Here is a 42880-nt window from a genome sequence, read left to right as displayed (position 1 = left end):
ACCTCAACCTCTGCAGACGATAAGTGACAAAACTGTTCGCGATGTCCTCGCACACCTGTTCGCGATGTCTCCGGTCCAAACACCCCCTTGCGGGGGAGATGGCCGGCAGGCCAGAGGGGGGTGCTGTCCCGCCGACTTTTCGCCCAATTGTTAACCACAGGACGATCATCCCTGCTCAGCCTGAAGCCTGTTGTAGTCGTGGATCGTCTGGCTCAGCCGGCGGCGCAGGAAGTTGGAGATGTTGTCGAAGATGAAGACAACGGCCAGGATCAGCAGCACCATGTAGAAGACGTTGGCCCAGTTGGAGTTGGTGCGCATTGCTTCCCACAGCTTCAGGCCGATGCCGCCGGCGCCGACAGCGCCAATGATGGTCGCGCCGCGGGTGTTGGATTCCCACTGGTAGAGCGTCTGGCTGATGAACACCGGCACCACTTCCGGCAGCACGCCGTAGCGCTGCACCAGAAGGCCATTGGCTCCGGTCGACTTGATGCCCTCGCGTGGCTTGTCATCGATGTTCTCGAGGCCTTCCGAATAGACTTTGCCGAGGGTGCCGATCTCGGTGAAGAAGATGGCGGCACTGCCTGCCAGTGGGCCGGGACCGAAAGCGCGGGTGAAGAACAGCGCCCAGATCAGCATGTCGACCGAGCGCATGAAATCAAAGAAGCGTTTCAGGATCTGGCTCAGCAACCCGCTTGGCGTGATGTTGCGGGCGGCGAAGAAGGCCAGCGGAAAGGCGACGATGCCGCCAAGCATGGTGCCGAGAAAAGCCATGACAATGGTTTGCAACAGCTTCGTCCAGACGTCGCCGTGCTGCCATTGGGCGTTGTTCCAGACGTTGTTGCCGGCCAGCGCCAGATTGGACGTGCCTGGTTTCAGTTCCGGTCCGGAGACGATCAGCGAGGCGACTTCGCTTGCCGACTTGCCGAAGAAGGGGGAGCGGGTGTCGAAGACGAAGTTTGCCCAGCCGAGAAATCGCTTTCGGATCCTGACGCGGTCAACGGCGACACGGGCCTCGCCGGCAAAGCCCATGTCGGCGACGACCTCATCTTCATGCGCGGTGATCCAGCCGGGAACCGGTCCCGAGATCAGCGGCTTGCCGGTGCCAAGCGCGACCGCAACGGTCTCACCATGGGCAATTATCGTCGCCTGCGTCTTGGTGAAGGTGATCGACTTGGCGGTGCCGTCGATAAGAACCGTCACCGAACCATCGGCATTGGTCTTGACCCAGTCCGGATCTGGGTTCGGGCCGAGCACCGAGAAGCGTGGATATTTAGGGGTGATCCGCGGTTCGTCGAGGCGGAAGATCGGCTGCACGTCGTAGCTGATCCACTGGGTCAGAAACAACGGCAGGCGCTCCCAGTGCGATTCCCGCATGACCTGCGGCAGGTTGAAGAACCACAGGGCATAGAGCAGGTAGAGGAAGATGCCGCCAAGCAGCATCAGCGGCCCGAAGCGCTTGTGGAACGGCCGCTGGAAAACCTGCGGGAAGCGATCTTCGATCGACTGGATTTGATCGGCGGTCAAGGCAGCCATGGTCAAGCCCCCACCACGAATGCCTGCTCGCCGACCAGCTTGCGGCGCAGCCAGGCGGAGAACTGGTCGACGATGAAGATCGTCGTGAACAGGAGCAGCACGAGGGCTATCGTCTTGGCGCCGAAGCCGCGCGAGATCGACAGCTTCAACTCCTCGCCGATGCCGCCGCCGCCGACCGCGCCCATGATGGTGGAAATGCGGACATTTATCTCAACACGCAGCAGCGTGTAGGACATGAAGTTGGGCAGCACCTGCGGCAGGTCGGCAAAGCGCACCCGCTCGAACCAGTTGGCGCCGACAGCCCTCAGTCCTTCCTCGGCGCGCATGTCGATGTTCTCGTTGATCTCGTAGAACAGCTTGCCCAGCGCGCCGATCGAATGCAGGCCGATGGCGATGATGGCGGCGATCGGGCCGATCGAGACGATGGCGGCGAACAGGCCCGCGATGACGATCTCGGGAAAGGCGCGCAGCAGCTCCATGAGGCGCTTGACGATCAGCCGCAGCACCGGATGCGGCGTCAGATTGCGCGCCGCGATGAAGGAGAACGGCACGGCTAAGACGAAGCCGATGAAGGTCGAGACCAACGCCACGTTGAGCGTGGTCAGCATCAGCTCGAAATATTCGGGGATGTAGAAGCTGCCCCAGACATAGGAGCGGCCAAGCGGAAAGTTGAATTCCTGGGTGCCGGTGTCATGCGGGGAAGCGATATCGAGCATCGCCCGCCAGACATCGTTCCAGTCCTTGGGGACGAGCCAGCTCAGGAAGTCCAGCAAATGCGGCAACCGGTCGAAGAAATGCCCGGCATTGGCCTCGTCGGCGAACCACATGGTGCTGCCGAGCGCGATGATGAGAAGGCCGACACCGATGGCGGTGTAGAGCCGGCGCAAGGACGTCTGGCGACGCCAGGCGTCGGCCATCTGGTGAGTGGCGCCGGAAGGGGCTGTCACGGAAAGGGTCATGATCGGACATGCAAGAAGGGCGGCGTTTTCTCGACGCCGCCCTTCCTGATTTCGCCGTTAGCCGCCAATGGCTGCCTTACGGGCTTCGACGATGACGTTGTAGAAGTCCGCCTTAACCGGGACGTAGCCGGTAAAATCGCCGCCTTCGACGCCTTCGAAGCAAGCCTTGTCCTTCTTCGGCAACTGCGTGAAGAAGTCGGCGAGCTTGGCGGTCATTTCGTCGCCGAGCGCGGTGCGCACGACCAGCGGGCCGTTCGGGATCAGGCCCGAGCGCCAGACTTCGACGAAGTCGTTGGGGTCGACGGCGCCCTTAGCGACTTCCTTGTGGAAGGTGCCGGAGGTGTAGCCATCCTTGAAGTCGCCGATGCCGGAGGAATCGTCCACCGCCACGTCGACCTTGCCGTCGCGCACGGCCAGAACGTTGTTCTCGTGGCCGCCGTTGAACTGGGTCGAAGCGAAGAAGGTTTCGTTCGAAGCGCCGGTGTCCTTCGGGATCTGGGTCAGCGGGATCAGATAGCCGGAGGTCGAATCCGGATCGGCGTAGCCGAGCTTCTTGCCCTTGGCCGACTTGATATCGGTGATGCCGGAGGATTTCAGCGCCAGGCCGATCGAATAGTAGCCGGTGGCACCGTCGGTCTGCTGGGTGGTGAGGATCGGGGTGACCGCCTTCGGGTCCTTGAGAGCGATGCTGGCGTAGCCGGAAGCGCCGAGTTCGGCGAAGTCGAGCGTGCCGCCAAGCAGGCCCTGGATCACGCCGTCATAGTCGGCGGCGGGGAACAGCGAGACCTTTTCGAAGCCGAATTCGGCCTTCAGATGGTCGGCGAGGCACTGGTAGTTGCGCAGCCGGTCGGTTTCGTTTTCGCCGCCGAGGATGCCGACGCGAAATTCCTTCATGTCGGCGGCATGGGCCATGCTGGTCGCCATGGCGAGCACCGAAACGGCGCTGAAAACCATCTTCCTGAACATCTGTAATCTCTCCTGTAGGTTCCGGCCCCGCGCCGGCAGCGTTCTCGATTTTGACAGGTGCCCTTGACGCGGGCTGTCGATCCAGGCCGCTCTCAGTATCCCGGGAATGCGGGCTCGAGCGGTCCGGCGGATGCGGCGATCTTTCGGCTGAAGGCAACGCTGGTCGAGGTGATGGCCTCGGAGATTTCCTGGCCATTGCTGTCGGCGCCATAGACGAGGCGCACGGCCTCGCGGTTGAGCTCTTCCGGCGGTCCGTCGAAGACGACCTTGCCGGCGGCCATGCCGATGATGCGGTTGCAATAGGTGCGGGCGGTATCCAGCGTGTGCAGATTGGTGACGACCGTGATGCCTTCGCGCAAATTGATGTCCTGTAGCGAATCCATCACCACCTTGGCGTTGAGCGGGTCGAGCGACGCGATCGGCTCGTCGGCGAGGATCACCCTGGGCTGCTGCATCATGGCGCGGGCAATGGCGACGCGCTGCTGCTGGCCGCCCGACAAGGTGCCGGCGGGCTGCAGCGCTGTACGGGCAATGTCGAGCCGCTCGAGTGCGGCGACCGCCTCGGCGCATTCGGCGCGAGAGAACATGCCGAACAGGTTGGTGATGGTCGAACGGTGGTTCAGTTTTCCGAGCAGCACATTGGTCAGCACGTCGAGGCGCGGCACCAGGTTGAACTGCTGGAAGATCATGGCGCAGTCGCGCTGCCAGCGCCGCAGCGGCGAGCCGCGCAACTGCGAGACCTCGGCTCCGTCAAAAAAAATCGACCCCTGGCTGGGATCGATGAGACGGTTGATCATGCGCAGAAGAGTTGATTTGCCGGCGCCCGAACGGCCGATAATGCCAACCATCTGACCCTGCGGAATCGCGATGTTGATGTCGCTGACGGCGGTGTTCTTGCCAAATCGTCGGGTGACGCCGCGGATTTCGAGCGTGGCCGAGGTTGCTGACATGGGGGCAGGCTCCAGTCCGGACCATATTGATCGTCAGGCACTCGCCTAACGCAGCCACATGAACCTGCCGTGTCGCGGTGATGTCAGTTTTGTTACGCTCCACAGACGCGGCGTTACGGTCGGCCCAAGACCTGCAGTTCCTCGAAGTGCTCCAAGCACGACAGCCTCGGACGGCGAACCGCTGACGAGATGGCTGACGACCGTGTTGCCGGGCTCGATCAGGAAATTGCCTGATGTGTCGTAGCGGGGCCGAGATGAACCGGGGTGGTCGGATTGGAGCCGGCAAAGTATCCGGCGGGCGACGGTCTGACAGAAGCAGGCATTGCAATCACCAAGGGGAAAGACCGCGTCCTGCCCCGACGATGTGTCAGGGATATGAAACCGGACCAAAAAGCAGGATATGACAGACAAAGCTTCGCAAAGGGAAGCTGCGGGGTTTTCACATGATCAACAATGAAATAAGGATTCAGACCCATATGGGCGGGAGGCTTCCCCAATTGGCACACTGGCGCCGGTGGTTGCGATTGTATGTTACAGGAGTGGTCGCTGTAACAAGCTTTGCAATGGGCCTACTCCTGATGTCCGTACATCGAGTTGGCAGCTTAAACCATCCGATATCGGGTTATTTGTATAGTTACAAAAATGGGCGCGATACAGCCATTGTTTTAATGATTTTTATTTTCGTGATCGCGTTGGTTACGATCCGTTTCGCGAGTAGCGTTGATGCGAAAACAAAAGCTCTGGTAGATATTGGTTATGACGTGAAATTCATAGAATCTATTAGGCGACACCAGGCTGTCATTGCTATTTTTATGACGTTAACGTGCCTTTCTATTATTTTGGACGTTTGCCTGAGCGGCTGACTTGTTCGGAGCGTCAACCTCCGTGATTATCCAAAAACTGATTGGCTGATAGTTCGCGAAAATCATCGAGGGCGTTGCGCAGCCTGGCATGATCCCAGTCCCACCAGGCAAGCGCCTGATAACGTTCGGCGGTGCGGCGGTCGAAGCGCTCACGGATCGGTTTTGCCGGCACGCCGGCGACGATGGTGTAGGGGGCGACATCCTTCGAGACGACAGCGCCGGCGCCGACCGCGGCACCATCGCCGACGGTGACGCCGGGCAGGATGGTCGAGCCATGGCCGAGCCACGTGTCGTGGCCGATGGTGACGCGTTTGGCGCGGCGCTGGGCGAAGAATTCGCTCTCGTGCTCGGCGTCATCCCAATAATCCGAGGCGCGGTAGGTGAAATGGTGCAGCGTCGGCCGCCAGGTCGGGTGGTTGGTGGCGTTGATGCGCACACTTGCGGCGATGTTGGAAAACTTGCCGACCGTGGCGCACCAGACGGCGCAGTCCTGCATCATGTAGGAATAGTCGCCGAGTTCGCTCTCCAACACCCGGCTGCGGTCGGCGATCTCGGTCCAGCGGCCGAGCGTCGAGTTCTGCACCTCCGCCGTCGGGTGGACCAGCGGTGTCTCCGACAATTTCCTGGTCATGCGGCAATTTTTCCGGGAGCGAAAGCGGTGACGTCGATGATGCGGTCGGCAACCGCCTCGCGCACGTCGTGGGCGTGGAAGATGCCAAGCAGGGCGACGCCGGCCGCCTTCTTGGCGGCGATGAGCTCGATCACGACATCGCGGTTCCTGGCATCGAGCGAGGCGGTCGGCTCGTCGAGCAGCAGGATCGGATGCTCGGTGATGAAGCCGCGCGCGATGTTGACGCGCTGCTGCTCGCCGCCGGAGAAGGTCGCAGGCGGCAAAGCCCAGAGTTTCTCCGGCAGGTTGAGCTGCGCCAGCAAGGCGCGTGCCTTGCCGCGGGCAATCTCGCGATCCTCGCCGCGCTCGACCAGCGGTTCGGCGACGACATCGAGCGCCGAAACGCGCGGCACGGTGCGCAGGAACTGGCTGACATAGCCGATCGTTTGCCGGCGCACCGCAAGCACGGTGCGCGGGCTGGCGGTGGCGAGGTCGATCAGCCCATCATCGTGCGTGACGATGATCTGGCCTTGGTCGACGGCGTAGTTACCGTAGAGCATCTTCAGGATCGAGCTCTTGCCGGCACCGGACGGGCCGCCGAGCACGGTGCACTCGCCGGCCCTGATCGAGAACGAGACACCGGCGACAACAGGCAGTTTGATGCCGTCGCGCAGATGCATGGTGAAGCTCTTGGCGACGTCCGAGACAACAAGGGGGGTGGCCATCAGAAGGTTCTCCAATCGTCATTCGTTTGTGGGCCAACACCCCCCTCTGGCCAATGCAATTGCACGTGCGGAATAACGGTGAAATCTCGAAGCGGGTGGTTGCGAGGTCTCGGCGCGAGGCACCCCCCTCTGTCCCGCCGGACATCTCCCCCGCAAGGGGGGAGATTGGCAGTTTCACCCGCAGCGCTTTTCTTGCAGCCTTGGTAATTGGTGAAAGCAGCAGGGACAGCCGATCTCCCTCCTTGCGGGGGAGATGGCCGGCAGGCCAGAGGGGGGTGCCTCGCGCCAAGGTTTCGCGAACACGCGCTTTGAGACTTCATCGTCAAACCTGCAGAATCGAGGAAACGAGCAACTGGGTGTAGGGCGCGCGCGGGTCGTCGAGCACGCGGTCGGTGAGACCGCTTTCGACGACGCGGCCGTCCTTCATCACCATCATGCGCTGCGACAAAAGCCGCGCCACGGCAAGGTCGTGGGTGACGACGATGGCCGCGAGACCAAGGTCGGTGACCAGCCCGCGCAGCAGGTCGAGCAGGCGCGCCTGGACCGAGACGTCGAGGCCGCCTGTCGGTTCGTCCATGAACACCAGGCGCGGGCCGGTGACGAGGTTGCGGGCAATCTGCAGGCGCTGGCGCATGCCGCCTGAAAAGGCGCGCGGGTCGTCGTCGATGCGGTCCTCGTCGATCTCGACGCGTGACAGCCAGTCGACGGCGGTGGCGCGGATCTTGCCGTAGTGACGGTCGCCGACCGCCATCAGCCGCTCGCCGACATTGGCGCCGGCCGACACCGTCATGCGCAGGCCGTCGGCCGGGTTCTGGTGGACAAAACCCCAGTCGGTACGCATCAGGAAGCGGCGCTCTGCCTCGCTCATGCGGTAGAGTTCGCGGAACTGGCCGTCGCGCATGCGGTAGCTGGCGGTGCCGGAACTTGGCAGCAGCCGCGTCGACAGGCAGTTGAGCAATGTCGTCTTGCCGGAGCCGGACTCGCCGACGACAGCCAGGACTTCGCCCGGCCACAGGTCGAAGGAGACGTTGTCGCAGCCGACGCGCGAGCCGTAGAATTTGGAGAGCGCCGAGACGCGCAGCAGCGGTTCGTCGGTCATTGTATCTCCTTACCCTCCCCCTTGCGGGGAGGGTCGGCGCGCAGCGCCGGGGTGGGGGTTGAGTGGGGCGTGGATTGGTCAAGACCCCCACCCGCGCCTTCGGCGCGACCTCCCCACAAGGGGGAGGTAGGGGCGTTGCGCCGCTTCTCGCAGTGGTCGGTGTCGGAGCAGACGAACATGTGGCCGCCATGGTCGTCGAGGATGACCTCGTCGAGATAGACATTCTCTGCCGCGCACAGCGCGCAGGGCTGGTCGAAGGTCTGCACCTCGAACGGATGGTCCTCGAAGTCGAGGCTGACCACGTCGGTGAAGGGCGGCACCGCGTAGATGCGCTTTTCGCGCCCGGCGCCAAACAGCTGCAAAGCCGGTGAGCGGTGCATCTTGGGATTGTCGAATTTCGGCGTCGGCGACGGGTCCATCACATAGCGGCCCTCGACCTTGACCGGATAGGCATAGGTGGTGGCGATGCGGCCGTGTTTGGCGATGTCCTCGTAAAGTTTCACATGCATGAGGCCGTATTCCTCCAGCGCATGCATTTTCCGCGTTTCAGTCTCGCGTGGCTCGAGGAAGCGCAAGGGTTCCGGGATCGGCACCTGGTAGACAAGCACCTGGCCCGCCGTCAGCGGATGTTCGGGGATACGATGGCGGGTCTGGATGATGGTGGCGCTGGCGGTATCAGTGGTCACCGCGATGTTGGCGACCTTCTTGAAGAAGGCGCGGATCGAGACCGCGTTGGTGGTGTCGTCGGCGCCCTGGTCGATGACCTTCAGCACATCGTCCGGGCCGATGATCGAAGCCGTGACCTGGACGCCGCCAGTGCCCCAGCCATAGGGCATCGGCATTTCGCGCGAGGCAAACGGCACCTGGTAGCCGGGAATGGCGATGCCCTTGAGGATCGCCCGGCGGATCATCCTTTTGGTCTGCTCGTCGAGATAGGCGAAGTTGTAGGTGGCGATGTCGGTCATGGCGATCACATCCACATTGTGCTATTGAATTGGCGTCCAGGACGCGGAAACAGGGGCGAAATCGGATGACCCAGACCGCTTGGCTGCATATCGGAATTCTGCTGCTGGCGTTCGTCGGCGTGGTCGCGTTTATCCTCCGAAGAATGGTTTTTCCCGCAGCCAGGGAAGGCGCGCATGGCGAGAGCGTTGGCATCGGCGGCGGCTACAGTGGCGGGCATGGCGACCATTCGCACGACAGCGGTGGCGGTGATGGCGGGTCGGGCGACTAGGCTCATTCCGCCGCCTCCTTCTTGTCTTCCAGCATGTCGGCATTTCCGCGGGCGTCGTATTCGGCGCGCATGCGGCGCACGAGGTCGAGTTCGGCCTGGAAGTCGACATAGTGCGGCAGCTTCAGATGTTCGACGAAGCCGGTCGCCTGGACGTTGTCGGAATGCGAAATGACGAACTCCTCGTCCTGGGCCGCGGCGACGACATCCTCGCCGAGCTCCTTCGCGCGCAGCGCCCGGTCGCACAGCGCCATCGCCATCGCCTTGCGCTCGCTCTGGCCGAAGACCAGGCCGTAGCCGCGGGTGAATTGCGGCGGCGCCTTGGCCGAGCCTTTGAACTGGTTGACCATCTGGCATTCGGTGACGCGGACAGTGCCGAGCGGCACCGCGAAGGGCAGCTCGGGCACGTCGAGCTCGAGCTCGACCTCGCCCATGCGGATCTCGCCGACGAAGGGATGGTTGCGGGCATAGCCGCGCTGGGTGGAATAGCCGAGCGCCAGCAGAAACCCTTCATCGCCGCGTGACAGCGCCTGCAGGCGGATGTCGCGCGCCATCGGGAATTCGAGCGGCTCGCGGGTGATGTCGCCGGGGACGTGATCCTGCGGCATGTCGCCGTCGGGTTCGATCAGGCCTTCGCGGTCGAGGATCGCCGATACGCGCGGCATGGCTTGCGCTTCCGTCTCGCGCAGCAAGGGCTGGGCGACGTCAGCGCCGGCGGCAAGCTCGGGATCGAGCAGCCGGTGGGTGTAGTCGAAAGTGGGCCCGAGCAACTGGCCGCCGGGCAGATCCTTGTAGGTCGCCGACACACGTCGCTCGACCAGCATCCCGGCGGTGTCGATGGGCCTGGAGTAGCCGAAGCGTGGCAGCGTGGTGCGATAGGCGCGCACCAGGAAGATCGCCTCGATCATGTCGCCGCGCGCCTGGACGATGGCGAGTGCGGCCAGTTCACGATCATAGAGCGAGCCTTCGCTCATCACCCGATCGACGCCGAGCGCCAGCTGCTCGACGATCTGGTCGAGACGTAGTGCCGGCAGCGAACGGTCGCCGCGGCGGCGGTCGGCAAGCAGGCTGTGGGCGTTGGCGATTGCGGCTTCGCCACCTTTCACCGCGACATACATCTTACGCCTCCATCGTCTTGATGCGCGTCGTGCGCGGCAGGCAGGCAATGCCATCAGCGGTGGCGAGTATGATGTCGACGCCTCTGGGAAAGCGCTTGATGTTCTGTTTCCACTGCTCGACGAAATGGCGCGGCATCTGTGCCGGCGCGATCGTGGCGCTGGTTTCGATGCCGGGACCTTCAAGCAACAGCGGCGTGCCGGAGACGAGATCGCCGACTTGCAGGATCAGCGTGGTCGAACGGTCGGGATAATCCTGCGTGCCCTGCGAAAAACCATCGAGCGACATCATCTCGGCCGGGGCCGCGATGAAGGCGAAATGCGCATCGGCCGGTGTGTTGGCCACGGGCGCGCCGGTGTGGAACCCAAGCCAGGATCTGATCGCGGTGGAAGCTTGCAGGGCCGGGTCGAGCCAGAGCGGGGTGTCGTTATCGCACAGCGCCAGTGCGATGGCGCCGGCGGCCGCCGAGAGCGGCGCCGGCGGGCGGGCGAAGGCCGGCAGCGGCTGCACGCTGCCTGGCCGCGCCATTGCGTCCATGACGGCGCGGAACACCGTCTGGGCATTGAAGACCGGATCGGCGAAACCGCCCTCTATCGATTGCGCTGCAATGTCCATCAGTCTTCTCCGCGAACCATGGTGAAGAAATCCACCTTCGTTGCCGCCGTCTCGGCGCGGCGTTTTTCATGCGCTGCGGTCAGAGCCGACCGCAGGGGCGCTATCAGTCCGGTCTCGACTTCATTGCGGCGGGCAGGGTCCTGCCACAGCGCGTCGGCGATGGCCGCCAGCTTCGCCTTCTGCTTGTCGCGGCCAAGCGCATAGCAATGTCCGACCTGCCCGGAGGGCAGCCGGACGGTGGCGCGGGTGACGGTCGCCTCGCCGACGTTGAAGGGCGCGCCGCCGCCGCCGATGCGGCCGCGCACGGTGACCAGCCCGGTCTCGGGGCCGCGCAGCAGTTCTGCTTCCGAAGGCAATCCGGCTTCATTCCAGAGCCGGACGATGTCATCGCCGCTGGATTGCGCCAGTGTCGCCATGGCGGCCTTGCGCTCGGCCTGGTCGCGGGCTTCCTGTCCTCGCATCAGCAGCATTCCTCTTTGTCAATTTGTCTATTGATATAGACAACTATACAAATTATACCTATTATCTAACGCGTGTCCATGACGGGTGGATGACAGCGATATAAGACTGGGCGCTGGAAGGTTGGGGCAATGATAGTCGGGCGGCTGGCAGCGGACAGCATCGAGCGGCGCAGTGGCGTTTCGCTGTGGCGGCAGATCGCCGACAAGATCCTGCATGCGATCGCCATCGGCGATTTCACGGAGAATGCAGCGTTGCCGCCGGAGGTGGCGCTGGCAGAACGCTATGGCGTCAACCGTCACACGGTGCGCAGCGCCATATCGGCCCTTGTAAGGGAAGGCGTGCTGCGGGCCGAGCAGGGGCGCGGCACCTTCGTACTGTCGCGCAAGCGGCTGTCCTATCCGATCGGCGCGCGCACACGCTTTTCGACAGGGCTGCAAGGGCAAACGACGGAACGGCACATCGTCCTGCTCGCCTCGTCGATCGAGCCGGCCAGCCAGCGCGTTGCCGAGGGCCTTGGCCTTGCCAGGGGAGCCGATGTGATCCGGTTGGAAACGCGCGGCGAAGCCGACGGACGGCCGGTGTCGCGTGCTGCCGGCTGGTTCGAGGCCCGGCGCTTTGCCGGCATCGATGCCGCGATGGCGCAAACCGGCTCGATCACCGCATCGCTGGCGCGTTTCGGCATCGACGACTATCTCCGGCAATCGACCGTGCTGTCGGCGCGCCATGCCGATGCGGCGGACCTTGCCGACCTCGACCTGCTGCCGGGCGCCATCGTGCTGGTCACGGTTGCCGTCAACGTCACGCCGGACGGCCAGCCGATCCAGTTTTCCGAGTCGCGCTTCCCGGCCGAGCGGGTGGAGCTGAAGCTGTCGGCGCTGTAGCTAACGTCGTCATCCTTGGGCGAAGCAGGAGCGCAGCTCCGTCGCGGAGACCCAAGGATCCATGCCGCGATCTCGGGCGAAGAGCGCAGCGGCGCAGAATTCTGCACCGAAGCAACGCTCTCAGGTCACGGCATGGATCCTATGGTCTGCGCCGCGTCGCTTCGCTCCTCGCTCCGCCATAGGATGACGAAGCGATGGATGTTGCGGCTAGTCGCCAAAGCATCAGATCTACCAAGTTGGGCGCTCAACGATCTCCGAATTCGTGTCGAACAGGCGCCTCTATCCGACCTCGATCACAGCCTTGATCAGGCCGGATTTCTCGTGTGCCCAGCGGGCGAGATCGCGCGGCGTGCCGGCGAGTGTGGTGCGGTGTGTGACGAGCTTGGCCAGGGGCACGGCGCCGTTGCGGATCGAGGCGGCGACGTGATCGAAGTCGGCGCGCAGCGCGTTGCGGCTGCCGATCAGCGTCATCTCGCGCTTGTGGAATTCCGGATCGGAAAAGCTGATGTCGTCCTTGACGACGGAGACCAGCACCAGCGTTCCGCCATGCGCGACATGGGCGAAAGCCGACTGCACCGATTGGGTGTTGCCGGTGGCGTCGAAGACGACATCGAAGCCTTCGCCTGATGTCGCTCCCTTGACCAGATCGGGCACCGCGCCGCGCGACCCGTCGAGGGTCTGGAAACCAAGCTCATTTGCGGCGAAGGCGAGCCTTTCACTGCTCATGTCGAGCAGCGTCACGTCGAGCCCGGCGATGCGGGCGAAGATGGCGGTGCCGAGCCCGATCGGGCCAGCGCCGATGACCAGCGTGCGGGCGCCGGGGTCGGCGCGGGCGCGCCGCACTGCATGCGCGCCGATGGCCAGGAACTCGACTGCGGCGGCGTCGGCCAGCGAAAGGCCGTTGGCGGGATAGAGATTTTGCGCCGGCACCAGAATCCGTTCGCACATGGCGCCGTCTCGATGCACGCCCAAGACCTCGATCCTGACGCAGCAATTGGGCTTGCCGTGCCGGCAGGCGATGCACTTGCCGCAGGAAAGATAGGGGTTGATCACCACGGGCTCACCAACGGCAAGATCGACGCCGTCGCCGGCCTCGACGATCGTTCCCGACACCTCATGGCCCATGATGCGGGGATAGGCGAGGAACGGGTGCTTGCCCTCGAAAATGTGGTAGTCGGTGCCGCAGATGCCGACATGGCTGACCGCCACCAGCGCCCAGCCGGGAGGCGGTGCCTCTGGTGCGGGCCGGTCTTCAAGGACAAGATCGCCGGGCGAACGGCAGAGGACGGCTTTCATGCGCTAATCCAGTCATGAAATCGCCGGCCCGTTGGTGTGGCGGGCCGGCGGTTGATTGCGGGATCGCTACTTGCCGCGGCGGCGCAGGCCGTCGAAGTAGACGATGATGATGATCAGCGCGCCAGTGATGATGCGCTGCCAGAACGAGTTGACGTTGAGCAGGTTGGCGCCGTTGTTGATGGTGGCCAGGATGAAGGCGCCGAGCAGCGGCCCATGCACCGAGCCGACGGCGCCGAACAGCGAGGTGCCGCCGATGACCGAAGACGCGATCGCCTGCAGCTCCCAGCCCTCGGCCTGCGTCGGGTTGCCGATGCCGATGCGGGCCGCCAGCAGCACGCCGACAAAGGCGGCGCACAGGCCCGACAGCGTGTAGGCCATGTAGATGGTGCGCTGGACATTGACGCCGGACAGGCGCGAGGCCTCGGCGTTGGAGCCGACCGAAAACAGGTATCGGCCCCAGCGGCTGTGGTGCAGGAAAATATAGGCCGGAATGCCGACCAGGATCACCATCCAGAACAGGTTGGGGATGCCGATGAAGGAATTGCGCGAGAAGGCGGTGAAGGTGTCGCTGTTGATGTTGATCGAATTGCCGTTGGTCATCAAAAGGCCGATGCCGCGCAGCGAGGTCAGCGTTGCCAGCGTGATGATGAAGGGCGGCAGGCCCATCTTGACGATGCCGAAGCCGTGGAACATGCCGATGGCGACGCCGACCAGCAGCGTCACCAGAATGGCGAGCCAGATGGGGAAGCCGGCATTGATCATCATGGCCACGACCACGGTGGCGAAACCGACCACGGCGCCGACCGACAGGTCGATGCCGCCGGTGATGATGACGAAAGTCTGGCCGACCGCCATGATGGCGATCATCGAGCCCTGGCGCAAGAGATTGGCCATGTTGTTGGCGGAGGCGAAGCTCGTCGTCGCCACGGAGAGAAGGATCCAGAGCAGAACCAGCAGCGCCAAAAGCGTCAGCCCAAACAGGACATTATAGTTGCGCTTCGGTTTTTCGACGGCAATCGCCTCGGTGCTCATATTTGTCCTCCCAGCTTTTCTTGTTTCTCGGCGAGCGCCTGAGTAAGAATATCCTCGTGGCTGGCTGCGTGAAAACCGTGCGTCGCCACCAGTTTGCCGCGCCGGAACACATGCAGCGTGTCGGCGAGTTCATAGACTTCCGGCAGATAGGACGAGATCAGGATGATGCCGGCGCCCTTTGACAAAAGTGCGCCGAACAGGCGGTAGATCTCGGCCTTGGTGCCGACATCGACGCCGACCGTCGGTTCGTCGAAGATGAACAGCTTGGCGCCGTGCGCCAGCCATTTGCCGATGACGATCTTCTGCTGGTTGCCGCCCGACAGGCTGGATGCCAGCGCGCCGCGCGTCGGTGTCTTGATGCGCAGATCGGCGATCTGGCGATCAGCTTGCGTCTTCTCCTGCGTGCTCGAAATCAGCAGATTGTTCGAGATTCGCTTGTAGATCGGCAGGTTGAGGTTGAAGCCGACCGGCAGGTTGAGGCAGAGGCCCTGGTCGCGGCGGCTTTCCGGCGCCAGCGCCATGCCGAGCTTGATCGCGTCATGCTCGGAATTGACCTGCACCTCCTTGCCTTCCCAGAGGATCTGGCCGGCGGATTTGCGGTGGCGGCCGTAAAGCGTGGTGACGAACTCGCTGCGTCCGGCGCCGATCAGGCCATAGAGTCCGACGATCTCGCCGGCGCGGACCGTCATCGAGACATTTTCGAAGCCCTTGCCGGACAGGCTTCTCGCCTCGATAATGGCGGCGCCCGGCGTGAAATGCTCCTTGTGATAGACCTGCTCGATCGAGCGGTTGATCATCATCTTGACCAGCTCGGCATCGTTGGTCTCGGCGATGTTGCGGGTGCCGACCAGCGTGCCGTCGCGCAGCACGGAAACACGGTCGGCGAGCTCGAACACTTCCTCCATGCGGTGGCTGATGTAGATGATCGTCACGCCTTCATCCTTCAGCCGACGGATCAAGGTGAAGAGCTGGTCGGCCTCCTTGCGGGTGAGGTAGGCGGTCGGCTCGTCGAAGATCAGGAATTTGGTGCCGCGCACGGTGGCGCGGGCGGCGGCTATCAACTGCTGCTGGCCGATGGTCAGGTCGCCAAGGGTGACATGCGCCGGCAGGTCGAAGCCGAGATCGTCGATGATCGTCTGCGCCTGCCTGACCATGGCGCGCTGCTGCAGGATGCCGAAGCGTGAATTCTCCTCGCCTAGGAACATGTTGGCGGCGACAGTCAGGTGACGGCACAGCACGACTTCCTGGTGCACGGCATTGATGCCGAGCGCCATCGCCTCGTGCGGCGTCGCCAGGGCGGCCGGTTGGCCCTCCCAGGCGATCTCTCCGGAGGTGCGCGGCATGACGCCGGTCAGAAGCTTGATGAGCGTGGATTTGCCGGCGCCGTTCTCGCCGACGACGGCGTGGATTTCGCCGGACTTGAAGGCGAGGTTGACCGGCTTCAGCGCATGTGTGCCGGGATAGCGCTTCTCCAGCCCGCGCAATTCGAGGATGGTCCGCCCCGGTTCCAGAACGGGTGTGGGATGCAGTTCCTGCGCCGTCGAAATCATGACAATCCTCCCAGATTGGCCTCCCGGATTGGCTTCCCAGGCTGGCCTCACGATTGGCACGCGGCGAGGCAAGGATATGCCTCGAAAACAGCCTAGCTCAGGCGTGCGGATTGCCAAGCCGTTTGTGCGGCAGCTTGTGTCTCCGGGGCGAGGTGCCCCGGAGACGATTGCGGATGCGACGGCTCAGAGCTTCGGATTGAGCAGCGCGTCGATCTTGGGGTCTTTCATGTTGTCCTTGGTCACCAGATTGGCGCCGGTGTCGACATTGGCTTCGACCTTCTCGCCTTTGGAGGCGGCGAGTGCGGTCTTGATGCCGTCATAGCCCATCCGGTACGGATCCTGGACGACGAGGGCGGAAATGACGCCGTCGTTGAGGAACTTGATCAGCTTCTCGTCGCTGTCGAAACCGACCAGCGCCAGTTTGCCGCCAAGGCTGTTTTCCGCGACAGCCTGGCCGACGCCCTGCGCCATGATCAGGTTGGAAGCGAAGATGCCCTTGAGGTTCGGGTTGGCGGTGATCAGGTCGGTGGCGATGTTGAGGCCGGTGGTGGCCTGGCCGTCGGCATATTTATCGGCGACCAGCTTGAGGCCCGGATATTTGGCGGCCAGCTGTTCGGTGAAGCCCTGCTTGCGCTGTTCGAGCGAGCCGGCGCCCGGTGCGTTGGTGATCAGGGCGACGTCGCCCTCGATCTTGCCGCCGTTGGCGGCGCCGATGGCGGCTGCGAGGCCGTCGGCAGCGACGCGGCCGCCCTGGACGTTGTCGGTGGTCAGGAACGAGGTGAAGGCCTTGGAGTCGGCGCCGGAGTCGATGCCGATGACCTTGACCTTGGCAGCGGCTTCATCGATCGGCTTGCCAAGCGCCTTGAACTCGGTCGGCGCAATGACGATGGCCGCCGGGTTGCTGGCAACGGCGTTCTCGAGGATCGAGACCTGGCCGTTGACGTCGGTTTCAGCCTGGGCGCCGAGTTCCGGCACGTTGACGCCGAGATCCTTGCCGGCCTTGCGGGCGCCGGCCAGAACGATCTGCCAGTAGAACGACGTGGTATCCTTGACGATGATCGGAATGGTGACGTCCGCCGCCGAAACCGGCGCCGAATGCATGACGCCGGCGAGCATCGAAGCTGCTGCCAGCGCCATGACGGCGCGGCGGTTGAGAATGCTGGTCGCGAATTTCATGAGGTTTCCTCCCTAAAGTCGCCCGGTGAACGTTACGGAAGCTCCGTCCGGATAGGCGCGGCCCAAACAGAACTTTATCAATAAAAAACAATTGCCATGTTTTGATAATGCATCGAACAGATCGATGCAAGCGGTGTTTGATCAGTCCTTGCGAGGTCTGGCAGAAGCAAATCCACCGCGCTGCTCCCCATCGACGCCGTCACGCTTCCGTTCCATTCCGGGAATGTATGGAATATTAATTCCACCATTTCGTCAATATGGAATATCCATTCCTTCGTGTGACCGCAAGAATATGAAGTTTCACGCCAGCTCCTGCACCAGCGTGTGGGGACGATATCTGGCGTATTCCGTCTCCGGCACGTCGATGTCGAGCAGTTGGAGGTTGCGCGTCAGGTTCGCCAGCTTGGCGGTGCCGGTCAGCACGGTGGCGACGGCAGGTTCATGCAAGGGGAATTGGAACGCGGCGGCGGCGAGCGGATAGCCACCCTCGGCGGCGATCCTCTCCATTGCGCCGACGCGGTCGAGCACGTCATGGCTGGCAGGGCGGTAGTCGAAATGTGCGCCTTGCACCGGTCCGGTCGCCAGGATGCCGGAGTTGAACACGCCGCCAATGACCAAGGAGGTCTGCCGCGCCCGGCATAGGGGCAGCAACTCCGCTTCGGCACTGCGGTCGAGCAAGGAATAGCGGCTGGCGAGCAGGATGCAGTCGAGCGGCGCCTCGCGCATCACGTCCAGACAGATCTGCACCTCGTTGACGCCAAGCCCATAGGCGGAAATGACGCCGGACCGTTTCAGCTCTTCGAGTGCCTTGAGGCCGCCGTCCATCAGGTCGCGAAAGTGCAGCTTGGTCTTCTCGACACCATGGGTGTAGGCGCCGATGTCGTGGACAAACAGGATGTCTATCCTGTTTAGGCCAAGCCGCGCATAGCTGAACTCGACCGACCGCATGATGCCGTCATAGGAATAGTCGTAGTCGAGCGCGAAGGGCAGCGGATCGACATAGGAGTGATCGGGAACCTGATCCTCCGACACCGGGCGGAACAGCCGGCCGACCTTGGTCGACAGCACATAGGAATCGCGCGGCTTGTAGCGCAGGAAGTCGCCGAAGCGGCGCTCCGACAGTCCGAAACCGTAAAAGGGTGCGGTGTCGAAATAGCGCAGGCCGGCATCCCAGGCGCCCTGCAGCGTCTCCATCGCCGCTTCGCGCGAACAGGCGCGGTAAAGGCCGCCAAGTGCAGCGCCGCCAAAGCTGACCTCGGTGACTTCCAGCGCTGTCTGGCCGATGCGGCGTCTTTCCATGCACAACCTCCCCGTGGCCAGCCAACTGGCCGGCGCGCAGTCTACTTTATATCAGTAAAATCTAAAGTGTTGCGCCCAGATGCCAGGGCACGAACTCGTTGTCGCCGTAGCCGAAGTCCTCGCTCTTGGTCTTGCGGCCGGAAGCCGTTTCGACGATCAGTTCGAAGATCTCGCGGCCCATGCCGGCGATGGTCTTTTCACCCGAGGCGATGACGCCGCAATTGACGTCCATGTCCTCTTCCATCTGGTGGTACATCGTCGAGTTGGTGGCGACCTTGATCGACGGCGTCGGACGGCAGCCGAAGCAGGAGCCACGGCCGGTGGTGAAGACGATGACGTTGGCGCCGCCCGCCACCTGGCCGGTCGCCGAAACCGGGTCGTAGCCGGGCGTGTCCATGAACACCAGACCGCTGCCAGTGACTTTTTCGGCATAGCCGAAGACGCCGTTGAGTGGCGTCTGGCCGCCCTTGGCGACCGCGCCGAGCGACTTCTCCAGGATGGTGGTGAGGCCGCCGCGCTTGTTGCCGGGCGAGGGATTGTTGTCGATCGAGGCGCCGTGCTTGGCGACATGGTCCTCCCACCATTTCACAAAGCCGTCGAGCTTCTGCGCGATCTCCGGCGTTGCCGCGCGGTAAGCAAGCAGATGTTCGGCGCCATAGATCTCCGTCGTCTCGGAGAGGATGCCGATGCCGCCGACGCCAGCCAGGATATCGACAGCCGCGCCCAGTGCCGGATTGGCTGTAATGCCCGACATGCCGTCGGAGCCGCCGCATTGCAGGCCGACGACGATCTCGCTGACCGGGATCGGCTCACGCTTCAGCTGGCCCACTTCCTCGGCGATCTCGGCCAGCACGTCCATCGCCTTTTCCACCGATTTGCGCGATCCGCCGGCGTCCTGGATGTTGAAATGGCGCTTGCCGGCAGCGACGCCCTTTTGGCCGTAGAGGGTGAGCTGGTTGACCTCGCAGCCGAGGCCGACCATCAGCACGCCGCCGAAATTCGGGTGGCGGGCGTAGCCGGCGAGTGTACGGTGCAGCACCATCATGCCGTCGCCGGTGCCGCTCATGCCGCAGCCCTGGCCGTGCACGATCGGCACGAAGCCGTCGATGCCGGGATATTTCGGCAAAAGCGTGCGGTTGGCGGTGTCGGCGATGGAATGGCAGACGGTGGCCGAGCAATTGACGCTGGCGACGATGCCGATGAAGTTGCGCGTGCCGGCGCGGCCATCGGCGCGGCGATAGCCCATGAAGGTGCGGGCGCGGTCGGCCTCCGTCGCGTGCTCGGCCTCGCTCGGGGGCACGACCGGCAAGCGGCCGGATTCGAACACCAGATTGTGCGAATGCACGTGCTCGCCCGCCGCAATATCCTGTGTCGCGCGACCGATCGCCTGGGCGTATTTCACCACGGCCTCGCCGGCGGCGATCGGCTTGATCGCCACCTTGTGGCCGGGCTCGATCAACACACTGGCGACGGCACCGCCCGGCAGCGCGGTGCCGATCTCGATGCGGCCGTTGGCGACGGCGACATTGTCGGCGGGGGATAGAAGAATGCAGTTGGAGGTGTTCACGGGCGGTTTCCTGGGTGATCCTGGGTTGCGCGGACGGATTGACACGCGTCTGTTTAGAGATATTGTCTTTTATCGTGAAAAAACAGTTTTGCGTCAATTGTTTTTTCACTGGGGAGTTCCGCATGCCTTGGGTGTTCCGGAAAGCGAATTCGCTTTTCAGGGCCATGGGAACGTCATATCGCGCTTCAAACCGGCCGCGGCAAGCGACGGGTGCAACGGATCAGGGATGTCGAAGAGCAACAACGTCTACAAGGATGCCTACAACCGCTGCCTGCGGCTACTCGACGAAACGCGCAGCCTGCCTTCGGAGCCGGAACTGGGCACCTTGCTTGGCGTCAGCCGGACCACGGTGCGCACCATTCTCGCGCGCATGGAAGAGACTGGGCTGATCGCCTGGAACAAGCGCGCCAAGACGGTGCTGCGCGAGACGCGTCCCGATGATTTCTTCCCCGAGGAAGAGACCGACACGCTGGCCGAGATCATCGAACGGTCGTTCATGCGTCGGCTGCTCGCCGGCGGCGCCGAAGCCGGCATGCAGATCAACGAACTCGAACTGGCGCGTGAGATCGGCGTCGGCACCACCAGCGTGCGCGAGTTCCTGATCCGCTTCTCCCGCTTCGGCCTGATCGAGAAGCGCCGCAACAGTCACTGGGTGCTGAAGGGCTTTACGCGTGCCTTCGCGCTGGAGCTGACCGAAATCCGCGAGATGTTCGAACTGCGCTCGGCGGCCGCCTTTGCCGCTTTACCGCAGGACAGCGCGGTCTGGACCGATCTCGACCGCCTGGAAGACGAGCATCGCCAGTTGGCAAACGACATAGCCGCCCGCTTCACCGAATTCTCCGAACTCGACGAGCGCTTCCACCGGCTCATCCACCGGGCGTCGCGCAACCGCTTCATCGTCGATTTCTACGATGTCATCGCCATGATCTTCCACTACCATTACCAGTGGAACAAGGCGCAGGAACGCGAGCGCAACGAAGTCGCCATCGGTGAGCATCTGGTCTACATAGAGGCGCTGAAATCACGCGATCTCGGCAAGGTCGACGCCGCTTGCCGCAAGCACCTGAAGTCGGCGCGCCAGACATTGCTGACCTCGATCCCGGAGAGCCGGTCGCTGCAAAAACACTGAACCGCATCGCGGTTCAGTGTCTTGTTCATGCATGTCGTTGTCCCAAAACCGCTATACTTTTGGGCGACATGCATTGAGCCTGCCGCGTTGGCGCCGCGGCGATTTGGCGATTTTCCACCCGCCGGCCCCGTGCTAGATATGGTTCGTTGCTGCGAAGAGGCAGGGCTTTGGGCGTATCGAGGAGACGATGGAGCATGCCGGCCGCGCTTGTCGCGGCCTATCTGCTGTTGCTCCAGTCGACGCTTGGCGCATTCGCCTTCGGCGCCGGTACCAACGCATCGCAGCTCGATGCCTTCGGCAACGTCATCTGCACCCATGAGGGCGCAACCCAGCTTCCGGGCGGCAACCAGCCGCCGTCCCATCTGCCGACATGCTGCGTGCTCGGCTGCAGCATGGTTTCGGCGGCCTTTGCGCCGCCGCCCGGCGCTGGCCTAGCGCTGGGCAGCCTTTCCTTCAAAACGGTCGCCTTTGTCTTTCCGGCCGCCATCCATCTCGACTTTGCGCGTGAGCGCTCGCCGTCGAATCCGCGCGCGCCGCCGCTGACGGCCTGAGCCTGTTTGCCCGGCGGAACCTTTCGTGGGCGTACCCATCCAAAGATCAAACTGCTCGCGACCGGCAACGGCGCGACCTTCACTTCATGGAGCAACCATGTCCTATTTTTTCCCTGACGCCGCGCGTCCCATGCTCGGCGGCATTCTACGCGGCATCGAAGAGCGTGTCGGCATTGCCGTGCTGGCTCTTGCGCTGCTGTTCACAGGCGCCCAGTCCGTCCTCGCGCATGAGTTCAAGGTTGGCGATCTCGAGATCGGCCACCCCTGGTCGCGCGCCACGCCGGCCGGCGCCAAAGTTGCCGGCGGTTATTTCACCATCACCAACAACGGCAGTGCGCCGGACCGGCTGGTGTCGATTTCCTCCGATGTCTGTGAAAAGGCCGAGCTGCATGAGATGGGCGTCAAGGACGGCGTCATGACCATGCGGCCGGTTGCCGGCGGCCTGGAAATTCCGGCCGGCGGCAAGGTAGCCCTTGCGCCTGGCGGCTATCATTTGATGTTCATCGGCCTGAAGCGGCAACCCAAACAGGGCGAAAAGTTCTCCGCTACCCTGACCTTCGAAAAGGCCGGCGCCGTCAGCGTCGATTTCGCTGTCGAAGGCATGGGCGGTGGCGCCATGGACGATCACGCCAATTGACCGGGCCAGTTCGACAAATTTTGAAAATCCGAGGGACCATCATGAACAAATATCTTTTGTCGGCCGGCGCACTTCTCGCGCTCGGAACCAGCGCCGCCTTCGCGCATGTCACGTTCGAAACCCAGGAGGCGGCGGTCGGCTCGACCTACAAGGCCGTTTTGCGGGTGCCGCATGGCTGCGACGGCAAGGCGACGACCGCCGTTCGCGTACAGATTCCGGAAGGGGTGATCGCTGTGAAGCCGATGCCGAAGCCTGGCTGGACGCTGCAGGCGAAAAAGGGCAAGTACGACAAATCCTACCAGCTCTATGGTCAGGCGGTTGCCGACGGGGTCAAGGAGGTCGACTGGAGCGGCGGCAGCCTGCCAGATGAATTCTACGACGAGTTCGTCTTCCGCGCGACGCTGACGGCGGATCTCCCTGTCGGCCAGAAGCTTTACTTCCCAGTTGTGCAGGAATGCGATGGGGCCGCCGACCGCTGGATCGAAATCCCGGCAGCCGGCCAGGATGAGGACGCGCTGGAAAACCCGGCACCCGGCATCAAGCTGCTGCCGAAGAAATGATCTTTCAAACGGCGCGCTCGCAAGAGCGCGCCGCTATTTTCGTGGCGGTGACATGAGCACGACGTCCCTCCTGCAAACGGCTTCCATGGCCTGCAAACCTGCCGGCCGGCTTGCCGCCGGCCTGTTGGCCGTGATCGTGTTTCTTGCCAGCCTTGCCGTCTCGGATCAGGCCTTTGCCCATGCCGCGCTGATCAAGACCGATCCGGCCGACGGCGCGGTGCTGGAACAGGGGCCGGCACAGTTCTCGCTGACCTTCAGCGAGCCGGTGTCGCCACTGGTGCTGACCCTGGTGAAGCCCGACGGAACGCCGGTTTCGCTAACGTCATTCCGGCTCAGCGACCAGACGGTAGAGATCGACAATCCCCAGAAGCTTGCGTCCGGTACGCATGTGCTGAGCTGGCGCGTCATTTCGGCCGACGGCCATCCGGTCGGTGGTTCCCTACTGTTCTCCATCGGCGCACCCAGCGCGCCGCCGGCCGTGTCCGAGGCCGCCGACTGGCCGTCGCGGTCGGCCATCTGGCTCGGCAAGGTCTTTCTCTACATCGGCCTTTTTCTCGGCGTCGGCGGCGCTTTCGCCCTCGCCTGGCTGTCCCAAGGTGGCCGCGCCGGACAGCGCTTCGTTGCAGCCGCAATCCTGGGCGGACTTGTCGCGGCGCCCTTGTCGCTCGGCTTGCAGGGGCTTGATGCGCTCGGGGCACCGCTCTCCCATCTGGCACAGGCGGTCATCTGGCGGACCGGACTCGGCACCAGTTTCGGCTGGACGGTGCTGGTCGCGCTGATTGCGCTGGGGCTTGGCCTGCTGTCGCTGGCCGGCCCCCGCGCCACCGCCAAACCATTTGCGCTGGCCGGCCTGGCCGGGGTTGGGATTGCCCTTGCCGCCAGCGGCCATGCCAGTGCCGCCGAACCGCAATGGCTGACACGGCCGATGGTGTTCCTGCACGGCGTCGGCATCGCGTTGTGGGCCGGCGCATTGGTCCCACTCGGGCTGGCGCTGAAGGGGCAATCGGCGGGGGCCACGCCATTCCTGCGGCGGTTTTCTTGGGCGATCCTGCCGGTGGTGGCCGTGCTTGCCTCTGCCGGCATCGTGCTTGCCGTCATCCAGGTGCAAACACCGTTGGCGCTGGTCGACACCGCCTATGGAAGGCTGCTGTTGATCAAGCTCGGGCTGCTGGTCTTTCTGTTCACGCTCGCCGCCGTCAACCGCTGGAAACTCACGGCATCGGCCGAGGCGGGATCGACGGAAGTTCAACGCAGGTTGGTCCGCTCGATCGGCGTCGAGATGTTGATCGTGTTGGCGATTTTCGGCGTTGCCGCGGGCTGGCGCTTCACGCCGCCGCCACGAGCCCTGGCGATTGCGGCAGCGCAACCGGTGTCGGTCCATATCCACGCGCTGAAAGCGATGGCCGATCTCAGCATCACGCCGGGCCATGCCGGCCCGGTCGTTGCCTCGATGTTCATCATGAGCGGCGATTTCGGCCTGCTCGACGCCAAGGAGGTGACGCTTGTGCTGTCAAAACCCGATTCCGGCATCGAGCCGCTGAAGCGCGCTGCGAGCAAGCCCGGCGACGGCAGTTGGCGTGTCGACAACCTCGTCATCCCGGTGCCGGGCCGGTGGACGGTGCGCATCGACATACTGGTCTCGGACTTCGAGATGGTGAAGATCGAAGCGCCCGTCGACATCAGGCCGTAAAGCCAGACCTGCACGAGCTTGGCCGGCCATCCGCGCAACACAATTCGGCGAGGCGGTTGACGCGGCCCGAAAGGCCCGTCAATCATCACGTGAAGAATGGCATCCCGTGAAGAATGGGCATCCCCGCAAATCGCGGGCTCGAACCAACAAGATCCGAAAGCAGGGAAGAAACGATGGAAAATGCCGAAATCGGCCTGATCGGCCTTGGCACGATGGGCTCCAACCTGGCGCTCAACATCGCCGAGCACGGGCATCGCATCGCCGTCTTCAACCGCACCAGGGCGCGCACGGACGCTTTCATCGAGAATGCCGGCGCGCTCAGGGACATGGTCGTGCCCTGCTACAGCCTGGAAGAGCTTGCCGCCGCGATCCGGCCGCCGCGCCCGATCATCATCATGGTGCTGGCCGGCAAGCCGGTCGACGAACAGATCGCGGCTCTGCGCGGCGTGCTGTCGGCCAACGACATCGTCATCGACGCTGGCAACGCCAATTTCCGCGACACGATGCGGCGCTTCTCCGAGCTTTCCGGCTCGGGTCTCACCTTCATCGGCATGGGCGTGTCCGGCGGCGAGGAGGGTGCGCGCCACGGACCGTCGATCATGGTCGGCGGCACGGAGGACTCATGGAAACGCGTCGAGAAGGTGCTGACGGCGATCTCCGCCAAGTTCAAGGACGAACCCTGCGCGGCATGGCTCGGCACCGACGGCGCCGGACATTTCGTCAAGACCATCCATAACGGCATCGAATATGCCGACATGCAGATGATCGCGGAGATCTACGGCATCCTGCGCGACGGCCTGGGCATGGACCCGAAGGAGATCGGCACGGTGTTCGCCAACTGGAACAAGGGCCGGCTCAATTCCTACCTGATCGAGATCACCGCCAAGGTGCTGGCATCAGACGATCCGAAGACCGGCAAGCCGGTGGTCGACATCATCCTTGATCGCGCCGGCCAGAAGGGCACCGGCAAATGGTCTGTCGTCGAGGCGCAGCAGCTCGGCATCCCGGCCACCGCGATCGAGGCGGCGGTGGCGGCGCGCGTTCTATCGTCGATCAAGGACGAGCGGCTGGCGGCGGAAAAGGCCTATGGCAACATCGGCGTGACGAAGATTTCCGGTGACAAGGACGCCTTGCTGAAAGATCTGGAACTGGCGCTGTTCGCCGGCAAGATCGCCGCCTACGCCCAAGGTTTTGCGGTGATGAGCGGCGCCTCCAAGGAATTCAACTGGAACCTGCCAATGCCGACCATCGCCAGGATCTGGCGCGCCGGCTGCATCATCCGCTCGCAGATGCTCGACACCATGGCGGAGGCCTTCAGCAAGGGCGGCGCCTCGACCAATCTGCTGATGGCCCCGGCCTTCATCGCGCTGATGCAGGAAGCGCATCCGTCGCTGCGGCGCATCGTGGCGAGGGCTTCGGAGGCCGGCTCGCCGGTTCCGGCGCTGTCTTCCGCACTTGCCTATTTCGACAGCTACCGCCAGGGCCGCGGCACGTCGAACCTGATCCAGGCGCAGCGCGACTTTTTCGGCGCGCACGGCTTCGAGCGTATCGACGACAAAGGCGCGTTCCATGGGCCGTGGGGAAGCGGTGCGGCTGGTTAACCCAAGGGCCTAAACGGAAACCGGCGGGCTGAACGCCCGAACCTCGCTGGTGGCGACCAGGCGCTGCAACGAGCCGGGTGCGGCGCCGCCGATCCAGCCGAGCACGGAGCGGGCGAGATCGGAGCCGGCCAGGCGGAAGTTCTCGTTGACGACGAGCAATTCCGGCCGGAACAGGTGCAACAGGTCCGACGACTGCTTGGACACGACATCGACGTCGCGGCCAAGCTTGAGGCCGGCATCCTCGATGCCGGCGACGATCGCCAGTGTCGCGGCGGCAGCGCTGCTGACGAAGCCGTCCGGCCTGTTCTCGCGGCGCATCACCTGCGCGGTCCTGGTCCTGATCTGCTCGATCGTGTGATCGATGGAAACGGTGTTGAACGGAATTTCGCTGGCTCCGACCTCGCTCAGCGCATCGGCAAAGCCGTTCAGCGTGTGGCCATAATAGGTCAGCCCGGGCGGCGGCGACAGAAGCGCCAGCTTGTGCCTGCCCATGCTCGCCAGGCGGCGCACGGCTTCCATCGCGAAAACATGGTTGTCGAAGTCATGGTAGGGATGGACGAGGCCCATGTCGGTGCGCCCATGCGTGGCAAAGGGCATGCCGTGCTCGAGCATGTAGCGGGCGCGCGGATCGTTCGGTTGGGTGCGCGAAATGATGACTCCGTCGGCCGAGCCGGTCTCGACGAGATAGCGGATCGGCTCCATCGGATCCTGCGAGCGGGAATAGGGCGTGACGATCAGGTGATAGGGCGTTTCGGCGAGCACTTCCGAAACGCCGTAGATGATGTCCGAGACGAAGCTCATGATCTCGCGGTCGGTGTTGAGCACGAGGCTGATGACATTGGTCCTGCCGGTGCGCAGACGCACGCCGGCGCGGTTCGGCCGGTAGCCGATCTGCTTGGCGACGAGCTGGACGCGGCGCCTGGTTTCGGCGCCGATTTCCGGGGCATCCTTCAAGGCGCGTGACACGGTGGTGACGCCGAGCCCGGTCATGAAGGCAAGCGTCTTCAACGTCGGCCGTCCCTGTGCCGAGGTCTCCCCGTTCTTGTCCGTACGCTGTCTGTCCATTCGTCCCGCCCGTCAGGCGCATAGCAGCCGCGAGCCATGTCGGCAATCGCCGCCATAGCGGTACGATATGCGTTCCGGCCCCGGCAAAGCCTCAATATACTGAAACGTTACAGATTGCCATATCGAGTTACATGTCCCTCGCCACGAGGTGGATGGTTCTTTTGCGAAACGCATTGGGATTCCAGGAGAAATCGCCTCTGCCGCCGCCTTTTGCCCGTATCAGGCGGCATTTCTGTGTTTGCGCCGCAGCAAACCATGCTGCAGTGCATGGGAAGCGCGATCATTCATGCGAATTTGTTGGCGGTCCGAAAAATATCGAGGGCGCTTCGTTGATGGGTTGCACAGCCCGCGCAATTGCCGTATCGAAAATCTGTAACGTTTCAGATTCTGGGAGGAGCCGAAATGCGATACAAACTTTTGACCGCTGCGCTGGCAGCGACGGCCGCGTTGCAGTTTGCCGGCCAGGCGGCCGCGACGGACCTGGAAGTCACCCATTGGTGGACGTCGGGCGGCGAGGCGGCGGCGGTTGCGGAACTTGCCAAGGCATTCGATGCGACCGGCAACCACTGGGTGGATGGCGCCATTGCCGGCTCCGGCGGCACGGCGCGGCCAATCATGATCAGCCGCATCACCGGTGGCGATCCGATGGGCGCCACGCAGTTCAACCATGGCCGGCAGGCGGAGGAACTGGTGCAGGCCGGCCTGATGCGCGACCTCACCGACGTCGCCACCAAGGGCAAGTGGACTGATGTCGTCCGGCCGAAGAGCCTGCTCGACGGCTGCACCATCGACGGCAAGATCTACTGCGTGCCCGTCAACATCCATTCCTGGCAGTGGCTGTGGCTGTCCAACGAAGCCTTCGCGAAGGCCGGCGTGCCGTTGCCGAAGGACTGGAATGAATTCGTGGCGGCAGCGCCGGCGCTGGAAAAGGCCGGCATCATCCCGCTCGCCGTCGGCGGTCAGGCCTGGCAATCCTCCGGTGCCTTCGACGTCCTGCTTGCGGCTGTGGGCGGCACGGACACGTTCCTCAAGGTCTACAAGGACAAGGATGCCAAGTTCGCCGCCGGGCCCGAAGTCGCCAAGGTCTTCAAGGCCGCGGACGATGCCCGCAAGATGGCGAAGAACACCAATGTGCAGGACTGGAACCAGGCGACCAACCTGGTCATCACCGGCAAGGCCGCTGGCCAGATCATGGGCGACTGGGCGCAGGGCGAGTTCCAGGTTGCCGGCAAGACCGCCGGCAAGGATTATACCTGCCTGCCGGGCCTTGGGCTGAACGAGGTGATAGCCACGGGCGGTGACGCCTTCTACTTCCCGCTGCTCAAGGATGCCGACAAGAGCAAGGCGCAGGAGGTGCTGGCCGAGACGCTGCTCGATCCCAAGACGCAGGTTGCCTTCAATCTGAAGAAGGGTTCCCTGCCGGTGCGCGGCGACGTCGATCTCAATGCGGCCAACGACTGCATGAAGAAGGGCCTCGCCATTCTTGCCAAGGGCGCCGTCATGCCGTGGACGGACCAACTGCTTTCACAGGACACCCAGAAACAGAAGGAAGACCTTTTCGCCGAATTCTTCGCCAAGCCGGAACTGACCGTCGAAGACGCGCAGAAGCGCTTCGCCGACCTCGTCGCTTCGGCGGACTGACGCTGGAGGCAACCCGCCTCATTCCCGGCCTTGCGAATCCAGGGCCGGGAATGCACCGCCCTTACCCAGCCGGCTGACGAGATGAGCAAGAGCGAACGCCCCAACCTTCTGTTCCGCAACCTCAATGCGAAGGTCGCCTCGATCCCGATGATCCTCACCGCCATGGTGGTTTTCGTCGGCGGCACCGTTTGGACGGTGCTCTATTCCTTCACCAATTCGAAGCTCCTGCCGCGCCTGAATTTCGTCGGGCTCGACCAGTATTACCGCCTGTGGGCGGCGCCGCGCTGGCTGATCTCAATCGAGAACCTGCTGATCTACGGCGCGATCTCGCTGGTGTTCTCGCTGGTCATCGGTTTTCTGCTTGCCGCGCTGCTCGATCAGAAGATCCGCTTCGAGGACACGTTCCGCACGATCTTCCTCTATCCTTTCGCGCTCTCCTTCATCGTCACCGGCCTGGTCTGGCAGTGGCTGCTCAATCCGGATTTCGGCATCCAGCAGGTCGTGCGGGACTTGGGCTGGACGAGCTTCAGCTTCGATCCGCTCTATAATTCCAGCATCGTCATCTACGGCATATCGATCGCTGCGCTGTGGCAAGGCACCGGGCTCATCATGTGCCTGATGCTGGCCGGCCTGCGCGGTATCGACGAAGACATCTGGAAGGCGGCGCGCGTGGATGGGATCCCGATGTGGAAGACCTATCTGTTCATCGTCATCCCGATGATGCGGCCGGTCTTCATCACCACGCTCGTCATCATCGCTGCCGGCATCGTCAAGGTCTATGACCTGGTCGTGGCCCAGACCAGCGGCGGCCCGGGCATCGCCTCCGAAGTGCCGGCCAAGTACGTCTACGACTATATGTTCTTCGCCCAGAACCTCGGCCAGGGTTTTGCCGCCTCGACCATGATGCTGCTCTCGGTGGTGATCGTCATCGTGCCTTGGGCCTATCTCGAGTTCGGGCGACGCAAATGAGCATTGCAGACATCACCGCTCAAGCAAGCGTTGCCGCCGGCGCGCGCCAGGACATCGCCGGGCCCTGCGGTCCAAAGCCGCGCCGCATGATTTCGCGCCGCAACGTCTTCCTCTACGGCACATTGTTCGTCATGGCGGTCTACTACCTCTTGCCGCTCTATGTCATGGTCGTCACCTCGCTCAAGGGCATGCCGGAGATCCGGCTCGGCAACATCTTCTCACCGCCGCTCGAGATCACCTTCGAGCCGTGGGTCAAGGCGTGGTCGACGGCCTGCACCGGCCTTAACTGCGACGGGCTCTCGCGCGGTTTCTGGAATTCGGTGCGGATCACCGTGCCGTCGGTGCTGCTGTCGATCGCCATCGCCTCGGTGAATGGTTATGCACTGGCCAATTGGCGCTTCAAGGGCGCCGATACGTTCTTCATCATCCTGATCGTCGGCGCCTTCATTCCCTACCAGGTGATGATCTATCCGATCGTCATCATCCTGCGCGAAATCGGCCTCTACGGCAGCCTCAGCGGGCTGGTGATCGTCCATTCCATTTTCGGCATGCCGATCCTGACGCTGCTGTTCCGCAATTATTTCGCCTCGATGCCGGAAGAGCTGTTCCGGGCGGCACGCGTCGACGGCGCCGGCTTCTGGGGCATCTTCCTGCGCATCATGCTGCCGATGTCGCTGCCGATCTTCGTCGTCGCCATCATCCTGCAGGTGACCGGCATCTGGAACGACTTCCTGTTCGGCGTCGTCTACACCCGCCCCGACACCTATCCGATGACGGTGCAGCTCAACAACATCGTCAATTCGGTGCAAGGCGTGAAGGAGTACAACGTCAACATGGCCGCAACCATCCTGACCGGGCTTGTGCCGCTCATCGTCTACTTCATTTCCGGCAAGCTTTTCGTACGCGGCATCGCCGCCGGCGCGGTGAAGGGGTGATGGCGATGACGGCAGCCAACGATACCAGCGTTTCGATCCAGGACCTGTCGCTGAATTTCGGCGCGGTGACCGTCCTGGAGACGCTCAATCTCGATGTCGCCGATGGCGAGTTCATCGTGCTGCTCGGGCCGTCCGGCTGCGGCAAGTCGACCTTGCTCAACTGCATTGCCGGCCTGCTCGATGTCTCCGAAGGCCGCATCTTCATCAAGGGCAAGAACGTCACCTGGGAAGAGCCCAAGGACCGCGGCATCGGCATGGTGTTCCAGTCCTATGCGCTCTATCCGCAAATGACGGTGGAGAAGAACCTGTCCTTCGGTCTGCGTGTCGCCGGCACGCCAAGAGAAGAGATCGCCAAGCGGATCGCGCGGGCGGCTGAAATCCTGCAGATCGAGCCGCTGCTGCAGCGTAAGCCGGCCGCACTTTCCGGCGGCCAGCGCCAGCGCGTCGCCATCGGACGGGCGCTGGTGCGCGATGTCGACGTGTTCCTGTTCGACGAGCCGCTGTCCAATCTCGATGCCAAGCTGCGCGCCGAACTGCGCGTCGAGATCAAGCTGCTGCATCGCAAGCTGCAGAACACCATGATCTACGTCACCCACGACCAGATCGAGGCGATGACGCTGGCCGACCGTATCGCGGTGATGAAGGGCGGCGTCATCCAGCAGCTCGATGCGCCGCAGACCATCTACAACCGTCCGGTCAACCGCTTCGTCGCCGGCTTCCTCGGCTCGCCCGCAATGAACTTCGTCGATGGCCGTCTGGAAGACGCGGACGGCGGCTGGCGGTTCGCGGCCGAGGATATCAAGATCCCGCTCGGCACTTACGACTTTGCCAAGCCTCCGGCTCCAGGCCCCGTCACATTCGGTATCAGGCCCGAGCATGTCAGTCTGAACAGTGGCACCGGCTGGCCGTTCTCGATAGCCGCCAATGTCGAGGTGGTCGAGCCCATGGGCTCCGACACGCTGGTCTGGCTGATGCTTGCCCAGCAGAATTTCAGCGTCCGGGTGACCTCGGAACGCACGCCCAAGAACGACGAGGCGGTGACGCTTGGCTTCGATCCGATGCGCGCCTCGCTTTTCGACACGGCAACCGGCACACGCATCTAGCTTCCGAGAACCAACCTTCCAACGACAATCCCCAAGCGAAACGGACAGAGACGATGAATTGGTCATTCCAACTTTACAGCGCCCGCAATTTCCAACCCTGGGACGGTGTGCTCGCCACGCTCGGCAAGCTCGGCTACGCTCAGGTCGAAGGTTTTGGCGGCGTCTATGATGATCCCGAGGCTTTCCGTGCCGAGCTCGACAAGAACGGGCTTGCCATGCCGACTGGGCATTTCTCGATCGACGCTCTCGAGAACGATTTCGACGGCGTGCGCAGAACCGCCGACGCACTCGGTATCACGCTGCTCATCTGCCCTTTCCTGATGCCCGACCAGCGGCCATCCGACGCCGCCGGCTGGCGCGGCTTCGGCGAACGCCTGGCCAAGGTCGGCGACGCCGCGAAAAAGGCCGGCTACGGCTTTGCCTGGCACAACCATGATTTCGAGTTCAAGAAACTTGCCGACGGATCGGTGCCGCAGGACCACATCCTGTCATCCGCGCCCGATGTCAGCTGGGAGATGGACGTTGCCTGGGTGGTGCGCGGCGGCGATGATCCGTTGTCGTGGATCGAAAAACACGGCAAGCGCATCAGCGCCGTCCACGTCAAGGACATGGCCAAGCCCGGCGAGGGGCTGGATGAGGATGGCTGGTCGGATGTCGGCCATGGCACCATCGACTGGGCCGGCCTGGTCAAGGTGCTGCGTGCCAAGAGTGCTGCCCAATACTACGTCATGGAACAGGACAACCCCAACGACATCGAGCGTTTCGCCCGCCGCTCCATCGCAGCCGCCAAAACCTATTAGGAGCAATCAGCATGGCAAAGAAACTTGGCATCGGCGTCATCGGCTGCGGCAACATCTCGAAAGCGTATTTTTCGCTGGCGCCGCTGTTTCGCGGCATCGAGATGCGTGCCTGCGCCGACATCAACATGGAGGCGGCCAGGGCTCGGGCGAAGGAGTTCAAGCTGCGCGCCGAGACCGTCGAAGACCTGCTCAGGGCCGACGACATCGACATCATCGTCAACCTGACCATCCCGGCGGTGCATTATGAGGTGTCGAAGCAGATACTCGACGCCGGCAAGCACGTTTATTCGGAAAAACCGTTCGTGCTGTCGGTCAAGGAAGGGCTCGACCTTAAGAAGCGGGCGCAGAAAAAGGGTCTTCGGATCGGCTCGGCGCCAGACACTTTCCTCGGCGGCGCGCACCAGCTGGTGCGCAACCTGATCGACACCGGCAAGCTTGGCAAGGTCACGAGTGGTACCTGTCATGTCATGGGCCACGGCATGGAGCATTGGCACCCCAATCCGGATTTCTTCTTCCAGCCGGGCGCCGGTCCCGTGCTCGATATCGGGCCTTACTACATCACCAATCTGATCCAGCTGATCGGACCGGTGAAACAGGTCGCGGCCTTCGCGACGACGCCGGCCAAGGAGCGGACGATCAGTTCAAAGCCGCGCGCGGGTGAAAAGATACCGGTCAACACGCCGACGACCATCCATGGGCTGCTGGAGTTCGAGAACGGCGCCGTTATCACGCTCAACACCAGCTGGGACGTCTGGGCCCACGGCCACGCGCCGATGGAACTCTATGGCGAGGCGGGTACGGTGTTCGTGCCGGACCCGAACTTCTTCGGTGGTGACGTTCGCTTCACCGACGCGGCCAAGCCGGTCAAGAAGCTGCCGAACTGGCCGCATCCGTTCGGCGTGCCCAACGAGATGCATTCGCAAGGCATGATGGCCAACTACCGCACATCGGGCCTCGCCGACATGGCGGTGGCGATCGCGGAAGGCCGGCCGCATCGCTGTTCCATGGAACTGGCGCTGCACGCCGTCGACGTGATGACCGGCCTGTTGCGCTCCGGCGAAACCGGCAAGTTCGTCGCCATGCAGACCACCTGCGAACGGCCGGCGGCACTTGGCGTCAAGGAAGCCAAGGCGCTTTTGGCGAAGAAGAAATAGGGCAGCACACCTCAACCCTCTCCCCGTTTCGACGGAGAGAGGGTAAGGGTGAGGGGCAGAGCCAACTCGCCGCGTTGTCGCGATGCAGCCGACCGGCTCGTTTTCATTTGAGGATTTTCCGATGCCCTACACGCCTGCCGAAAACCGCTATGAAAAGATGATCTACAACCGCTGTGGCCGCTCCGGCCTGAAGCTGCCGGCAATCTCGCTGGGGTTGTGGCATAATTTCGGCAACGACACGCCGCACAAGACCAAGCAGGCGATCGCGCGCAAGGCCTTCGACCTCGGCATCACGCATTTCGACCTCGCCAACAATTACGGTCCGCCGCCCGGTTCTGCCGAGACCGCTTTCGGCGAAATCCTGCGCACCGACTTCGCCGCCTACCGCGACGAACTGATCATCTCGACGAAGGCCGGCTACGAAATGTGGGCCGGCCCCTACGGCGAATGGGGCGGGCGCAAATACATTCTGGCCAGCCTCGACCAGAGCCTGAAACGCATGGGGCTCGACTATGTCGATATCTTCTATTCGCACCGTTTCGACCCCGACACGCCGCTGGAAGAAACGATGGGTGCGCTCGACCATGCGGTGCGCTCGGGCAAGGCGCTCTATGCCGGCATCTCGTCCTACAATTCGCAGCGCACGCGCGAGGCCGCCGATATCTTGAAGCAGCTTGGCACGCCTTGCGTCATCCACCAGCCGAGCTATTCGATGCTGAACCGCTGGGTGGAGGAAGACGGCCTGCTCGACACGCTCGAAGGGCTCGGTGTCGGCTCCATCGTGTTCTCGCCGCTGGCGCAAGGCATGCTGACCAACAAGTATCTCGGCGGCATTCCGGACGGCAGCCGTGCTTCCCAGGGCAAGTCGCTGAAGACAGCCTTCATCAACGACAAGACCATCGCCAACATCAAGGCGCTCGACGCCATCGCCAGCAAGCGTGGGCAGACGCTGGCGCAGATGGCGCTGGCCTGGGTGCTGCGCAAGGGCAGGGTGACCTCGGCGCTGATCGGTGCCAGCCGGCCGGAGCAGGTCGAGGACTGCGTCGGCGCGCTCAAGGTGCTCGACTTCAGCGATGCCGAACTCGCCGAGATCGATACCTACGCCCGGGAGTCCGATATCAATCTGTGGGCAGCTTCGGCCGAGCGCAAAGGCCCGCCGCGAAAATAGACCACTCGAGCCGGCAAAATAAGAGCGGCGGCACTCCCGCCGTTTTTCATGGGAAGCCAAATGGCCGCGGTTCAGGGCGTTTTCGGCTTCTGCGCCGTGCCGAGTCCCGCCTTGGGTTTGGCAGGCGCCGGAGCAGAGCTTTTCATCTTCGCCTCGATCCAGCCGGTGTAGTTGACCAGCCGCGTGTAGATGCCGTAGGCGTCCTTGTGGCCGCAGGCAGCACTGCCGTCAGCCGGGCCTTCGCCCCAGCTGACGACGCCGATTTGGACCGGCCCGCCGGTGCCGGTCATGAACAACGGGCCGCCGCTGTCGCCATTGCAGGCATCGCGCACGCCGCTGGTGGTGCCGGCGCAGATCATGTTGCCGGTCAGCGGGTCGGTCATGTCGGCGGCGATCGCATTGGCGGCCGCGTCGATGCCTTTTTTCGAATAGCGCATACGGCGCGACAAATCGCCAAGTGCTGCCTTCAGATCATGTGCATAGATGGCCTTGATGGCGCTGTTGCAGGCCTGGTTCGGCTGCAGGTCGAGGTCGGCGACCATCAGCGTGGTCGGAAAGGTGCCGTCCTGCATCTTGCCCCAGCCGGTGACCGTCGTCTTGCCGGTCTCGGGCGTTGCGTCCTGGGCGACCTTGATGGTCGGAGCGTCGGCCGGTTCGGCAAGCCGAAGCAGCCCGAGGTCGTTGTCGAGGGTCTGCTCGCTGTAGCCTTCGTTGACGATGACCTCCACCACCTTGTGGCGCTTGCCTTCGCTGAGATCGGTTGCACCGGTCAGCACGGTGACGCTCTCGGGCGAAACCGGCTGGCCCTTGTCGTTGAGGCAGTGTGCTGCCGTCAGCACCCATTGCGGCGCGATCAGGCTGCCGCCGCAGAATTGGGCGTTGGCCTGCGATGCCGGATTCTCGTCCAGCCTGTCGGTGGTGAGCAGCGCGACCTGGAACGGGTAGGCTCCCTTTTCGGCCTGGTTGCCGCCATAGACGCGGTCGGCCGCGTCGGGGTTCTCCGCCGCTGCTTTCGCCCTGGCTTCCGTCACGCGCTTCATTGGCGAGACCGCTGCCTCCGGTCGGGCGACCGCTTCGTCGGCCTGGGTGAAATTGGCTGCCGCAAGGACGGCCGCGATGCCGAGCAGCGATGCGGCGGCGATCGGCCTGAACCGATGGATGATGTTCACCTGAAGCCCTCCTGAGACATGTACCCGAGCGGACCAGCCCCGGCACATGATCAACGAAACAAGCCTCAGCCTGGGGATCAGACCGCGCAGCACAGTTGTTGCGGCACGGCAGGAACACCAAGTCGGGCACCGCTTCGCGGATCGCGTTCCTGTGCAGACCTCGCTCAAAATCCTATAGCCCCCCACGGGCTATGTGGAAGCGATTTGTCATTCCAATGTTGTATTAATTTAGGCAATATATCCGCGCGAGTGCCTCTGGCGGGACCTCGACAGACTGTAGGGGTAATGATCAGGTCAGGCACCGGTAATCAAAAACTCCTTTTTTGGCCTCACCACGATCTCGACAATATTTCTGTATCTTGATCCAGTCCTTGCTGACTTTTGGGAGAGTCTCACCATGACAAAACTGACAAACGCACTTGTTGCGTCCGCATTGCTTTCCACCGCAATGTGGACGGTTCCGGCTTTCGCCGCCGATCCTGGTTCCGCCAGTACCGGCAATGGCGAAAGCGCGCGCGACGTGACTTCAGGCGACTACAAGCCCGGGCGGGCAAAGCCAATCCCGCCACCGAAGCTGACCGACGAAGACAGCCGCGCCGCGCCGCTTGCCGACGAGGCAACGGCTGTCAAATCCTACGGCATCGTCGGACGGTCCGCCGATGGCAAGGAGATCAAGATCGAGCCGAGCCAAGCGCTGCGGGAGCTTATCATCAAGGAACTGAACGCTCCGGCCACTGGAAAAGACGGGGCCGAGCGCAAGACCGAGGATCCGGACCTCGGCGAAGGCGAAGCCGGCCGTCAGGTTTTCGGCACCGACGATCGCGAGCAGGTCAAGAACACCAAGACCTATCCGTTCTCGGCAATAGGCTATCTCGAAGCCAAATCGCCGAAGACGGGCAGCTTCGGCAGCTGTTCGGCAACGCTGATCGGTCCGCGAACCGTACTCACCGCCGCGCACTGCCTCTACAGTCATGAGGACAAGGATTGGCTCTCCGACTACCTGTTCGTGCCGGGCCTTAACGGCAGCACGGCCGACGACGCACCGTTCGGCGCCTTCGCCTTCGAAAGCGCCTATGTGCTGCAAGGCTTCATCGACAACTACCAGGGTTATTATGGTTCGGTCCTGCTGTGGGATCTCGGCATCGTCACGCTGAAGCAGGATGTCGGCACCAATCTCGGCTGGCTGGGCTATGCGAACTATGACGATCTCGGCGACTTCACCGCCAATCTCGTCGGCTATCCCGGCGACAAGCCGATGGGCACGATGTGGAAGGCAAACTGCGAAGTGCACGCCGAAAACATCGCGCCGGAATATTTCCAGTACGACTGCGATACGTTCCCAGGGTCGAGCGGCAGCTCGGTCTATGCCTACGACAACAAGGCCAAGCAGCGCATCGTCACCGGTGTCAACGTGGCGGAAAGCCCCGACGCGAACACCGCCGTGCGCCTGAACGCCGCCAATGTCCAGTGGATCAACAGCCTGTATAAGTAATCACTGCGCCTTCGCGGTGGAAAAAGGCGGCGGAGCAATCCCGCCGCCTTTTTCGCGCCGCTATTTGGCTTCGGCTGCAGGCGTGCCGTTGCGCACGTAGCTCTCGATTGCCGAAGCGAAAGTGGGAGAACCCGCCTTGCGCTGCTTATCTATGTAGCCGGCAAAATAGCTCCAGAAAGAGACGGCATAGTCACGGAAATAAGCATCGGTCACTTTGCGCGAACACAAATCGCCGTCGATGCAGAAGGACAGCCGGTTGAGGAAATAGACGATGCGATCGAAATTCTCGCTGAAGTCGGCGAGCGGCATGTCGCCGCCGGAGGCGGTCATCGCCTCGATGCCGATGCGTTGCCGGAACACCTGCTCCTCGGTCGGCGAGGGGTTGGCGCTGAGCAGATTGTCATATTTGGCGTTGAGCGCCGTCAGACGATCCTTCAGGGCACGCTGCGCCTGCTGGTAGTCCTTGTTTTCCCAGAGCTCGACAAGCGACATGGTCTGCTCGACGCGCTTCTGCTCTTGGTTGGCCAGGAACTGGTAGACCGAGAACATCAAGGTGAAGATGATGGCGAGACGCACGGCCATGCCCGACCAGGCATAGACCAGCATGCGCCAATCGCGGTCTGTGAAGGGGTTGCTCTCCTTCTTGATCTCGTGGCTGCTTGGCCACGGGAAACCCTCGGTGGTTTCCTGCAGGGCCGGTTTGCCGGCCTGCGCTTTTGCGGGTGCGGTCATTGCTGTCTGCCTGGTGTTGCCCGTCGGCTTCTTCATCCGCAGCTGTCCAGTTCAATGGTGGCGGAGGGATCAAGCACAATGCCCGGCGTCTCCAGCTTCTTTTTCAGGCATTGCAACTGCAGGCGCGAAATCATGAACTGTACGTCAGGCTCCGCCGCCCCCTTGTTCGGGGACGGCAAGGCTTCGACGACGCCACGCGAGGCGCAGTTGCTGAGATCGACGACAACCGCGTCGCTGCCGCTTTTGGCGAACTGGTCGTACTGATCGAGAAAACATGTCGCCAGTTCCGAGTTGGTGACGATCTGCTTGACGCATAGGCCGCAGGCCTCGTCCGCCGACGCGTTGGCGATCAGCAACAGGCCGCCGGCAAGGCCGACTACCGTTCCACGCCAGGAAAACACAGAATTCTTCACAATCGATCCTATCCATTTCATCCGCCGTCATGCGTCAGCGGCCGGGAATGTTCTCATATCGCGCCGATCGCGCAAGAGCCGCCGCAGAGCCCTGCGCGCCGGCATCCGCTCAGGCGCGCGGCACCGTCTCCAGCGGGAAGATCATTACCGCGCCTTTCGGGCCGCTCTTGTCGGCAAGCCGCATCACCGAGCGGGTTGCCGGCGCCATGCCGAGATCGGTCAGCATGTCGGAGAAGCCGGCGGAGCCCATTCCGCGTGTCGCCGAGGCGACGCCGTCCTGTGCCAGGAAGCTCAGATCCTGCTTCTCGCTCTCCGGCGGCGCCTCGGTCAAAACCGCGATCATCCGTTCCATGCCGAAGCTGGTGTCGGTGAAGGCCAGCAGCCCCTCTTCGAGTATGGCTTGCGGGGCGAGGCGTTCGGCAACGATATGGGTGATCGAATAGTCGCTGCCGACATAGAGCACGTTGATGTCGACCAGCAGATCCGAGCCGTTCTTGGCCAGCACATGCACTTCGTCGCCCGGCGAGACGCGCGGCACAACCGAAGCCTGCAGCGGTTCGAGGCCATCCTTGTCGCGACGTTTGACCTGGAACTGGACGTCGACGTCCTCGGGCCTGTAGTCCGAGGCCGCCGCCAGCCGCGAAAGCCCGGTGGCGCGGAAGATGGTGCGCAGGTTCCTGGTCGTTGCATCGGCCAGTTTCTGGCGGTCGTGAATGATGATCAGCGGCGGTTTGCCGCCCTCCTTCAAGGTCACGTCGCCCGACGCCGGCAGGAACCACAGCGCCGGCTTAGCGGTCGCATCCTTGGCGGCGCCGGGAACGGCATTCTCGCGCATCACCGCGAGGCGGAGGTCGGCGCTCTTGCCGGGCTCGACCAGCTCGATGTTGAAGCCGGTCTCCCTGGCTATGGCCAGTTCGTCGAGAACCGCATTGACCAGAGCGGTTTCCTTCTCAAGTCCCTTGGCCGCGGCCGGCCGCGCCAAGACGAGCTTGTAGTCGACGGCGATCTCCGCCACCCGCCCATAGGCGTTGGCGGGAATGTCGGCGACTTTGAGCGCCGGCTTCTTGTCGAACTCGACCGGCTTGACGCGGCTTTCCAGGTTTTTTGCCGACTGCACTTCCAAAAATCCGACAGCGTCGGACAGCGGCGACAGCGCCGACGGCAGGATGGCGAGCTTGCTGCCGGGGGTGAGGCGGTGCAGCAGGCCGGCGCCGATCGTCGCTTCGCCGTCCTTGATGACGACAGGCCACTGCATGACCGCGTCGGTCTTGTCGGTGCCGAACACCCGCGCATCCAGTTCGCCCTCGAACAGCGGTGTCGGCCGGGTGCGGCTGTCGGCCGAATATTGCTGCAGCACGGCCTGGCCGAGCTGGCGATAGGTGACGTTGGGATTCTCGGCCAGTTTCGACAGGATGGTGAAGGTGAACAGGCCGAACCGCGGCGCATCCGCGATGCCCTTGGGCAGCGGCATTTCCGGTGTCGTCTCCACCGTCTGCGCGGCATAGAAGGCGACCAGTTTGCCCTTGGTGATCGGTTCGCCACCGGTCGGCGTCAGGGTGAAGGCGGGCTTGCGCGTGCCATTGTCGTCGACGCCGCGCGAGCCGGCGACCGAAATCACCTCGTCATAGGCCTTGATCGCGGCAGCCCGCTCGGCCTCGTTGCCGCCGACCAGGTCGGCGAACTCGACCTTGCGCTCCAACTCGTCATCGACCTCGACGGCGCGTGTCGCGGTGCCGGAATGGCAGCAGTCGAACACGACCCAGACGAAAGCGCCCTTGTCGCGAATGGCGTCGAGTGCCGCGCCGATCTCGTTGTCGATCAGCGCATTGGGCACGCCGGCATCGCGGTTGATCCATTTGCCGATATCGACGGGCAGGAAGATCTCGTCGAGCCCGTCGGTTTCGTCGCCCTTGACCATCTGCGGCTGCTGGGCGCCGTGACCGGACAGATGCAGATAGACGAAATCGTCGCGCTGAACCTTGGCGGCAAGGTCGGCCAATGCGGCCTTGATGGCCGCATGGGTCGGCAGGCCACTGGCGCCGGGGACATCCTTGGCGAGCAGCGTGACGTTCTCCGGCGCGAACCGCACCGGGTCGGGCACATTCTTCAGGAGATAGTCGCGGACGAGGGCTGCGTCGTTCTTCGGCCCGACCAGCCAATTCCTCTGCGGAAGGTTGGGATATTCGGTGCAGGCGACCAGCAGCGCATGATAGGTGCGCGATGCGGCCATGGTCCGGAACGACACCATGCCGGCCATGGTCAAAGCGGACGTGCCGACCAGCAGCGTCCGCCGCGTCAATTTGATCATGATTGCTTCCCCAAGCCCGACCGAAATTCCAAGCGCGGCAATCCTCGCTGAAGATATTGTCAGTATTTTGAACGTTACATCGCAGAGCAACCTGCCTGTTGCCCCGCTCCGATCGATGTTCTCGACCGCCTTGCGGGCAGAATGCTGGAAACAGTAGCAAAAATGCCTGTTCGTCGCTATCTGGATGGGTACATGGATAGTTTGTGCGCGGCGCAAGCGACGGAAGGCGAGTTGGAAACAGGATCATGGCGGCAAGGGATGTGCTGACGAAGAACCAGCTGTGCGTGCTCGAGAAACTCGAGACCGCCAGCGGACCGCTCAGTGCCTATACCTTGCTCGACCAACTGCGCGAGCGCGGTTTTCGCGCGCCTCTGCAGGTCTATCGAGCGCTCGACACGCTGGTGAAGTCAGGTTTCGTGCACCGGCTCGAAAGCATCAATTCTTTCGTCGCCTGCGCCGAGCCGCACGACCACAGCCATTCGATGACCGCCTTCGCGATATGCGACACATGTGGGCAGGTGACCGAAATGTCCGACCACGATGTCGGCCACAGCTTGGACGAATGGGTGCGCTCGACAGGCTTCGCCGCCAAGAAGGCGGTGATCGAGTTTCGCGGGACGTGTGCCAAGTGCCTGGCCGAAGCGGCTTGAGGCCCATCGCTTCGTCATCCTAGGGTCTACGCCGCGTCGCTTCGCTCCTTGCTTCGCCCTAGGATGACGAAGAGGCGGAGCGTCAATGCGCCTCGTCCCAGTTGTTGGCGGCGCGCGCATCGACATGCAGCGGCACCGACATCGATACCGCTGGCATCGCCGCGTTTTCCATGACGTGACGCACGACCGGGATCGTCGCCTCGACTTCCGCCTCGACGGTCTCGAAAATCAGTTCGTCATGCACCTGCAGCAGCATGCGTGCGGAAAGCCCTGCTTTTTCCAGCGCCTCCTCCATGCGGATCATGGCACGGCGGATGATATCGGCGGCGGTGCCTTGCAGGCGGGCGTTGATCGAGGCGCGTTCGTTGAAGGCGCGAAGCGAGGGGTTGGACGATCTTATGTCGGGGTAATGGATGCGACGGCCGAAGATCGTTTCGACAAAGCCATGCTCGCGGGCATAGGCCTTGGTCTCCTCGATGTAATCGCGGATGCCGGGGAAGCGCTCGAAATATTTCTTGATGTAGTTGCCGGCCTCCTCGCGCGGGATCGACAGCTGGTTGGCGAGACCAAAGGCCGAAATGCCGTAGATGATGCCGAAATTGATCGCCTTGGCGCGGCGACGGACTTCCGAAGGCATGCCCTCGACCGGCACGTTGAACATCTCAGACGCGGTGATGGCGTGGATATCGGCGCCGTCGGCGAAAGCCTGCCGCAATTGCGGGATCTCGGCGACATGGGCGAGCACCCGCAGTTCGATCTGGCTGTAGTCGGCCGAGACCAGCCGATGGCTCTTGTCGGTGATGAAGGCGGTCCTGATCTTGCGGCCTTCGGCGGTGCGCACCGGGATGTTCTGCAGGTTCGGATCGGAGGACGACAGGCGTCCCGTCGTCGTCGCGGCCAGCGCGTAGGAGGTGTGAACGCGCTTGGTGTCGGGGTGGATGAAGCCCGGCAGCGCATCGGTATAGGTCGATTTCAGCTTGGTCAGCTGGCGCCAGTCGACGATCTTGCGCGGCAGTTCGTGACCTTCGGCGGCGAGATCTTCGAGAAGCTGCGCCGAGGTCGACCACTGGCCGGTCTTGGTCTTGGAACCGCCGGGCAGGCCCATGCGTCCGAACAGGATGTCGCCAAGCTGTTTTGGCGAGCCGATGTTGATGCGCTCGCCGATGAGCTGGTAGATTTCCTC

42 protein-coding genes (1 of these 42 only partly in view) are annotated in these 42880 nt (G+C 63.1%); 18 read left to right on the top strand and 24 right to left on the bottom strand.

What is annotated here, in order from left to right:
* Positions 1-165 precede the first annotated feature (165 nt).
* The 5 genes from phnE (NKJ04_RS11805) to NKJ04_RS33665 form a co-directional block, all read right to left on the bottom strand.
* The gene (gene phnE, locus NKJ04_RS11805) at positions 166-1533 is read right to left on the bottom strand and encodes a phosphonate ABC transporter, permease protein PhnE (RefSeq protein ID WP_352675036.1); all 1368 of its coding nucleotides are present in this window, start codon (positions 1531-1533) and stop codon (positions 166-168) included.
* A gap of 2 nt (positions 1534-1535) precedes the next feature.
* A complete protein-coding gene (phnE, locus tag NKJ04_RS11800) occupies positions 1536-2492 on the bottom strand; it encodes a phosphonate ABC transporter, permease protein PhnE (RefSeq protein WP_352675034.1) in 957 nt (318 codons plus the stop codon).
* A 57-nt stretch (positions 2493-2549) separates the two neighbouring features.
* Entirely contained in the window at positions 2550-3458 is a 909-nt protein-coding gene (gene phnD / locus NKJ04_RS11795) for a phosphonate ABC transporter substrate-binding protein (protein ID WP_127297934.1), read from the bottom strand.
* Between the two features lie 92 nt (positions 3459-3550).
* A complete protein-coding gene (gene phnC / locus NKJ04_RS11790) occupies positions 3551-4408 on the bottom strand; it encodes a phosphonate ABC transporter ATP-binding protein (protein ID WP_352675031.1) in 858 nt (285 codons plus the stop codon).
* A 45-nt stretch (positions 4409-4453) separates the two neighbouring features.
* Positions 4454-4798 carry a DUF1868 domain-containing protein gene (locus NKJ04_RS33665; RefSeq protein ID WP_502897901.1) on the bottom strand — a complete coding sequence of 115 codons (345 nt, stop codon included), beginning with the start codon at positions 4796-4798 and terminating at the stop codon, positions 4454-4456.
* 53 nt (positions 4799-4851) lie between these two features.
* Here NKJ04_RS33665 and NKJ04_RS11780 point away from each other — a divergent pair, with 53 nt between their 5' ends.
* A complete protein-coding gene (locus NKJ04_RS11780) occupies positions 4852-5271 on the top strand; it encodes a hypothetical protein (protein ID WP_352675028.1) in 420 nt (139 codons plus the stop codon).
* A 13-nt stretch (positions 5272-5284) separates the two neighbouring features.
* On the opposite strand, the gene NKJ04_RS11775 is transcribed toward NKJ04_RS11780, so the two are convergent.
* From NKJ04_RS11775 to NKJ04_RS11760, 4 genes are all read right to left on the bottom strand, one after another.
* Entirely contained in the window at positions 5285-5902 is a 618-nt protein-coding gene (locus NKJ04_RS11775; protein WP_352675025.1) for a DapH/DapD/GlmU-related protein, read from the bottom strand.
* Positions 5899-6606 carry a phosphonate C-P lyase system protein PhnL gene (gene phnL / locus NKJ04_RS11770; RefSeq protein ID WP_352675022.1) on the bottom strand — a complete coding sequence of 236 codons (708 nt, stop codon included), beginning with the start codon at positions 6604-6606 and terminating at the stop codon, positions 5899-5901. Before phnL ends, NKJ04_RS11775 begins: the two co-directional genes overlap by 4 nt.
* Positions 6607-6928: 322 nt before the next feature.
* Positions 6929-7705 (bottom strand): phosphonate C-P lyase system protein PhnK, encoded by a 777-nt coding sequence (phnK, locus tag NKJ04_RS11765; protein ID WP_352555815.1) that lies wholly within the window; start codon positions 7703-7705, stop codon positions 6929-6931.
* On the bottom strand, positions 7702-8670 hold the full coding sequence (locus tag NKJ04_RS11760) for an alpha-D-ribose 1-methylphosphonate 5-phosphate C-P-lyase PhnJ (RefSeq protein ID WP_023812472.1): 969 nt from the start codon (positions 8668-8670) through the stop codon (positions 7702-7704). The genes phnK and NKJ04_RS11760 overlap by 4 nt, the downstream gene beginning before the upstream one ends.
* 65 nt (positions 8671-8735) lie before the next feature.
* On the opposite strand from NKJ04_RS11760, the gene NKJ04_RS11755 reads away from it, so the two are divergent.
* Positions 8736-8939, top strand: coding sequence for a hypothetical protein (locus NKJ04_RS11755; RefSeq protein WP_023812473.1), 204 nt, complete (start codon positions 8736-8738; stop codon positions 8937-8939).
* A 2-nt stretch (positions 8940-8941) separates the two neighbouring features.
* Here NKJ04_RS11755 and NKJ04_RS11750 read toward each other — a convergent pair whose 3' ends face one another.
* The 3 genes from NKJ04_RS11750 to phnG are packed head-to-tail and all read right to left on the bottom strand — an operon-like array spanning position 8942 to position 11128.
* The gene (locus NKJ04_RS11750; RefSeq protein ID WP_023812474.1) at positions 8942-10054 is read right to left on the bottom strand and encodes a carbon-phosphorus lyase complex subunit; all 1113 of its coding nucleotides are present in this window, start codon (positions 10052-10054) and stop codon (positions 8942-8944) included.
* A 1-nt stretch (position 10055) separates the two neighbouring features.
* Positions 10056-10667 (bottom strand): phosphonate C-P lyase system protein PhnH, encoded by a 612-nt coding sequence (gene phnH / locus NKJ04_RS11745; RefSeq protein ID WP_023812475.1) that lies wholly within the window; start codon positions 10665-10667, stop codon positions 10056-10058.
* Positions 10667-11128, bottom strand: coding sequence for a phosphonate C-P lyase system protein PhnG (gene phnG, locus NKJ04_RS11740; RefSeq protein ID WP_023812476.1), 462 nt, complete (start codon positions 11126-11128; stop codon positions 10667-10669). The genes phnH and phnG overlap by 1 nt, the downstream gene beginning before the upstream one ends.
* A 132-nt stretch (positions 11129-11260) precedes the next feature.
* Here phnG and phnF point away from each other — a divergent pair, with 132 nt between their 5' ends.
* On the top strand, positions 11261-12010 hold the full coding sequence (phnF, locus tag NKJ04_RS11735; protein WP_023812477.1) for a phosphonate metabolism transcriptional regulator PhnF: 750 nt from the start codon (positions 11261-11263) through the stop codon (positions 12008-12010).
* Between the two features lie 279 nt (positions 12011-12289).
* Here phnF and NKJ04_RS11730 read toward each other — a convergent pair whose 3' ends face one another.
* The 6 genes from NKJ04_RS11730 to NKJ04_RS11705 form a co-directional block, all read right to left on the bottom strand.
* A complete protein-coding gene (locus NKJ04_RS11730) occupies positions 12290-13306 on the bottom strand; it encodes a zinc-binding alcohol dehydrogenase family protein (RefSeq protein WP_023812478.1) in 1017 nt (338 codons plus the stop codon).
* 66 nt (positions 13307-13372) lie between these two features.
* On the bottom strand, positions 13373-14338 hold the full coding sequence (locus NKJ04_RS11725; protein ID WP_023812479.1) for an ABC transporter permease: 966 nt from the start codon (positions 14336-14338) through the stop codon (positions 13373-13375).
* The gene (locus tag NKJ04_RS11720; protein WP_352675015.1) at positions 14335-15888 is read right to left on the bottom strand and encodes a sugar ABC transporter ATP-binding protein; all 1554 of its coding nucleotides are present in this window, start codon (positions 15886-15888) and stop codon (positions 14335-14337) included. The genes NKJ04_RS11725 and NKJ04_RS11720 overlap by 4 nt, the downstream gene beginning before the upstream one ends.
* Positions 15889-16071: 183 nt before the next feature.
* Positions 16072-17064 carry an ABC transporter substrate-binding protein gene (locus tag NKJ04_RS11715; RefSeq protein ID WP_023812481.1) on the bottom strand — a complete coding sequence of 331 codons (993 nt, stop codon included), beginning with the start codon at positions 17062-17064 and terminating at the stop codon, positions 16072-16074.
* Between the two features lie 300 nt (positions 17065-17364).
* Positions 17365-18363, bottom strand: coding sequence for an aldo/keto reductase (locus NKJ04_RS11710; protein WP_023812482.1), 999 nt, complete (start codon positions 18361-18363; stop codon positions 17365-17367).
* A 61-nt stretch (positions 18364-18424) separates the two neighbouring features.
* Positions 18425-19930 carry a UxaA family hydrolase gene (locus NKJ04_RS11705; protein ID WP_352675011.1) on the bottom strand — a complete coding sequence of 502 codons (1506 nt, stop codon included), beginning with the start codon at positions 19928-19930 and terminating at the stop codon, positions 18425-18427.
* A gap of 226 nt (positions 19931-20156) precedes the next feature.
* Between NKJ04_RS11705 and NKJ04_RS11700 the strand changes: the two genes are divergently transcribed.
* The 6 genes from NKJ04_RS11700 (at position 20157) to gnd (ending at position 26098) form a co-directional block, all read left to right on the top strand.
* A complete protein-coding gene (locus tag NKJ04_RS11700; protein ID WP_352675008.1) occupies positions 20157-21059 on the top strand; it encodes a GntR family transcriptional regulator in 903 nt (300 codons plus the stop codon).
* A 194-nt stretch (positions 21060-21253) separates the two neighbouring features.
* The gene (locus NKJ04_RS11695) at positions 21254-21610 is read left to right on the top strand and encodes a DUF2946 family protein (RefSeq protein WP_352675005.1); all 357 of its coding nucleotides are present in this window, start codon (positions 21254-21256) and stop codon (positions 21608-21610) included.
* Between the two features lie 97 nt (positions 21611-21707).
* The gene (locus NKJ04_RS11690; protein WP_352675002.1) at positions 21708-22247 is read left to right on the top strand and encodes a copper chaperone PCu(A)C; all 540 of its coding nucleotides are present in this window, start codon (positions 21708-21710) and stop codon (positions 22245-22247) included.
* A gap of 41 nt (positions 22248-22288) precedes the next feature.
* On the top strand, positions 22289-22807 hold the full coding sequence (locus NKJ04_RS11685; protein ID WP_352674999.1) for a YcnI family copper-binding membrane protein: 519 nt from the start codon (positions 22289-22291) through the stop codon (positions 22805-22807).
* A gap of 52 nt (positions 22808-22859) precedes the next feature.
* A complete protein-coding gene (locus tag NKJ04_RS11680) occupies positions 22860-24497 on the top strand; it encodes a copper resistance CopC/CopD family protein (protein WP_352674996.1) in 1638 nt (545 codons plus the stop codon).
* Positions 24498-24670: 173 nt separating this feature from the next.
* The gene (gnd, locus tag NKJ04_RS11675) at positions 24671-26098 is read left to right on the top strand and encodes an NADP-dependent phosphogluconate dehydrogenase (RefSeq protein ID WP_352674993.1); all 1428 of its coding nucleotides are present in this window, start codon (positions 24671-24673) and stop codon (positions 26096-26098) included.
* A 9-nt stretch (positions 26099-26107) separates the two neighbouring features.
* Here gnd and NKJ04_RS11670 read toward each other — a convergent pair whose 3' ends face one another.
* Positions 26108-27163 carry a LacI family DNA-binding transcriptional regulator gene (locus NKJ04_RS11670; protein ID WP_023812490.1) on the bottom strand — a complete coding sequence of 352 codons (1056 nt, stop codon included), beginning with the start codon at positions 27161-27163 and terminating at the stop codon, positions 26108-26110.
* A gap of 402 nt (positions 27164-27565) precedes the next feature.
* Between NKJ04_RS11670 and NKJ04_RS11665 the strand changes: the two genes are divergently transcribed.
* The 7 genes from NKJ04_RS11665 (at position 27566) to mgrA (ending at position 34933) form a co-directional block, all read left to right on the top strand.
* Positions 27566-28804 (top strand): ABC transporter substrate-binding protein, encoded by a 1239-nt coding sequence (locus NKJ04_RS11665; RefSeq protein WP_352674989.1) that lies wholly within the window; start codon positions 27566-27568, stop codon positions 28802-28804.
* Between the two features lie 81 nt (positions 28805-28885).
* A complete protein-coding gene (locus tag NKJ04_RS11660; RefSeq protein WP_352674986.1) occupies positions 28886-29773 on the top strand; it encodes a carbohydrate ABC transporter permease in 888 nt (295 codons plus the stop codon).
* A 2-nt stretch (positions 29774-29775) separates the two neighbouring features.
* The gene (locus NKJ04_RS11655; RefSeq protein WP_502897903.1) at positions 29776-30708 is read left to right on the top strand and encodes a carbohydrate ABC transporter permease; all 933 of its coding nucleotides are present in this window, start codon (positions 29776-29778) and stop codon (positions 30706-30708) included.
* 5 nt (positions 30709-30713) lie between these two features.
* Positions 30714-31811: an ABC transporter ATP-binding protein gene (locus NKJ04_RS11650; RefSeq protein ID WP_352610134.1), complete on the top strand. Its 1098-nt coding sequence runs from the start codon at positions 30714-30716 to the stop codon at positions 31809-31811.
* A gap of 53 nt (positions 31812-31864) precedes the next feature.
* Complete coding sequence (locus NKJ04_RS11645; protein WP_352610137.1) at positions 31865-32611, top strand: sugar phosphate isomerase/epimerase family protein; 747 nt, start codon at positions 31865-31867, stop codon at positions 32609-32611.
* A gap of 11 nt (positions 32612-32622) precedes the next feature.
* Positions 32623-33765: a Gfo/Idh/MocA family protein gene (locus NKJ04_RS11640; RefSeq protein ID WP_352610140.1), complete on the top strand. Its 1143-nt coding sequence runs from the start codon at positions 32623-32625 to the stop codon at positions 33763-33765.
* 121 nt (positions 33766-33886) lie between these two features.
* Complete coding sequence (gene mgrA, locus NKJ04_RS11635) at positions 33887-34933, top strand: L-glyceraldehyde 3-phosphate reductase (protein ID WP_023812497.1); 1047 nt, start codon at positions 33887-33889, stop codon at positions 34931-34933.
* Positions 34934-35004: 71 nt separating this feature from the next.
* Here mgrA and NKJ04_RS11630 read toward each other — a convergent pair whose 3' ends face one another.
* Positions 35005-36102 (bottom strand): S1 family serine peptidase, encoded by a 1098-nt coding sequence (locus NKJ04_RS11630; RefSeq protein WP_352610143.1) that lies wholly within the window; start codon positions 36100-36102, stop codon positions 35005-35007.
* 397 nt (positions 36103-36499) lie between these two features.
* On the opposite strand from NKJ04_RS11630, the gene NKJ04_RS11625 reads away from it, so the two are divergent.
* Positions 36500-37594: a trypsin-like serine peptidase gene (locus NKJ04_RS11625; protein WP_352610145.1), complete on the top strand. Its 1095-nt coding sequence runs from the start codon at positions 36500-36502 to the stop codon at positions 37592-37594.
* Positions 37595-37654: 60 nt separating this feature from the next.
* Here the strand turns inward: NKJ04_RS11625 and NKJ04_RS11620 are convergent, their stop codons facing one another.
* The 3 genes from NKJ04_RS11620 to NKJ04_RS11610 form a co-directional block, all read right to left on the bottom strand.
* Positions 37655-38362: a DUF4760 domain-containing protein gene (locus NKJ04_RS11620; RefSeq protein ID WP_352440844.1), complete on the bottom strand. Its 708-nt coding sequence runs from the start codon at positions 38360-38362 to the stop codon at positions 37655-37657.
* Positions 38359-38739 (bottom strand): hypothetical protein, encoded by a 381-nt coding sequence (locus NKJ04_RS11615; protein WP_352440845.1) that lies wholly within the window; start codon positions 38737-38739, stop codon positions 38359-38361. The genes NKJ04_RS11620 and NKJ04_RS11615 overlap by 4 nt, the downstream gene beginning before the upstream one ends.
* A 109-nt stretch (positions 38740-38848) precedes the next feature.
* On the bottom strand, positions 38849-41047 hold the full coding sequence (locus NKJ04_RS11610) for a caspase family protein (protein ID WP_352674977.1): 2199 nt from the start codon (positions 41045-41047) through the stop codon (positions 38849-38851).
* A 245-nt stretch (positions 41048-41292) separates the two neighbouring features.
* Here NKJ04_RS11610 and NKJ04_RS11605 point away from each other — a divergent pair, with 245 nt between their 5' ends.
* The gene (locus tag NKJ04_RS11605) at positions 41293-41697 is read left to right on the top strand and encodes a Fur family transcriptional regulator (protein WP_013529546.1); all 405 of its coding nucleotides are present in this window, start codon (positions 41293-41295) and stop codon (positions 41695-41697) included.
* Positions 41698-41779: 82 nt separating this feature from the next.
* Here NKJ04_RS11605 and polA read toward each other — a convergent pair whose 3' ends face one another.
* Positions 41780-42880, bottom strand: partial view of a DNA polymerase I gene (gene polA / locus NKJ04_RS11600; RefSeq protein ID WP_023812503.1) — the 3' portion only. It continues 1851 nt past the right edge of the window; 1101 of the gene's 2952 nt are visible here — the last part of the coding sequence; the start codon falls outside the window, past its right edge; its stop codon occupies positions 41780-41782.

This window comes from Mesorhizobium sp. M0618 (genome assembly GCF_040320765.1).
Taxonomy (GTDB): Bacteria; Pseudomonadota; Alphaproteobacteria; order Rhizobiales; family Rhizobiaceae; genus Mesorhizobium.
This window is presented reverse-complemented; position numbering and strand designations above follow the sequence as displayed.

Excerpts from the sequence above, each read along its gene's own strand:
- phnE (WP_352675036.1), bottom strand. The coding sequence starts at position 1,533 with ATGGCTGCCTTGACCGCCGATCAAATCCAGTCGATCGAAGATCGCTTC.
- phnE (WP_352675034.1), bottom strand. The coding sequence starts at position 2,492 with ATGACCCTTTCCGTGACAGCCCCTTCCGGCGCCACTCACCAGATGGCC.
- phnD (WP_127297934.1), bottom strand. The coding sequence starts at position 3,458 with ATGTTCAGGAAGATGGTTTTCAGCGCCGTTTCGGTGCTCGCCATGGCG.
- phnC (WP_352675031.1), bottom strand. The coding sequence starts at position 4,408 with ATGTCAGCAACCTCGGCCACGCTCGAAATCCGCGGCGTCACCCGACGA.
- NKJ04_RS11780 (WP_352675028.1), top strand. The coding sequence starts at position 4,852 with ATGATCAACAATGAAATAAGGATTCAGACCCATATGGGCGGGAGGCTT.
- NKJ04_RS11775 (WP_352675025.1), bottom strand. The coding sequence starts at position 5,902 with ATGACCAGGAAATTGTCGGAGACACCGCTGGTCCACCCGACGGCGGAG.
- phnL (WP_352675022.1), bottom strand. The coding sequence starts at position 6,606 with ATGGCCACCCCCCTTGTTGTCTCGGACGTCGCCAAGAGCTTCACCATG.
- phnK (WP_352555815.1), bottom strand. The coding sequence starts at position 7,705 with ATGACCGACGAACCGCTGCTGCGCGTCTCGGCGCTCTCCAAATTCTAC.
- NKJ04_RS11760 (WP_023812472.1), bottom strand. The coding sequence starts at position 8,670 with ATGACCGACATCGCCACCTACAACTTCGCCTATCTCGACGAGCAGACC.
- NKJ04_RS11755 (WP_023812473.1), top strand. The coding sequence starts at position 8,736 with ATGACCCAGACCGCTTGGCTGCATATCGGAATTCTGCTGCTGGCGTTC.
- NKJ04_RS11750 (WP_023812474.1), bottom strand. The coding sequence starts at position 10,054 with ATGTATGTCGCGGTGAAAGGTGGCGAAGCCGCAATCGCCAACGCCCAC.
- phnH (WP_023812475.1), bottom strand. The coding sequence starts at position 10,667 with ATGGACATTGCAGCGCAATCGATAGAGGGCGGTTTCGCCGATCCGGTC.
- phnG (WP_023812476.1), bottom strand. The coding sequence starts at position 11,128 with ATGCGAGGACAGGAAGCCCGCGACCAGGCCGAGCGCAAGGCCGCCATG.
- NKJ04_RS11730 (WP_023812478.1), bottom strand. The coding sequence starts at position 13,306 with ATGAAAGCCGTCCTCTGCCGTTCGCCCGGCGATCTTGTCCTTGAAGAC.
- NKJ04_RS11725 (WP_023812479.1), bottom strand. The coding sequence starts at position 14,338 with ATGAGCACCGAGGCGATTGCCGTCGAAAAACCGAAGCGCAACTATAAT.
- NKJ04_RS11720 (WP_352675015.1), bottom strand. The coding sequence starts at position 15,888 with ATGATTTCGACGGCGCAGGAACTGCATCCCACACCCGTTCTGGAACCG.
- NKJ04_RS11715 (WP_023812481.1), bottom strand. The coding sequence starts at position 17,064 with ATGAAATTCGCGACCAGCATTCTCAACCGCCGCGCCGTCATGGCGCTG.
- NKJ04_RS11710 (WP_023812482.1), bottom strand. The coding sequence starts at position 18,363 with ATGGAAAGACGCCGCATCGGCCAGACAGCGCTGGAAGTCACCGAGGTC.
- NKJ04_RS11700 (WP_352675008.1), top strand. The coding sequence starts at position 20,157 with ATGTCGAAGAGCAACAACGTCTACAAGGATGCCTACAACCGCTGCCTG.
- NKJ04_RS11695 (WP_352675005.1), top strand. The coding sequence starts at position 21,254 with ATGCCGGCCGCGCTTGTCGCGGCCTATCTGCTGTTGCTCCAGTCGACG.
- NKJ04_RS11690 (WP_352675002.1), top strand. The coding sequence starts at position 21,708 with ATGTCCTATTTTTTCCCTGACGCCGCGCGTCCCATGCTCGGCGGCATT.
- NKJ04_RS11685 (WP_352674999.1), top strand. The coding sequence starts at position 22,289 with ATGAACAAATATCTTTTGTCGGCCGGCGCACTTCTCGCGCTCGGAACC.
- NKJ04_RS11680 (WP_352674996.1), top strand. The coding sequence starts at position 22,860 with ATGAGCACGACGTCCCTCCTGCAAACGGCTTCCATGGCCTGCAAACCT.
- gnd (WP_352674993.1), top strand. The coding sequence starts at position 24,671 with ATGGAAAATGCCGAAATCGGCCTGATCGGCCTTGGCACGATGGGCTCC.
- NKJ04_RS11670 (WP_023812490.1), bottom strand. The coding sequence starts at position 27,163 with ATGGACAGACAGCGTACGGACAAGAACGGGGAGACCTCGGCACAGGGA.
- NKJ04_RS11665 (WP_352674989.1), top strand. The coding sequence starts at position 27,566 with ATGCGATACAAACTTTTGACCGCTGCGCTGGCAGCGACGGCCGCGTTG.
- NKJ04_RS11660 (WP_352674986.1), top strand. The coding sequence starts at position 28,886 with ATGAGCAAGAGCGAACGCCCCAACCTTCTGTTCCGCAACCTCAATGCG.
- NKJ04_RS11650 (WP_352610134.1), top strand. The coding sequence starts at position 30,714 with ATGACGGCAGCCAACGATACCAGCGTTTCGATCCAGGACCTGTCGCTG.
- NKJ04_RS11645 (WP_352610137.1), top strand. The coding sequence starts at position 31,865 with ATGAATTGGTCATTCCAACTTTACAGCGCCCGCAATTTCCAACCCTGG.
- NKJ04_RS11640 (WP_352610140.1), top strand. The coding sequence starts at position 32,623 with ATGGCAAAGAAACTTGGCATCGGCGTCATCGGCTGCGGCAACATCTCG.
- mgrA (WP_023812497.1), top strand. The coding sequence starts at position 33,887 with ATGCCCTACACGCCTGCCGAAAACCGCTATGAAAAGATGATCTACAAC.
- NKJ04_RS11625 (WP_352610145.1), top strand. The coding sequence starts at position 36,500 with ATGACAAAACTGACAAACGCACTTGTTGCGTCCGCATTGCTTTCCACC.
- NKJ04_RS11620 (WP_352440844.1), bottom strand. The coding sequence starts at position 38,362 with ATGAAGAAGCCGACGGGCAACACCAGGCAGACAGCAATGACCGCACCC.
- NKJ04_RS11610 (WP_352674977.1), bottom strand. The coding sequence starts at position 41,047 with ATGATCAAATTGACGCGGCGGACGCTGCTGGTCGGCACGTCCGCTTTG.
- NKJ04_RS11605 (WP_013529546.1), top strand. The coding sequence starts at position 41,293 with ATGGCGGCAAGGGATGTGCTGACGAAGAACCAGCTGTGCGTGCTCGAG.